At 60.4% G+C, this 49,554-nt stretch carries 45 protein-coding genes; 24 read left to right on the top strand and 21 right to left on the bottom strand.

Annotation, left to right across the window (positions count from 1 at the left end; all coding sequences use genetic code 11):
• The first annotated feature begins 732 nt into the window (after nucleotides 1-732).
• From A0J57_RS21005 to A0J57_RS20985, 5 genes are all read left to right on the top strand, one after another.
• A complete protein-coding gene (locus tag A0J57_RS21005) occupies nucleotides 733-1,428 on the top strand; it encodes a hypothetical protein (protein WP_226870471.1) in 696 nt (231 codons plus the stop codon).
• The gene (locus tag A0J57_RS21000; RefSeq protein WP_061940023.1) at nucleotides 1,421-2,164 is read left to right on the top strand and encodes an RES family NAD+ phosphorylase; all 744 of its coding nucleotides are present in this window, start codon (nucleotides 1,421-1,423) and stop codon (nucleotides 2,162-2,164) included. Before A0J57_RS21005 ends, A0J57_RS21000 begins: the two co-directional genes overlap by 8 nt.
• 439 nt (nucleotides 2,165-2,603) lie before the next feature.
• Nucleotides 2,604-3,806, top strand: coding sequence for an AAA family ATPase (locus A0J57_RS20995; protein WP_061940020.1), 1,203 nt, complete (start codon nucleotides 2,604-2,606; stop codon nucleotides 3,804-3,806).
• Nucleotides 3,803-4,837: a ParB/RepB/Spo0J family partition protein gene (locus A0J57_RS20990; RefSeq protein ID WP_061940018.1), complete on the top strand. Its 1,035-nt coding sequence runs from the start codon at nucleotides 3,803-3,805 to the stop codon at nucleotides 4,835-4,837. The genes A0J57_RS20995 and A0J57_RS20990 overlap by 4 nt, the downstream gene beginning before the upstream one ends.
• A 212-nt stretch (nucleotides 4,838-5,049) precedes the next feature.
• The gene (locus A0J57_RS20985; protein ID WP_226870473.1) at nucleotides 5,050-6,285 is read left to right on the top strand and encodes a replication initiator protein A; all 1,236 of its coding nucleotides are present in this window, start codon (nucleotides 5,050-5,052) and stop codon (nucleotides 6,283-6,285) included.
• A 2,454-nt stretch (nucleotides 6,286-8,739) separates the two neighbouring features.
• On the opposite strand, the gene A0J57_RS20980 is transcribed toward A0J57_RS20985, so the two are convergent.
• Nucleotides 8,740-9,780 (bottom strand): hypothetical protein, encoded by a 1,041-nt coding sequence (locus tag A0J57_RS20980; protein WP_226870488.1) that lies wholly within the window; start codon nucleotides 9,778-9,780, stop codon nucleotides 8,740-8,742.
• Between the two features lie 351 nt (nucleotides 9,781-10,131).
• Between A0J57_RS20980 and A0J57_RS20975 the strand changes: the two genes are divergently transcribed.
• The 5 genes from A0J57_RS20975 to A0J57_RS26140 all read left to right on the top strand — a co-directional run bounded on the left by A0J57_RS20975 (nucleotide 10,132) and on the right by A0J57_RS26140 (nucleotide 13,920).
• Nucleotides 10,132-11,607 (top strand): tyrosine-type recombinase/integrase, encoded by a 1,476-nt coding sequence (locus tag A0J57_RS20975; RefSeq protein WP_235600925.1) that lies wholly within the window; start codon nucleotides 10,132-10,134, stop codon nucleotides 11,605-11,607.
• A 582-nt stretch (nucleotides 11,608-12,189) separates the two neighbouring features.
• Nucleotides 12,190-12,648 carry a helix-turn-helix domain-containing protein gene (locus A0J57_RS20970; RefSeq protein ID WP_061940014.1) on the top strand — a complete coding sequence of 153 codons (459 nt, stop codon included), beginning with the start codon at nucleotides 12,190-12,192 and terminating at the stop codon, nucleotides 12,646-12,648.
• A gap of 3 nt (nucleotides 12,649-12,651) precedes the next feature.
• Nucleotides 12,652-13,248 (top strand): PIN domain-containing protein, encoded by a 597-nt coding sequence (locus A0J57_RS20965; protein ID WP_061940013.1) that lies wholly within the window; start codon nucleotides 12,652-12,654, stop codon nucleotides 13,246-13,248.
• Between the two features lie 129 nt (nucleotides 13,249-13,377).
• On the top strand, nucleotides 13,378-13,515 hold the full coding sequence (locus A0J57_RS26425; RefSeq protein WP_157078347.1) for a hypothetical protein: 138 nt from the start codon (nucleotides 13,378-13,380) through the stop codon (nucleotides 13,513-13,515).
• A gap of 84 nt (nucleotides 13,516-13,599) precedes the next feature.
• Entirely contained in the window at nucleotides 13,600-13,920 is a 321-nt protein-coding gene (locus tag A0J57_RS26140) for a transposase (protein WP_153023176.1), read from the top strand.
• Here A0J57_RS26140 and A0J57_RS20960 read toward each other — a convergent pair.
• From A0J57_RS20960 to A0J57_RS20950, 3 genes are read right to left on the bottom strand one after another with little or no spacing between them, the layout of a single operon-like run.
• On the bottom strand, nucleotides 13,874-14,884 hold the full coding sequence (locus tag A0J57_RS20960; RefSeq protein ID WP_061940012.1) for a tyrosine-type recombinase/integrase: 1,011 nt from the start codon (nucleotides 14,882-14,884) through the stop codon (nucleotides 13,874-13,876). The two genes, A0J57_RS26140 and A0J57_RS20960, sit on opposite strands and share 47 nt — an antisense overlap.
• Complete coding sequence (locus A0J57_RS20955) at nucleotides 14,881-15,795, bottom strand: tyrosine-type recombinase/integrase (protein WP_061940011.1); 915 nt, start codon at nucleotides 15,793-15,795, stop codon at nucleotides 14,881-14,883. Before A0J57_RS20955 ends, A0J57_RS20960 begins: the two co-directional genes overlap by 4 nt.
• Nucleotides 15,789-16,979: a tyrosine-type recombinase/integrase gene (locus A0J57_RS20950; protein ID WP_062017384.1), complete on the bottom strand. Its 1,191-nt coding sequence runs from the start codon at nucleotides 16,977-16,979 to the stop codon at nucleotides 15,789-15,791. Before A0J57_RS20950 ends, A0J57_RS20955 begins: the two co-directional genes overlap by 7 nt.
• 127 nt (nucleotides 16,980-17,106) lie before the next feature.
• Here A0J57_RS20950 and tnpB point away from each other — a divergent pair, with 127 nt between their 5' ends.
• Both tnpB and A0J57_RS20940 read left to right on the top strand, forming a co-directional pair.
• Nucleotides 17,107-17,388 carry an IS66 family insertion sequence element accessory protein TnpB gene (gene tnpB, locus A0J57_RS20945; protein WP_061940009.1) on the top strand — a complete coding sequence of 94 codons (282 nt, stop codon included), beginning with the start codon at nucleotides 17,107-17,109 and terminating at the stop codon, nucleotides 17,386-17,388.
• A 60-nt stretch (nucleotides 17,389-17,448) separates the two neighbouring features.
• A complete protein-coding gene (locus tag A0J57_RS20940; RefSeq protein ID WP_061940031.1) occupies nucleotides 17,449-19,062 on the top strand; it encodes an IS66 family transposase in 1,614 nt (537 codons plus the stop codon).
• A gap of 98 nt (nucleotides 19,063-19,160) precedes the next feature.
• On the opposite strand, the gene A0J57_RS20935 is transcribed toward A0J57_RS20940, so the two are convergent.
• Together A0J57_RS20935 and A0J57_RS20930 are read right to left on the bottom strand one after the other, a co-directional pair.
• On the bottom strand, nucleotides 19,161-19,811 hold the full coding sequence (locus tag A0J57_RS20935) for an SOS response-associated peptidase (RefSeq protein ID WP_076605811.1): 651 nt from the start codon (nucleotides 19,809-19,811) through the stop codon (nucleotides 19,161-19,163).
• Nucleotides 19,812-19,873: 62 nt separating this feature from the next.
• Entirely contained in the window at nucleotides 19,874-20,050 is a 177-nt protein-coding gene (locus A0J57_RS20930) for a DUF3606 domain-containing protein (protein WP_064485883.1), read from the bottom strand.
• 174 nt (nucleotides 20,051-20,224) lie between these two features.
• On the opposite strand from A0J57_RS20930, the gene xth reads away from it, so the two are divergent.
• Both xth and A0J57_RS27010 read left to right on the top strand, forming a co-directional pair.
• On the top strand, nucleotides 20,225-21,022 hold the full coding sequence (gene xth, locus A0J57_RS20925; RefSeq protein WP_061940008.1) for an exodeoxyribonuclease III: 798 nt from the start codon (nucleotides 20,225-20,227) through the stop codon (nucleotides 21,020-21,022).
• Between the two features lie 185 nt (nucleotides 21,023-21,207).
• Entirely contained in the window at nucleotides 21,208-22,422 is a 1,215-nt protein-coding gene (locus A0J57_RS27010) for a GGDEF domain-containing protein (protein WP_064232733.1), read from the top strand.
• 630 nt (nucleotides 22,423-23,052) lie between these two features.
• Here A0J57_RS27010 and A0J57_RS20915 read toward each other — a convergent pair.
• Genes A0J57_RS20915 through A0J57_RS20900 form a run of 4 tightly spaced genes read right to left on the bottom strand, consistent with a single transcriptional unit; the run spans nucleotide 23,053 to nucleotide 25,013 of the window.
• Nucleotides 23,053-23,406, bottom strand: a complete 354-nt coding sequence (locus tag A0J57_RS20915) for a hypothetical protein (protein WP_061940006.1) — start codon at nucleotides 23,404-23,406, stop codon at nucleotides 23,053-23,055.
• On the bottom strand, nucleotides 23,406-23,978 hold the full coding sequence (locus A0J57_RS20910) for an alpha-ketoglutarate-dependent dioxygenase AlkB (protein WP_061940004.1): 573 nt from the start codon (nucleotides 23,976-23,978) through the stop codon (nucleotides 23,406-23,408). Before A0J57_RS20910 ends, A0J57_RS20915 begins: the two co-directional genes overlap by 1 nt.
• Nucleotides 23,978-24,619 (bottom strand): SOS response-associated peptidase family protein, encoded by a 642-nt coding sequence (locus A0J57_RS20905; protein WP_226869718.1) that lies wholly within the window; start codon nucleotides 24,617-24,619, stop codon nucleotides 23,978-23,980. The genes A0J57_RS20910 and A0J57_RS20905 overlap by 1 nt, the downstream gene beginning before the upstream one ends.
• 28 nt (nucleotides 24,620-24,647) lie before the next feature.
• Complete coding sequence (locus A0J57_RS20900; RefSeq protein ID WP_061940000.1) at nucleotides 24,648-25,013, bottom strand: hypothetical protein; 366 nt, start codon at nucleotides 25,011-25,013, stop codon at nucleotides 24,648-24,650.
• A gap of 308 nt (nucleotides 25,014-25,321) precedes the next feature.
• Here A0J57_RS20900 and A0J57_RS20895 point away from each other — a divergent pair, with 308 nt between their 5' ends.
• The 4 genes from A0J57_RS20895 (at nucleotide 25,322) to A0J57_RS20885 (ending at nucleotide 28,205) form a co-directional block, all read left to right on the top strand.
• A complete protein-coding gene (locus tag A0J57_RS20895; RefSeq protein ID WP_201030957.1) occupies nucleotides 25,322-26,080 on the top strand; it encodes an ImuA family protein in 759 nt (252 codons plus the stop codon).
• Nucleotides 25,995-27,515, top strand: coding sequence for a DNA polymerase Y family protein (locus tag A0J57_RS20890; RefSeq protein ID WP_061939996.1), 1,521 nt, complete (start codon nucleotides 25,995-25,997; stop codon nucleotides 27,513-27,515). The genes A0J57_RS20895 and A0J57_RS20890 overlap by 86 nt, the downstream gene beginning before the upstream one ends.
• Before the next feature lie 154 nt (nucleotides 27,516-27,669).
• A complete protein-coding gene (locus A0J57_RS26690; RefSeq protein WP_162492719.1) occupies nucleotides 27,670-27,831 on the top strand; it encodes a hypothetical protein in 162 nt (53 codons plus the stop codon).
• 38 nt (nucleotides 27,832-27,869) lie between these two features.
• The gene (locus tag A0J57_RS20885; RefSeq protein ID WP_139111425.1) at nucleotides 27,870-28,205 is read left to right on the top strand and encodes a hypothetical protein; all 336 of its coding nucleotides are present in this window, start codon (nucleotides 27,870-27,872) and stop codon (nucleotides 28,203-28,205) included.
• 140 nt (nucleotides 28,206-28,345) lie between these two features.
• Here A0J57_RS20885 and A0J57_RS20880 read toward each other — a convergent pair whose 3' ends face one another.
• Together A0J57_RS20880 and A0J57_RS20875 are read right to left on the bottom strand one after the other, a co-directional pair.
• Complete coding sequence (locus A0J57_RS20880; protein ID WP_170825570.1) at nucleotides 28,346-29,044, bottom strand: sigma-70 family RNA polymerase sigma factor; 699 nt, start codon at nucleotides 29,042-29,044, stop codon at nucleotides 28,346-28,348.
• Between the two features lie 419 nt (nucleotides 29,045-29,463).
• Complete coding sequence (locus tag A0J57_RS20875; RefSeq protein ID WP_226869717.1) at nucleotides 29,464-30,162, bottom strand: hypothetical protein; 699 nt, start codon at nucleotides 30,160-30,162, stop codon at nucleotides 29,464-29,466.
• Here A0J57_RS20875 and A0J57_RS20870 point away from each other — a divergent pair.
• From A0J57_RS20870 to A0J57_RS20850, 5 genes are all read left to right on the top strand, one after another.
• Nucleotides 30,161-33,427: an error-prone DNA polymerase gene (locus A0J57_RS20870; protein WP_061939990.1), complete on the top strand. Its 3,267-nt coding sequence runs from the start codon at nucleotides 30,161-30,163 to the stop codon at nucleotides 33,425-33,427. The two genes, A0J57_RS20875 and A0J57_RS20870, sit on opposite strands and share 2 nt — an antisense overlap.
• A gap of 80 nt (nucleotides 33,428-33,507) precedes the next feature.
• Nucleotides 33,508-33,783, top strand: coding sequence for a type II toxin-antitoxin system Phd/YefM family antitoxin (locus tag A0J57_RS20865; protein ID WP_061939988.1), 276 nt, complete (start codon nucleotides 33,508-33,510; stop codon nucleotides 33,781-33,783).
• Entirely contained in the window at nucleotides 33,780-34,118 is a 339-nt protein-coding gene (locus tag A0J57_RS20860; RefSeq protein WP_061939986.1) for a type II toxin-antitoxin system RelE/ParE family toxin, read from the top strand. The genes A0J57_RS20865 and A0J57_RS20860 overlap by 4 nt, the downstream gene beginning before the upstream one ends.
• A gap of 253 nt (nucleotides 34,119-34,371) precedes the next feature.
• Nucleotides 34,372-35,070, top strand: coding sequence for a hypothetical protein (locus A0J57_RS20855; protein WP_061939984.1), 699 nt, complete (start codon nucleotides 34,372-34,374; stop codon nucleotides 35,068-35,070).
• Between the two features lie 448 nt (nucleotides 35,071-35,518).
• Nucleotides 35,519-36,838, top strand: coding sequence for a hypothetical protein (locus A0J57_RS20850; protein ID WP_061939982.1), 1,320 nt, complete (start codon nucleotides 35,519-35,521; stop codon nucleotides 36,836-36,838).
• A gap of 273 nt (nucleotides 36,839-37,111) precedes the next feature.
• Here A0J57_RS20850 and A0J57_RS20845 read toward each other — a convergent pair whose 3' ends face one another.
• The gene (locus A0J57_RS20845) at nucleotides 37,112-37,462 is read right to left on the bottom strand and encodes a helix-turn-helix transcriptional regulator (RefSeq protein WP_061939980.1); all 351 of its coding nucleotides are present in this window, start codon (nucleotides 37,460-37,462) and stop codon (nucleotides 37,112-37,114) included.
• 47 nt (nucleotides 37,463-37,509) lie between these two features.
• Here A0J57_RS20845 and A0J57_RS20840 point away from each other — a divergent pair, with 47 nt between their 5' ends.
• Nucleotides 37,510-37,992 carry an NADAR family protein gene (locus A0J57_RS20840; RefSeq protein ID WP_061939978.1) on the top strand — a complete coding sequence of 161 codons (483 nt, stop codon included), beginning with the start codon at nucleotides 37,510-37,512 and terminating at the stop codon, nucleotides 37,990-37,992.
• On the opposite strand, the gene A0J57_RS20835 is transcribed toward A0J57_RS20840, so the two are convergent.
• The 8 genes from A0J57_RS20835 to A0J57_RS20800 all read right to left on the bottom strand — a co-directional run bounded on the left by A0J57_RS20835 (nucleotide 37,956) and on the right by A0J57_RS20800 (nucleotide 48,576).
• Complete coding sequence (locus A0J57_RS20835) at nucleotides 37,956-38,921, bottom strand: PfkB family carbohydrate kinase (protein WP_061939976.1); 966 nt, start codon at nucleotides 38,919-38,921, stop codon at nucleotides 37,956-37,958. The genes A0J57_RS20840 and A0J57_RS20835 overlap by 37 nt on opposite strands.
• Before the next feature lie 23 nt (nucleotides 38,922-38,944).
• A complete protein-coding gene (locus tag A0J57_RS20830; protein WP_061939974.1) occupies nucleotides 38,945-40,885 on the bottom strand; it encodes an HAD hydrolase family protein in 1,941 nt (646 codons plus the stop codon).
• Complete coding sequence (locus A0J57_RS20825) at nucleotides 40,882-41,970, bottom strand: hypothetical protein (protein WP_061939972.1); 1,089 nt, start codon at nucleotides 41,968-41,970, stop codon at nucleotides 40,882-40,884. The genes A0J57_RS20830 and A0J57_RS20825 overlap by 4 nt, the downstream gene beginning before the upstream one ends.
• Complete coding sequence (locus A0J57_RS20820) at nucleotides 41,963-43,882, bottom strand: hypothetical protein (RefSeq protein ID WP_061939970.1); 1,920 nt, start codon at nucleotides 43,880-43,882, stop codon at nucleotides 41,963-41,965. The genes A0J57_RS20825 and A0J57_RS20820 overlap by 8 nt, the downstream gene beginning before the upstream one ends.
• 5 nt (nucleotides 43,883-43,887) lie before the next feature.
• Nucleotides 43,888-45,048, bottom strand: a complete 1,161-nt coding sequence (locus tag A0J57_RS20815; RefSeq protein ID WP_061939967.1) for a hypothetical protein — start codon at nucleotides 45,046-45,048, stop codon at nucleotides 43,888-43,890.
• 141 nt (nucleotides 45,049-45,189) lie between these two features.
• Nucleotides 45,190-45,396, bottom strand: coding sequence for a hypothetical protein (locus A0J57_RS20810; RefSeq protein WP_061939965.1), 207 nt, complete (start codon nucleotides 45,394-45,396; stop codon nucleotides 45,190-45,192).
• 65 nt (nucleotides 45,397-45,461) lie between these two features.
• Nucleotides 45,462-46,880: a UvrD-helicase domain-containing protein gene (locus A0J57_RS20805; protein ID WP_061939963.1), complete on the bottom strand. Its 1,419-nt coding sequence runs from the start codon at nucleotides 46,878-46,880 to the stop codon at nucleotides 45,462-45,464.
• Nucleotides 46,870-48,576, bottom strand: a complete 1,707-nt coding sequence (locus A0J57_RS20800; protein ID WP_061939961.1) for an ATP-dependent endonuclease — start codon at nucleotides 48,574-48,576, stop codon at nucleotides 46,870-46,872. The genes A0J57_RS20805 and A0J57_RS20800 overlap by 11 nt, the downstream gene beginning before the upstream one ends.
• Nucleotides 48,577-49,554 lie beyond the last annotated feature (978 nt).

Raw genomic sequence — 49,554 nt, 5'->3', positions numbered from 1 at the left:
CCCTACATGACGCCCCATATCGGCAGTGCGAGCAAAGAACCGGCAGACGATCCACTTATCAAGTGCCGATCCCTGTTCAGACCAACCCGGCCACCTCTCTTCCGGCCTCGCTACGGCCATGGCAGCTACAATTCGCGCGTGCCTGGGTCCGGTGCCAATGACCAATAACCCTTAATATGAGCGTGCCGCGGACGCTCTTATTAAGGGTTATTGCTGCAAGCCTGAATATGGATTGCTTTGCGTGCCGGTCCCATCGGCGAACGCGGCGGTAACATCTCCTCGATGCCGATACCTGCAGGACGCGGACGGGCTACCGCGGCAATCCTCTAATGCATGAATGAAGGGGGCCGCATCGCGGCCATGGCGCGCATTTGCGGGCGAAGGGCAAGTTCGGGTTGGATGCAAATAGCTTCTGCGCAATCCCCACGAAGGAGCGCGTCGATGGCCTTTCGTGCCTCTGGCTGTGACCGATGGAATGGATAGCCGGCGTCGTTCGACGTCCTCATTATGCCCTCTCCTACGAGTCGTTGGACGGGGAGCATAGGTCCAGCAAGCGCCATGTCGAAGCATTATTCGTGAGTGTGTCGGCGGCGGTTTCCATCGTCTCGTACACGTGAGCGATGAGCGTTCCCGAGTACCGGCTACGACTGCCTACGAAAGCAAACCGGCTCGGTCACGATGGACCATTGAATATTAAGATTATCACTGTATATTGATAACCGAGATATTCGAATGGAACAGATGATGGCATCGATCCCCAATAGCGAACTGGCCAGTCTCGGCATTGAGGCGCTGGCCGGTTCTGTGCATGAAATCCGCGAGCGGCTGAAGGGGGCGGACGATGACCAGATCGTTGCGCTCAAGCTCGACCATGGCAGCAAGCGGATTACTGCGGCATTTGCAGAGGCCGTGCGCCTCATTGCACCGATGATCGTACGCAAGATCGCTGATCAGGAAAATGCGACGCTCGAAAAGCTGGTCGACGCCCTTGTCCCACAGGTTCCGTTGCCCGAGCACCTGCTGACCGAAGCGAGGATGAACGCCGAAGCGCGCAAGGCGGTTCTGGAAAGCGGAGAATGGTTGAGCGCTGCCCAACTATCAGAGATTGCTGGTTTTAGCGGACAAAATGCCAGCGCGCAGCCCAACAAGTGGAAGCGCGAGGGCAAGATCTTCGCCTTGCGGCGCAATGGCAGCGACTATTATCCTGGTTACGCCCTCGATGCAGATGCGGGCTATCGCCCTGTCAAGCAGCTCGCGCCAATCCTGAAGCTGTTCGGCAATGATTTGGAAGATTGGGATATCGCGGTCTGGTTCGCGTCTGCGAACAGCTTCCTGGGTGGCGTGGCGCCGAAGGATATTTTGGCGAGCGCGCCTGACCGCGTGCTTGCGGCGGCCGAAGACGAGATGGCAGGGGTGCTGCATGGGTAAGGCCAAACGTCCGGCCACCCCAATGTCCAGCAAGTCCACCGCTCCTGATGTCCCGACAGCGACCCGCGCGGCTGCCGGCATTGGTGCGACGCGGTTGATCAAGGCACCGCCGTCGGACCTCGATAAGTTGGTGAAGCGGACAAGCTGGACATCTGGCGAGATCATTCATCGTGTCCATCCAGATGTGTACACGGCGGATCAGTTTAATCCCGGTCTCAACGGCAATGCGCGGTTCAGTCCGATCTGTGATGCCGCCGGCAATCCTATCCCAACCGTCTATGGCGGCACGACCTTCGAGTGTGCAGTGATGGAAACTGTCTTCCACGATGTCCCCTTTGCAGCGGGCCTGAAGACAGTCGCCAAGCGGAAAATCCGGCATCATCATCATTCGCAGCTCATTTCAGCTGCCGAGCTGACGCTTGCGAACCTCACCAACAAGGCCCTGCGGAAGCTTGGTATCCCACGCGCCGATCTGATTGACACGGAAAAGGATCTCTACCCGCAGACGCGAGCATGGGCCGAAGCGGTTCATGCCCAATGCGCCGACGTGCAAGGCTTATGCTGGGTGTCTCGCCAGGACGACACTGCTCAGGCGATCATCCTCTTTGGGGACCGGCTTGCGCCGGGTCTTTTGACCCTTACCGCGCCATCGGTTGACCTTGTCGGAGATGACGCGACTTATGCGGGACTCGTCAAATTGGCCGACGACATAGGGGTGAAGCTTATCGGCAGATAAGCCGCCGCTGGTTGGAGCGATCAAGTGCCATCGGTCAAACGATTTTCAGATGCGGACTGGATTCTTTGAGAAGGTGAGCCGCAGCGTATCGCTGCGTGACGGGGCTATTGTGCTGCTTCGTCCGAACTCGCGCAAAGCATCCTCACCTTGGCACATGGCCAACCAAGGGACGAGTATGCGGTGATTTGTCCCCGTCCTTTCGCGCCGTGTGCATGTTGAGGCGGGAAATCAGTACAGGGCATTGCCTTTCGCACCTTCTGGGTACGAGGAAAGGTGGCTGCAGATACAGGTGGTTCGTGGCAAAAGAGCATTTTCGAACCTTCCGTCGCAACCTAGTTCGGAAAAAATCTCCTAAACCGGCAATTTATTGACAACCATAGCGATGCTTCATATTTTATTGGCAACCGTACTTCGCGAATGATTCGGCTGGGGCTCCTTTATGATTGATACCGTTTCCAACCTGAAGGCCATGGTCGAAAACGGTGAGGCCCTTAGTGCCCAGTTGAAGAAGGTCGCTTTTCGACCGCGGGCCCGGAAAAATCTCGAATTGACCTTTGGTCCGGGACGCGCAGCGGATTTAATCGGTCGCACTCCCGAGGCGTTGACTAAGGCAGAGGCGAAAGGTCGGCTGCCGGCCCCCAAGATTGGTGCCAACGGTCGGCGCTATTACACGCTCGAGGATCTGACGCTCATCCGTCAGTCTCTCGGGATCATTCCGGGAAAGCAGGCACATGAGCCTGCGGTCGTTTTAGCCGTTCAGAATTTCAAGGGTGGCGTCGGGAAAAGCACGATCACCAAGCATCTGGCCGATTATCTTGCGCTTCAGGGGCTAAGGGTACTCGTCGTAGATTGCGATCCTCAAGCCTCGACCAGTTCCTTGTTCGACGTGGACCAGGAAGAACTCTGGGATAGCGACGAGACGCTTGCGCATTTCTTGGCTCCTTCCGCGCCGCTCAGCGAATTTCGCCGCACCATCCGTGATACCGCTTGGCCAACGACCAAGATCGTCCCGTCGAGCCTAGGCCTGGGTGAAATTGAGTGGCACATGGTCGCAGGCGCGGAAGGGCGCGAAGAGATCATGCGTAGGTTCGGTTTGCTCAGGGCCGGTATCAGTCAAGTTCGCCGCGAATTTGATGTGATGCTACTCGATCCACCTCCAGCAATGGGATTTCTCGGGATGAATGTTATGGCCGCTGCGAGCGGTCTCGTTGTCCCGGTTCCGGCCCGGCAGCTCGATTTTCTATCGACAATTCACTTCATGACCAACATTGCCGACACGCTGGAAGCTCTCAATGAATATAACATGGGCGTGAATTACGACTTTATTCGAGTTGTTGCCTCAAATTACTCGCGATCCGCCGATGGGGAGGCCGGTATGCTGCGTATCTTGCAGCAGATGTGCGGCACGAACATGTTGACCAATCCCATTCTAGCGTCTGAAGAAATCAAGAATTCGGTACAGGAGTTCCGGTCGGTCTATGAGTCCGACAAGCCGATCTCCTCGCACAAAACCTTTACCCGTTGCCGAGACAACCTCGATCTGGTTTTTTCGGAGATCCTTCATGTGATCCGGCAACAATGGCCCTCCACGAGTCTGACGGGTTTTGGCGATCAAAATATGCTGGATGGTGAGGCCGCATGAGCAAGCGCGCGTTATTCGACGAAGTCATTGCCAATGCGGCTGCAGAGCAAGGTGAGAGCACGTCCGCTGCTGAAGGGCCAGCCCAGTCCCGCGCCCGCAAACCAATGAATTTCGCGACGCGGCGGCTCGATAATTTCGAAGAAGCCGCCAAGATGCTAAAAAAGCCGGCGATTTCGCTCAAGCCTGATGAAGTGTCGATCTGGCCGGGCAACGCACGGGACTATTCAGCCCTGAGCGAAGATCGAGTCCGCACGTTGATTGACTCGCTCGTCGCGGAAAATGGGAACCGAATTCCTGTCATCGTCCGTCCGACCCCCAATGGGGAGAAGCGCTATGAACTGATCACCGGTACGCGGCGGCATTGGGCGATCGCCTGGCTCAATGCCAATAATCATCCCGAGATCAGCCTCTATGCATCGATCGAGGATCTAACCGACGAGGCAGCATTTCGCGTCGCGGATATCGAAAACCGTGAACGGGAAGATATCTCCGACTACGAACGGGCGACAAATTATCGCGAGGCCCTCAAGTCCCATTATGAAGGCGTGCAGCGCCGGATGGCCGAGCGACTGAAGCTGAGTCCCGGCACGCTTTCCCGCTATATTGCTCTTGCCGAGATGCCGCAGACGATTGTCTCTGCCTTTGGCTCACCGCGCGATCTGACTCTCCATTTCGCGAAGCCTCTCCTGCCTTTGATTGATGATCAGGAAAAGCGCCAGCGAATGGAAGATGCTGCCCGCTCGATCGCAGAGGAACAGAGCCTCAAACAGAGTTTCGACGAAGCGATTATCCCCGCCAATGAAGTGGTGACGCGGTTGCTGTCTGCGGCGAACAATAAGCAAGCCCGGGCACGGAGGCAAAAGCAGAGCCTTCTTACGCAATCGGGCCGTGAATTCGGAGTGGTCGAACGTGATCGCGCCAGCGAGTTGATGATCAAGATCGTTCCTTCTGAGAGTTCCATTGACGAGCTCATGGAGAGCTTGAGGGCTGCCATTGAGCGCTCCAGGATTTGGGCAAAGGGTAAGGCGTGAGGCAAGCTCAGCGCCCATTTGTCAAATGCACAAAATGGCCGATTTGCCGTTTAAAATCATTATGTTCGCATGGATGTTGCCGACGGCAACATCTTGCAGCTTTTAGCGTTCGAGCGTTTTAGAAAATGGTGGAATCCCCCCCTAGTCTTGGCCGGCAGGTCCAGCTCAGTTTTGAGATGTTCACGCCCCTGCCAGACTTTGGGGATATATCGTTGCGCGACTATCAGGAGACGATGCAACGCCCCTTCTTCTCGCTAGCGAAGAAGCGCGTGAAGCCGATCCAATATCTTAGTCCTAATGGCCAGGTGAGCGTCCACGTTTCAGCCAACCCGCACTACGGGATGGCGACTATATGGGACGCGGACATCATGATCTTCTTCGCATCCTATTTGAACGAGCAGCGGCAGCGCTCGAACAACTTGTCTCCTACGATCCGCGTTCATCCAGCGGATATTATGAAACTGATCCGCCGTGATACATCCGGGAGAGCCTATGAGCGGATGCGCGACGCGCTCGATCGGCTGCAGGCCACCACCATAAAGACGAATATTTGCGCGAAGGGCAAATCCAGGGAAGTGACTTTCTCGTGGATCGATAGCTGGACCCAGTTGATCGACGAGCGACGCAATAAAGTCCTGTGCATCGAAGTGACGCTTGCAAAATGGTTTTTCGACGGCGTCCTGGACCAAAAGTCCGTCTTGACCGTCGATCCCGCGTATTTTGATCTTAAGGGAGGGATAGAGCGTTGGCTCTATCGCGCTGCACGCAAGCACGCCGGCGGTAATGGTGCGGAAGGCTTTACTATCGGTTTCGACACACTTCTTCAGAAGAGCGGTAGCGAGCAAACGTCAGCTAAGTTCAAGGCGTCGCTGCTGGCCATTGCGCGTGCCGATTCCTTGCCCGAATTGCATCTAGAGGTGCTGGACGAGAAGTCGGCCCATCCAAAGCTTTGGATGGTAATGCGCAAAGACTGGCAGGGGAAGGCAAAGCCTCAGCAAGTTCTACCCGCCCCTTCCGCAGCAGAACCAAAACGAGAGGTTGTGCCGGCCACGCGAACGCGGAGCGTTAAACGCCTTGCGGAAACGCTAATAGATCCCGAGGATCTTGTTTCCCCGGCCGACATGGCAGCCTTGGTTGCCAGCACGGCAAATGGCTTTCGCGTGTCTTCACAAGGGCCAAAAACCCTTTCGCCCTCCCCTGCCCCCGTTTCATCTGCAAAGCCGGCAACCCGGCGCCGCGGTAACCGTGCACAAGATGTAATCGATCAGGAAACCTACACTGCCATTCGCCGGGATTTCCCAGGCTGGGACCTCGACGTTCTGATGGCGAGGTTTGATAATTACATTGCAAACAACCTTACCGAATTGCCGGCGAATTATTCCAAGCGCTTCTACTTTTTCATGAAGAGCCATCACCAGCGGAACAAGCACACCTTGCCCGGCAGTTAACCGGCTTAGAGGGTTTGCAGATGACTTAGTTTGCGTCCCATCGGTTGGAAGTCGGCTTCCTCCCGCTGAAAAGATGCCTCTCGGCAACTCCTATTAGATCAGAATGTACGGTTCATCGTGCTATCGCGGATAGCGGAAATGCCTCATATTTACCCTGGTGCTCCACGCCCAACTGTAGAGGATGTCCCCTGACAAGACCTCCGTTACGCCACTCTCAAGGCCGTGTCTGATAGCACGATGCGAGCATGCGTCAGGACGACGTCAGTGCAACGGGGCTGATATCTGCCCCCCTCCCCTTTCCGGCTCTTATCCTCTTCGAAAATCGAATAAGAATTCAATGGCTCTCTCGAGTACGGCTAGTTGGAAGCCGATGCGCAATATCTTTGGAAACACCAGATAGACGATTATTTCGTTCACAACGGGATACAGAAGCTATGAATCTGACCTCAGCCAGCAGCCCCAAGGTTTCTAAGAACAAGAAAGCGCAAAATCCATTATTATCGTGTTTTTTCAATGAAATAGATAAGATGTTGCCTTCGGCAACACGAGCCTTCGCCCCCCCCCCATGCCTCCCCGGTACGTGGTCCGCTTCAAAGTTTGTGTTAGTCGATTTGAGGCATCGCTCCCGACTAAACGATTGCATCCACCAGCGCTCAGCGGCTTAAGTAAGTCAAGCAGGTACGAGCACCCGATTTCTCGTAACGCGGTGCGATGATCTTACGACCGCCTGCCCATTTAAGCGTGCAATCTCTGCGTCCCATTTGGTCACGGTAGCCGAACGAATTCTACGCTTATGCCTGTTAGGCGAATCCGGATGCCCCCTGCCAAAGGGCGAGTTGCCGGTTATTAAAGCGGGATGTTCCGCTGATGCTGCAGACAAATAATTAGCTTCCACGTCGGCTATTATCAGCGCCGCTATGCACAATCTTGTCCATTGCTGAAGCTGCTCGCATGGCGACTTCCGAACCCTGCCTCTACGTTTCAGCATTCTGAGCGAGATCAGCGACCCTTTGCATTGGTATAGCAGGGGAACGCTTACGGCTCCCCCAAGTTTATTTGACTCAAAACCCCACTTCGCAATGCGCGTTCAAGGAAGGACTGGCCTGTAAGTCGGTCACACCGCACTTCTTCATTTTACCGCACGGCCCACCCAATACACTGCCATCATGGTAATCGATGCGTCCTCAGGCTCCAGCACATACACGTCTCGGATCGAAAGTCCCTAACAGGACTGACGCCGCGATTGACTATGCAATCGCTACGCGTGATCGATCCGCGGTCTGACGGCAGGAGAGGGGGAAGTCCTCATTTAGGCACATTAATACCTAGGGAGATCGAGAAATGCGAACTGGCTGAACCCTGCAACGGTAAGCCACCTGCAAGAAAGATGTTTGACGAATGTGACAGCCCGGTGCCTGATAGCACGATGAACATCCACAAGGCATTTTTGGATCGGCGGAAAGCTCATCCCCGATAGCACGTTAGAGTCGTTCACAACTCGTTTTCGGCAATGGTGGGAAAAGCCGAAACAGCAAGAAAACTGATTCGAAGCCGGGGCTTAGCGACGAAAGTAGATAGGCCACGACTGCATTCCATCGTGCTATCAGAGCCAGAGTGTCGCCGCTCTCAGTTTAGGCAATCGTGCTATCACAGAAGCCCGATCGTGCTATCGCGCCGCTGAGAACGTGCCATCACGGATGATCTATCGTGCCATCGCGCCGACCCCAAAATCTGCGAATCGTGGAGTCAGCACGATTCGCATCAGGTGCGACTTCTCTTAACTCTCTAACTTCTCCATAATCCCATAACCATGGCGCCTACGGCGCTGAGATTTGAGTTTGAATTTTTAGATGAGATTACCTTCATAAAACTTCTCGATGTTCCTCCAACTAGACCGCTGTTAGAGGTAGCTCCCCCCGCAAGAAAATCCTCCGGTTTACCCCGATGAGGGTCGCTGCGCCGTAAATGATGCTGGCGTTTGAGGCATCTGACGGTCGCTATGAATGGCCACAATACGCCGCACCTTTATAACGGCCTTGCATCAATCAGGCAGCGTGGCACAGAAGAATTCATCAGTGAGCTGCTTTCCGCTGCGGACCTGGTAGCCACCCGAGGCGGGGGACGGAATACTTTCCTAGCTACATTGATCGGCCTAGCGAAAACTGCATCTGATGAACTTATGAAGTCGCCTTAATCTGGGAAGGACCGTCGGGGGACCCGGTCGATCGGACGGCCACACCAAAGCTGTTACGATAGAATGATGCAGTACCCCTCCAGTATTAAGAAACCTCACGTGAACAGAGCGATCACGCACGCGTCGTTACCCAATTCGATGCAACTCAGAAGCGGAGCATGCGAACAAAACATGAAATATCCCTAAAATGCTGTCAGAAGGCCGTAGGACGCATCGAAATCTTTCAGGTCAAATGGTAAGGGGTGCCCTCGTTTTGGCGCTCACAGGGGCTCTGGCGGGACGTGATTTTCACCCTCATCATCCCAAATTGTGGGCTCAAAGAGGTCGATGACCGGCGGCCGAGATCGGGCGGGGGAGGGGGCCACCCCGCTGACGGGGATCGTGTAGCTGCGAAAGCTCGCCTGACCGGTCCGCTCGATGAGCAGTCCCTCGGCCTCGGCGGTCGCCAGTAGCTTGATCGCGCCGGCGGACGTCAGCCCAAACTGCTTCGCGACCTGGCTGCTGGTAATGGCGGGACGGGCCATCGCGAACAGGATCACGTCCTTGAGTCGTCCGAGCCGTCGGCGGTCCGCAAGATGGAGAGCGGCCCGCTGCGCATAGCTTCGCAGTTGCACCTCCAGGTCGAGATGGGCGTTCGCCCCGGCGACGATGGCTCCGAGCCAGAGGTGGTCGAGCTCGTGGCCTGAAGCGATCTTCCAGGGACCGCCCGCGCGTTGCAGGCCGAGGGCTGTCAGTCCACCTTGCGATCCGTTCCAGCGCCCCGGACCCCAGCGATCGCCGATCAGCAGGCTGGCCACGACATCACCGCGGGCGAGGGGCGCGAACTGCCGCCACAGCGCGGCGATCCGGCCGCCATGGAGCAGGGGAGGGGAGGGGGGTAGTACTTGGCAGGCCTTGCTCCAGGCCTCGATTGCCGGTAGCATTTCCCATGGCTCGCGGCGGCCCGGGATGTGCTCGTCGGAAGGACCGGTTTCAGCACCGAGCCACGCCAGCAGGGCAGAGGGGTCGGCCATGAGTTCGTCCAGGGTGATCGGCATGCCGATGGCGTGCTTCCAATGGGTCAGGTCATAGGCACTGGTGATGGCGCGTCCTCGGCCGTTGATCGTGACCGCGTCCTCGGGGAGTTCATAGGCGTCGATCCCGGCCAGGGCTTGCCGCTCAGCCAGCGCCATGCGCGCCTTCCAGGGCAGGCGGACGGGACTGAGCCGGAGGCGTTCTTCCACCCGTGCGAGCGCGGTTTGCGCGTCGGCATAGGCAAGGAGCAAGGCCGGATCGAGCAGGGGAGGGGAGGAAGCCATCATTTTTCGCCAAAATCTCGCCTTTAATGGCGAGGTGTATCGTTCCAGACTCGATTCATTAAACGGCCTGTTTGTCTGGGTTATCGGATCAGATATTAAACTGAAAGACGTTTTTAGAAAGTCTGTTGGTGCATCTAAAATATTGGATCAATGACAAGGGCCATTATCATTGATCCAAAATGTTGTTCGCTATATGATTTTGCCTTCGATTTGTACCAATATGAGCGGACTGGGATGACTGGCGAAGGCAGAAGACCGTTGCGCGGGCTGCGCGCCTTTCTCGATCCGGCCTTCGAGTCGGATCATACGCCTGTTCCTTCGGTGGAGCAAACGGACGTCGCTGGAAGCGCGGTCATGGGCGACGACCAGCCGATGGAGGACGGGCAAGCGGTATCGGTCCGCGCAGCGGAGGGCAATGTTGCGCCCTTGGTCATTGAAGAAGCCGACCCATCGGTGGCGATTGGACCGCTCGCGCCGTTGGCGACCGCCGAGGGAGTTCGGCCGACCACACTGGTCCTGCCCGCACCGGGCCAGCGTTGGGCCTATGGCGCGCGCCAGCAATATGTCGCGCAGCGCAGGGCGGAGCGCGCGGCGGAGCAAGCGCTCACCCCGCTCCAGCGGTTCGAAGCCGCTCTGGCGATGCTGCCGACCACGGGCCGGCCCGCCGCGAATCTTGATCTGGTCGAGGCGACGCTGGCCGCCATGGCCGCCAACACGGTACGCGGTCTGCTTGCAGACATGGCGGGCTTTGGCGAGGCATGTCGCCGGTCTGGGGTGAGCGCGCTGCCAGCGCAGCCTATTTCGGTAATCCAGTATTTAAAGGCGCGCGGAGCGGGGGAGGGCAGTCTCGCCAAGGCGAAGCCGGCGACGCTTTCGCGCACCCTCTGGGCGATCGCGACCTTCCACCGGCTGTTCGATCTGCCCGACCCGACCAAGGACAAGCTGGTCGCGCTGACGCTCAAGGCCTTGCGCCGCGAACTGGGAACCGCCCAGCGCCAGGCGCGGCCGTTGCGCTACAAGGGTTCGGTCAGCGACGTTTTTGACGGCGACGCGCGAGGGATGAGCCTGAAAGCGCTGCTCGACGGATGCCCCCACGACGAAAAGGGGATGAGGGACCGGGCGTTGCTGTCGGTCGCCTACGATACGGGCCTGCGCGCTTCCGAATTGGTCGCGATCGACATCGCCCATATCCAGCCGGCTAGTGATCCCGACACCCGGTTACTGCATATCCCGCGCCATAAAGCGGATCAGGAAGGGGAGGGGGCAACCGCATTCCTCTCGATGCGGAGCACCCTGGCCCTGAACGCTTGGATCGCGGTGATGGCCGATCTGCTGGGCGTTCCTGAAATAACGAAGGGACCTATCTTTCGGCGGTTGTTTATCAAGCGCTTGAAGGCGGTCGATCCCGCTGTGTCGCGTGCTGCAGCGCGCCGGGAGGCCGCCGCCACGCAATGGGGATTGTCCAGTTTGATGCCAGAAGCCAAGGCAGCGCGGCGCACTGGCATCGATCCGATGACGGCCGTCAGCCTGGGCGGTGCCGCGTTGCAGCCGCAGGCGGTAACGCAGATTTTCAAGACGCGGGTCCAGGGGGCCTGGGACGCAGGACTCTTACCGGATTTGAGCAAGGACGAACTGGCCCAATGGGTCAAGGGGATCAGCGCGCATTCGACGCGCATTGGGATCACCAACGACCTGTTCGCGGCGGGTGAGGATATCGCCGGGATCATGGATGCACTACGCTGGAAATCGCCCAAGATGCCGCTCAGCTACAATCGTAATCTGGCAGCGGAACATGGTGCGGCGGGCCGTCTACTCTCCAAACTGCGTTAGCGGATGTCGGGCTTCGGGTTGTTGCCATAATCAATCATGTAGCGAGGGTGGAAATCCCCCACGACCTTCCCGCCTATTTACAGCTCCGCGCATGCCGCCGGCGATGCGCAGATGCGCTTCTGTAACAGGTGGCACAAAGCGCGGCAGCAGATTCTCTCTCACTCAGGGAAAGGCGTCTGGCAATCGACCGATTCCGCCTCGCGACCGTCCACGGATCGGTGATCAGGATCGTCTGCTCCATGCTATCCGCGTTGATGATCATGAACCGGCATTTTGGTAACAACAAATGGCTTGTTAGGAATTGGTGATCATCAATGGCCTCGAGCTAAGGCGCAAGGCTCTACGAGTGGGGTGCGGACCGTTAAATGAGCCGACCCGAGCAGCTTAGGTCACAATTAGCACCGGTGGATACGGTGCTGTTCACCCACAGGTTTCGAGCTTCGCACGACCTGGCAGGATCCTGTCGTGACGTGAGATGCTGGTGTGGGAATGTCTGCTCTGCCAGCGCAGGAGATGTTTCGTCTGCTTCGATGGTTGCGTTTGCTGCGATTATTGACCATATAGGCCGAGAGGAGACGCGCCATGACCATGCCCGCCTTTGCGGAAGAAATCGGTAGCCGCTTGCCCTCCGCTGGTGAGAAGGATGCTGCCAATCAGCTTCGCAAGATCATTGCCGCGCATGCCGCCGGCGATGCAAAATTGCGCCTCCTGGAAGAGGGGGACAAGACCCCCACCGAAATCACACTGACACCCGCCATATCCCAATTGCTGATGGAACTGCTCAGGCATATCGGCAAGGGAGACGCAGTCACCCTCGTGCCGATCAGTCAGATGTTGACGACCCAGCAGGCTGCTGACGTGCTCAACGTGTCGCGGCCCTATCTCATCTCCCTTCTCAACAAGAAGGAGATTGCCCACACATTGGTGGGGCGCCACCGGCGCGTGCGCGCCGAGGATTTGTTTGCTTACAAGCGTGAGCGGGATGGGATTCGCTCCAAGGCACTCGACGATCTGGCGGCGGCCGACGCCGAATTGTTCTGATCCTTGTTCGCCAATCGCTACACGGCCTTCATTGATGCCTGCACGCTTGCCAGCGTGCTGCGCAGAAACCTGTTGCTGACATTGGCGGAAGCGGATTTCTTTCGCATCAGATGGTCGGCGCCAGTTCTAGAGGAAACGGGCCGAGCCATCGCGAAGATACTCGTCAGCAAGGGGCGATCGCAGGCGGAAGCGGAGGAAATCGCAGCAACCCAAATTTCCCGAATGCGTCAGGCATTTGGCGAAGCGGAGGTTGTTGATTTCGCTCATCTCACTCCGCTGGTGGAGGCCCTACCGGATCCGGACGATGCGCATGTGATCGCTGCGGCCGTAAAGACTCAGGCCGCCGCGATCGTGACGGAGAATCTCAAGGACTTCCCGGAGGCCCTGCTGGAGAGCTTGAATCTGGAAGTCCGGTCGGCAGACGACTTTATTGCCGATACCATCGCGCTTGATACGGGCCGCGCCGTCGCGGCAATTCGCCGGATGCGCGGGCGCTTTCGCAGGCCCGAAAAGTCCGCACATGACCTTTTGCTGGACATGGAGGCGGCAGGACTGGTGGCCACCGTGGACGCTCTTCGACCGCATGTGGGATCCCTCTGAAACTTTGAATTGAACGCTTTGACGCAGGGAAAATGCTCGGACGGACTTGGAGAGTGGAATTTGGAAAGGCGGACGTTGATTTCCCGCTTGCCATGCACCCTCACAGTTTGACCAGGCTGCCGTACTTCATTGAAGAAACCCCTCTGGCCGATCCCGAAGCTGATCGAAGCGGTCGGCGATCGCGATCCAGCGGGCCACGCCCGTCTCATCACCCGCCACGGCCAGCGCAGTGACACGCTCGGCTATATGCTCGTATCGCTCCGGTGAGGGCCGCCTTGCAGTGATCGGCTGATATTTCGAGATGGCACCGGTGCAAGCACTGGTGTTTGCACCGGTACAAGGGACGGTGCGATGAGTCAGATGACGGTAATTTCGGGCCCAGAACGGCGGCGCGTCTGGACCGACCAGCAGAAGCGCGAACTGGTCGCTGCGGTTTCGGCGCCCGGGGCGAACGTGGCGGAGATTGCCCGCCGTGCTGATCTGCGGCCGAACCAGATTTACAGATGGCGGCGGCAGATGGAGCAGGCAGCGCAGGGCTTTGCCGAGGTGGCGGCGTTATGCGGCGCGTGGGATTATGTGGAGTCCTGGGCGGCCAGGCACGGGCCGCCCACGAACCGGGAGGATATCACTCAGCATAATTTGGATGGTGGGCCTCCTTCAGCATGGCGATGAGTTTGTCCGGCGGCGTGAACCTCCCTGGCTGGAGGGTGGGCCCGCCCGCGGCTGCCAAGGCTTCGAGCTTTTCGGTTGGATCGGCACGCAAGTAGACCTCGGTGCTTTGCAGACTGGCATGGCCCAGCCACAACGCCACCTTTCGAACATCGCGCGTGGCTTGCAGCATGTGCTGAGCACAGCTGTGCCTCAGGACATGGGGCGTCACGCGCTTTGCTGCGATAGACGGAAAAGATTGAGCGGCTGTGGCCACATGCTTCCCGAGGATATATTCGAATCCAGATCTGGTCATGGCGAGGCCGGCGGCGTTCAGAAATAACGCCCCATCTTGACGTTGTTGACGGACGGCGAGCCAAGCCTTGAGCGAGATTACGCCTTCCTTCCACAATGGAAGCACGCGCTCCCGCCGCCCTTTGCCCATGACGTGGATGGTAGCCGGACTTTGGAGATCGAGTTGATCGAGACGTAGTCCCACCAGCTCAGAGACGCGCAGGCCTGCAGAGAAGGCGAGATGGAGCATCGCACGGTCTCGAGCGCCGGAAATGGTTCTGTGATCGGGTGCATTGATGAGCGCCTGAATCTCAGCTCGCGTAAGCGAAGTGACGAGAGCTTCGTCGGTCTTCTTAATTGGAATCGCGCGGATGCGAAGTGACTGGTCGAGACACGCTGGCACACGATATTCAAGGAAACGGAAGAAAGACTTGATCGCCGCCAATCGCGCATTGCGAGATCGCGCCTTGTTACCTCGATCCTGTTCGATATGTTCGAGAAAGGAAAGGATCATCGGCACACCAATATCTTCGACTTCCAATTGCGACGGCGCCTTCTGCAGCTGCCGCGCCGCAAAGGTGACGAGCAATTGAAAGCTATAGGCGTAGGCGTCACAGGTGTGCGGGCTGGCACGCTGATCGCGAGGAAGGTGCTCCCCGAGGAACCGGGACAGAGGGGGTGCGAGCGCGGTCATGCTGCACCTGTCCGGCCGAAGGTCTCACCAACATCGGCAATCTGCGCCATCAGGCCTGGGGTGGCCTGAAGATACCAATAGGTGTCGCTGACGTGAGCGTGGCCGAGATATGTGCTGAGGGCGAGGACATGGTGCGATACGGCGTCGCCATTGCATGGGCATTGTTCCAGCGATCTCACGGCGAAGCTGTGCCTCAGATCATGGATGCGCGGCCCCGGCTGACCTGGGGCGCCCCTCAATCCAATATTGCGCGAAAGTTGCCGGAACAACGCGCTGACCGTGTCATAGCGAGGCGGAGTTCCAGTGTTGGAGACAAACAGAGCTGGGGTGCCCCCAGCGATCGTCAAACGGACTGAGAGGTAGCGATCGATGGCAGCTCGGGTCGTGCTGTGGATCGGAATAAGCCGGCTTTTCTTGAACTTGGTGTTAGCGACGATCAGCCCGTCTTCGGTGACATCGCCTAGTCGTAAAGCCAGGGCTTCGGATATCCGCATACCGGTCGCGGCGAGCAAGCCAAACAATGTGAAGTAGGTGAGCGGGCGAAGCGTGCCGCTCGGACCGAGCGAAGCGGCGGCGGCCATCAGCCTCTCGATCTCTCCGGCAGAATAGATGTAGGGCTGCGTTCGCCGAAAAAGCCCACGACCCAGCGCGTCGGCCGCGGGCACCTCGTGGTCGGGGTCTTCGGCGTGCATTGCGATCGCGAACCGGCGAACCGTAAGGAGGCGGTTGCGTCGCTGTTCGGGGGAAGGTGCCTCGACCGCCCAGGCGATCGCCCGATCGCTTTTGATCAGGGCATCGCCGTGGCGTTCCGCGTAGGCGACGAACATGCGCAGCAGACTCCGCTGCGTCCGGAATCTGAATCCCAGCGCCTCATGAAGCGCGACATAGCGCGCGAGATCGACACTTAACATGCTACTTCCCSCGGCCAAGGCTGTGCGATCCGCTCCAGCATGTTGAGATCGACCTTGGCGTATAGGTTCGTGGTCTCCAGAGACTTGTGGCGCAGGACGGCGCCAACCGACTGGAGCGTCGCACCGCTGCGGAGCATGTGCGTCGCTGCCGAATGGCGCAGCAGGTTCGCACCACGCGATGGCGGATCGTCAATACCGGCTCGCTTCACAGCAAGGGCCACGATGTGAGAAATCGACGGAGAAGCGTAGAAAGGTCGAAACGGCGCGACCGCCCTCAGGAAAATGCGGTCGTCATCGACTTCAGGGCGAGCGCCATCGAGATAATCAAACACGGCATCGCCAGCATCCTGAGGCAAGGGAAGAAGAGTCTCGCAGCGCCCCTTGCCCTTCACCCGCAAGGTTCCAGAATCCCAATCGATGTCCCCAAGGCGCATCTCCCAAATGTCGCCCGCGCGCAGTCCGAGGCGCGCCAGGAGGAGCAGAATCGCACGATCGCGAATGCCCCGTCTGGTTCGCAGGTCACAGGAAGCGACGATCCGGTCGACCTGATCAGGCGACAGATAGCGTGGCAATGATGAGAGTCGCCATTGTGGAATGCGCGGTACTGCGTGTTCAAGGCCAGGACGACACAGGTCAGCGGCGGCCAGAAAACGCAAGTATCCGCGCAGAGCGGTGATCATCGTCTTGGTGTACGCTACAGAGCAGCGCTGGGCCTCATTTAGAATAACCATTCTGATATCCGCTGGGTTGTATGCATGTGGGTCTGATCCCAGCGAAGGGAGCAGTCGCATTATCATCCTTCCGTGCCGCACGGCCGTTCGGTCGCGAATGCCTCGATGGCGCATGAGCCACTCCTGGAAATCACGAACCAAGGGATCGACGGGGCTGGCAATCGCTTCAGCCAGCGGCGCGACGACACCGCGTCCGGCGAGAAACACGACAAAACGATGAACGCGGCTCAGATAGCTGGTCGAGTGCGGCACGGCGCGTCGATAACCCCCGCAACGACAACGGTGCTTGGCGAACCGGCCAAGAGCGTCGTCTCCCACTTCACTGAGCTCGACGTTCTCGATTGCAAGCCAAGCGGCAAAATGACGAGCGCAATCGATGTAACATCGGATGGTCAGCGGCGTGTGCCTCAGCGAACCGAGCTCGTCAGCGAACGCAGCGACCCACGGCGTCATCCTGCCCGCACAGATCTCTCATCAGCATGTATTTATTAAGTAAAATTAGCCTGGCCGCCCAGGACTCCACATAATCCCACGCGCCGCATAACGCCGCTTATGTGCTGCAGCACATAAGCGTCGCGGCATGCGTAGCCTGGCCCTCCAAGTGCAGCAGAGTTTCGGGCGTGATCCCTTCGCCGGGGATCTCTACATTTTCAGGGGACGCCGCGGCGACCTCTGCAAGATCATCTGGCATGACGGCGTGGGCATGTCGCTTTATGCCAAGCGATTGGAGCGCGGGAAGTACATTTGGCCCTCTGCGGTGGACGGCGTGATCGCCATTTCCCCCTCGCAGATGGCCTGCATGTTGGAGGCGATCGACTGGCGTAATCCGCAGGCCACATGGCGCCCGACATTGGCCGGATAAAAGCCCCGGCATGACCTAAAAAGCTAGGGATTCCGGTGCTTTTCCGCTATGTCGTTGGCCATGGGGAACGAGGCGCAAGCAGAGATCGACAGCCTTCGCGAGCGGCTTGCCGCTGCCGAGGCAGTCGCCGCTGAAGTTGCCCGCATCAAGGCGATCAACGCCGACCTAGAAGCCCGTAACGCCCTTCTCGAACTGCAGAACGAGAAGATGCGCCGCACCCTTTTTGGCCAGCGGTCCGAACGCACACGCCATCTGCTCGACCAGATGGAACTGACCTTCGAGGAGTGCGAGACCGCTGCCAGCGAAGATGAGCTTCTGGCTGCCCTGGCAGCGGCGAAGACCAATGTCGCACCGTTCGAGCGCAAGCGGCCCGCGCGCAAGCCCTTGCCCGAGCATCTGCCCCGCGAACGCTTCGTCATCGCCGCGCCCGAGGCATGCCCCTGCTGCGGTTCGGATCGGCTATGCAAGCTGGGTGAGGATATCACCGAGACGCTTGAGGTCGTGCCGCGCCAGTGGAAGGTGATCCAAACCGTTCGGGAGAAGTTCTCCTGTCGCGATTGCGAGAAGATCACCCAACCGCCGGCACCGTTCCACGTCACGCCCCGCGGACTCTTTGGCCCGAGCTTCCTTGCGATGCTGCTGTTCGAGAAGTTCGGCGCGCATCAGCCGCTCAACCGCCAGCGGGATCGTTATGCCCGCGAGGGCGTGGACCTGAGCCTTTCGACCCTGGCCGATCAGGTCGGCACCTGCACCGCTGCGCTGATGCCGCTCTATCTGTTGATTGAGGCGCATGTCCTGGCCGCCGAGCGACTGCATGGCGATGACACCACGGTGCCGGTGCTGGCAAAAACCAAGACCGATACGGGCCGGATCTGGACCTATGTCCGGGATGATCGGCCATTCGGCGGGCCAGCGCCGCCGGCAGCGATCTTCCATTATTCCCGTGACCGGCGAGGCGAGCATCCCGTGGGTCATTTGCGCAGCTGGACGGGCATCCTCCAGGCCGATGCCTATGCCGGCTATAATGCGTTGTTCCATGCCAACAGACTGCCGGCGCCGCTGACCCGCGCCCTATGCTGGAGCCACGCGCGCCGTTATTTCTTCGAACTGGCCGATGTCGCCGCGCAGATCAAGAAGCGCCGCAAAAAGGCCGTCATCTCGCCGCTGGCAGTGGAGGCGGTCCGCCGCATCGACGCGATCTTCGACATTGAGCGCGCCATCAACGGCAGACCGGCCCAGGAGCGTCTTGCCTTCCGCCGGGAACTCAGCGCACCGCTGGTTGCCGATCTGGAAGAATGGATCCGGGACAATCGGTCAAAGCTATCGAAGAACAGCGATGTGGCCGAGGCCATGGATTACATGCTCAAGGCATGGCCGGCCTTCGCCGCGTTCCTCGATGACGGCCGCATCTGCCTTTCGAACAACGCGGAGGAACGCGCGCTGAGAGGTATAGCATTGGGCAGAAAATCGTGGCTCTTCGCTGGTTCAGACCGCGGCGGTCAACGCACGGCCTTCATGCTGAGCCTTATCGGCACGGCAAAGCTCAACGACATCGATCCGCAGGCCTGGCTCGCCGACGTCCTCGCGCGCATCGCCGACATCCCCCAGAACCGTCTCCACGAACTGCTCCCCTGGAACTGGCGCGCCGCAGAAGATCAACGCGAAGCCGCCTGATCCGCGGCCCTCACCGGAGCGATACATATGCTCTGGCGCCTGTTCGCCAAAGCGCCGCTCGATAGCGAGCGCCTCGGCCCATCGTTCCTGCTCCGGGGTCACAGCAGCGTCGCGGCAGACGAGGGCGCTGAGCGTGGCTTGTTCCATGGCTCGCTGGTCCGCTCCATGGCGATCAGTTCATCAGGAAAGCAGCGCTCTTGAAAACCTAGGATGTCGTCAAAGCTGCCATGAAGCCATTGCGCATATTCATGTTCATGCAGGAGAACCGGCATTCGGTCATGAACCGGGCGGATGGCCTCATTGCAGTCAGTCATCGCGCCGGAGAAGACCGGCCCCCATTCCGGGCTGTCGCGCCACAGGCCTGCCCAGGCGAAGATGGGACTATCACGCAGCGAGAACCAGCTCCGGGTCTTGGCCCCAGCCTTTCCTTCAGCTTCCGCAAAGTTTGTGAGGGGAATGAGGCAGCGAAATTCGGGTTTGCGCGCAGCGCCGAGCCAGAAGGGCTTGCGTAAGTCAGCGATATTGTTGACCGGCTTGGGCTTGGACTCCGGTTTCATGCCCTTGAGGCGAACCGGCCAGCCCCAGGTCATGCTTTGAAGGAGGCGAGTGCCATCCTGCTCTCGCACCACCATGCCAGGCGTGCCGGGATAGACCTCGTCGGGCGCGTTAAACTGGGTGACCGGCGCCGCCACGCCGAAATGCGCAGCCACCTCGGCGGCGGATTTGCGCACGGTGTAGAGGTTACAAATGAGGCGATCCTCCTTCGTTGGAGGAGCAGCGTAGCACCGCGGATCGTCTCGTCAAAGCGGGCCTATGTGTTGAGATAGGCAGCGACAGCATCGACGCTGTTGCCCACCGCCTCCACCGCTTCCTCCAGTTGCTCTTTGCTGGCGCCGAAGCGGTTGGTCCAATATTGTACCTCATAGTCTTCGCCGAGCGCGATGCGCGAGCTGTCCTGCGGCCCGCGTGCGGTCTTTTCATTAGCCATTGCCTGCGCCTTCATCATCGTTGCCCGGTTCAACGCAGAAAGACGTTCGACGTTTCGTGCTGTGATCGACCGGCGGCCCTTGGATGTCCGGCAGAAACGGAACGACTCGATCAGGCGGCGAGTAGTAATGTTGGGCCGCGTGCGAGAAGCGGCCGACCAGGAGCGTCCATATCTGTGAAGATCGCCACCTATAATGTAAATGGGGTCAATGGCCGGCTACCAGTGCTGCTGCGCTGGCTTTATGAGGCGGAACCCGACATTGTCTGCCTCCAGGAACTCAAAGCCCCGCAAGAGAACTTTCCCGAACGTGCCATTCGCGATGCGGGCTATGATGCCGTCTGGCACGGTCAGAGCCGGTGGAACGGCGTCGCTATCCTCAGCCGTATCGGCGAGATCCACGAAACCCGTCGCGGCCTGCCCGGCGATCCCGATGACGGGCAGAGCCGCTATATAGAGGCTGCGGTCGGCGGCGTTCTGATCGCTGGTCTGTATCTGCCCAATGGCAATCCTCGGGCCGGCCCCAAATATGATTTCAAGCTGCGCTGGCTCGACCGGCTGCACGCGCATCTGGCATCGCTCGTTGATCTGGACGCGCCGGTGGTGGTCGCCGGAGATTATAATGTCATGCCCACCGACCTCGATGTCTATGCGCCCGATCGCTGGCGCGATGACGCACTCTTCGCGCCCGAAGTGCGCGCGGGCTATCAGCGGCTTCTCGATCAAGGTTGGACGGACGCGCTTCGGCACAAGCACCCGGGCGAGGCCATCTACACCTTCTGGAAATATTGGCGTGGCGCGTTCGAGCGCAATGCGGGACTGCGGATCGATCACCTGCTGCTGAATGCCAAGGCCAAAGCCCGGCTAATCGCGGCCGAGGTCGATACCGCGCCGCGTGGATGGGAGAAGACGAGCGACCATGCGCCGGTCTGGATCGAGTTGAAGGATAAGGCCCGAAGAAAGAAGCGGAGCTGACGTCTCAAAGGCTCATGGCCGCTCATCTTTTAGCGGCACGGCTTCTGGCGGACCCATGGCGAAGGAATGGCTGGCTGCATAGCAATGACAGGCGCGCGCGGCGGCGCGGTCGGCTGCCCCCGGATCTGCCACGCATTATCTCATCGGTAGGGCGGCCTTAACCATCGACCTGAGATTACTGCGCCATGGAGAGACGAAAAACAGATGGTCGCAGCGCTCGAAATCTTTCGGTCAAGCGCAGCATTCGTCCTCGTTTGCCCGATGCCGTGTACAGGGATCTGGTCGCCCCGCTCTTCACCATGAGCATGCCTATCGCGGGCTTCGGCCTGCTCTATCTGTTCGTCGGAACGCTCATTTATCTCAAATGGCAAGATGGCGTGATTGCGGCTCTCACCGGAACATCTGTGTTGGTGACGGCGGCCAGGCTTATTCTGATCGGCGCCTTCCATCGCGCCGGGGGCGCCGGACAGGAGATTGTCGCCCTGCGAATCTGGGAACGGCGCTACGCTGCGCTAACCTATATCTTCGCGATGCTGTTGGCTGGCCTCAACATCCGCGCGCTCATTGCCCATGCGCCGCTTATCCACATCGGAACCATCAGCCTCATTTTTACCTTTGGCGCGGGCATCGTTTCACGAAATGCGAGCAGGCCGCGCCTCTGCGTGATCAGCCTGATGCTGGCGGTTCTGCCAACGGCGGTCGCCATGATGGTCCATGCCATGACCGAATATGACGAGCCGCTCCATGCCGAGTTTTTCGCGCTGGAAGGCGTGCTTCTCCTGGCAGTCGGCTTGATGAGCCTTGATTCCGTGCACCACCTTCATGCCGCTTCGGTTGAGCATCTGACCACCCAACATGATCTTGCGAATCTGGCCCGCCACGACCCGCTGACAGGGCTGTCCAATCGCCTGGCTTTGCGTGAGGCCTTTTTCGCCAGCCTGGAAACATCGCGCAGGTCAGGCGATCAGCTTGCGATCCATTATCTCGATCTCGATGGCTTCAAGGCCGTCAATGACGCTTATGGTCATCCAGCGGGAGACCAACTGCTGGTCGAGGTCGCCCGCCGGCTCATTGCGACGGTCAGGACGGACGACGTCGTATCGCGCCTCGGGGGCGATGAATTCATTCTTGTCCAGAGCCACGTCCAGCATCAGGATCAGGCTGAACTGCTGGCGCGACGCGTGATCCGGCAGCTTAGCGAACCCTATATGATCGCAGGCGTCGAAATGCGGGTATCGGTGAGTGTCGGCATCAGCATGGCCCCTCAATTTGGCCTGGACCTCGAGCGCCTGATCGGTTGCGCAGACGCCGCCCTCTATCGTTCAAAGGCACGCGGAAAGGCCCAGGTCCATTTTTGCGGTCCGGAGGACTATCAGGAGATCGGTCGGGCGGTCGCCTGAACGCGTCAGCCAAAAAAAAGGCCGGCCAAATGAATGGCCAGCCGTACTGAGTTTTAGGAGAGGATGCCTGAAAGGCAGGGCGCATATGGCGCCAAATGAACGATCCGACAAATGCGGAGGCTGCGACGCCGGGTGCAGCTTTTGCAATCAGTGCAATATGCGGCTGAGAGGGCGAGCTTAGCGGCCGCGATAATGCTGTTTCTCAACAGGCGCGGTGACTGAGGATGAGTCCGGTAGCATGGAGTAGGACCGGTGCGACCCGAAGGCTTAGCTCATCGGCCGGTCCATGATCAAAATCTCAATTTACGCTACGGAATGCAAATTTGCTGGGCTGCGAAAATCAACCACTTACCGCATCTGCAAGGGATTTATGAACTTGGATTAAAGTTAAGGCGCTCCCAGAAATCTGAACCCTATGTTAATGACGAGTCGCGACCCGAAGGCTCTGGTTTTCAGAGACTTCTACTGACCCGGCCATTCATTGAGAGTGGTCGGGTCGTTTTTGGTTAAGTGCCGGACCGAAACGGTCTCCATTGCGACCAACGCGATCCGGACCGGCAAGGCCGATATAAGATTGGAGTGTCAGCCGGGGAAACGGCTTGTCTGCGTTACCGTGATCGAGGAAGCCGATCAGGATTGGGTATGTTCATCGCTCAGGGCTCCGAACCATTGGGCATAGGGGGTGTTACGGGCGAGATGCCGATTATAGTCGGGCGCGCCATCCCCCCACCACACGGGCCCGCGCTCGCCGAGCTGGTGTTTGACGGCGTCCACTGCATCGCGCGCGCTTCTCTCCACGTTGGCATCCTTGGCACGCAGCGCCTCGCCCACCTGCCTTCGCGCCGTCATCAACTGATGGACCAACTTGGCCCGCTCGGCCTCGCCGAGGGCAGGGTTGCTCATCCGCCAGAGACGGCCACGCACGACAAAATATCGCCCGTCTGGCGTAACCGGATATTGGGGCTTGGCGTGCCTGCCTGGCATCAGGCCGGTTTGAGGCTGCGAAAGGTGATCGACCAGCGCGGTTCTTCTTGTTCGGTGATGCTATGCTCCCATGCATGCCGGGCTTCGCCCGCCAGATGGTAGATGGAGCGCGGCTCCAGCGACACCGTGCGGCGCTCGAACCCATCCGCCGTTCGGCGCCTGAAGCGCATCGGGGCGGCGCCCCCCAGCGAAATGCCGACGACATGCTCGAACACCGGCCGGTCCTTGTGCCAGCCAATGCCCGCGCCCGGATCGTATCGGATCAGCAGCGCCTGGACGAGCGCGTCTGGCGGCAACGCAGCAAAGCGGGCGGCACGATTGCGCAGCGGCAGCAGCCAATCTGGCAGGGGATCGGCCGGACCAAAGCTACCCCGCTCGAAATCATAGTTCCAGCCATAGCTGCGGGTGAGGCGCTTGCCGGTCCATTTCTGGAAACGGAATGGCGCCAGCGGTGTGGCATCGATCCGGGTGATGAGTTCTGCTTCTTCCGCATCGGAGAGAAAGCCCGGCTCATACCGCAGGCCCAGCAGAAGCGGAGGCGCGAAAAGGTCGATCTGGTGGGCAGACGCCATCACAGGAGCGCCAGCTGATTATCTGCAGAGGGCGGACGCTTGCCGCTCCGCCAGAGATCCTCGGTTTTTTCGACGCGGAAACGCTCGGCCGAAAAGGGCGGACGGAACTGGAAACCGATCACGTCCCGGATCTCGCCGTGGAGCCAGGCGTCATATTCATGAGGGTCGAGCAGCACCGGCATACGGTCATTGGTCGGACGCACGGCGTCATTCGCTTCCATCGTCATGCCGGCATAGACCGGACCTTGTTCGGGCATGTTCCGGCAAAAGCCCGCCCAGGCCATCAGGGGCTGGCGCTTTAAGGAAAACCAGGTGCGGGTCCGCTCACCCGGTACGCCGTCGGGATTGGCGAAATGCGTCAGCACGATGAGGCAGCGATAGCGCGCATCCTGCGCCATATGATCCCACATCGGATTGGTGAGATCGGCGACCAGCCCGATGCGGCCCGGTTCCTCGTCGCGTTCGCGCATCTCGCGGGTCAGGCGGCTAAACCCCCAGGTAACGCCGCGCATGATCCGCCGACCCTTACTCTCGAAAACCACAAGGCCAAGCGCGCCTTCGGTGGTTTCGAACGGGAGCTCGATTGGCGCGGGCATATCTGCGCCGAAATGCGCGGCGACCTCGCTCAGTCCTGCAGCCATGCAATGGAGCCTCGACATGGCAGGCCGATCAGTTTGGCTTCTGGCCGTCGTCGGCGACAGACATGAAGCGGTCGAGCAGAGCGTCGATCGGATGCATGCCGGTTTCTTCGAAGGTCGAGCGCAAATTCTGGGCTTGCTGTCCCAGCATCTTGCCATAGGCCTCCCCGCCTTTGCGTAGGCTTTGCCGCGTCGGGAACTCAGGCGCCTGCTCCATGATGCAGGCGAGGCCCATCAATATGCCCTCGACCGCAAGATCGGGATCGACCGTCTGCTCGCTGTCCCGAACCGCTGACCCCAGGACCAGCTCCAGTGTCTGCTGGGCGACACGAAGCCGCAGGGCCTCCTCGCGTGGCAAGGTGTCGAGACCTTCGATCGGGATGATACGCGGGGTCATGCTTGGGCCTCCTTACCAGGGAATTTCATCATCGGTGACAAGCGCGGGATCGTGGCTCGGATGATAACGCGGCGGCGTCGATTCGCGCTCCGATTCATCCGCATGTGCGAGGGGCGCTTTTTTTCCGGAGCCTCCTCCCCATGCTTCAGGCTCAATTTTTTTCGCTGCACAACCATGGGTTTTCCCGCTTTGTTTCGAGAGCGTACCGCCGATCCTGAACGAGCAACGACTCCAGTGCGTTGACTCATACTGTAATTGGAACAAAATAGGAACAATCCAACCGCGAGCCACAAGGAGGCCCTTCGATGATGGAAAGAGGGGCGCGCCCCCGCGTTGCTGCCCTGCGCGCCCAGATTGCCGAGATCGAAGGCACAGAGCGTAGGCGCAAAGAGGTTCTGCCATTTGGCTTGGAAATGGTCGATGCCAAACTGCCCGGCGGTGGTCTGGCGCTAGGAGCGCTGCATGAAGTGGCTGGCGGCGCGCAGGGCGTGACCGATGGGGCGGCCGCCGCCCTGTTCACTGCCGGTATTCTTGCGCGGGTGAGCGGTAGCATCCTCTGGTGCATGACCGAGCCCGACCTGTTCGCGCCAGCGATTGCGCAGGCTGGACTTGATCCCGATCGCGTCATCTATGTGGAAGCTCGCGATGAAACAGCGGTTCTCGCCTGTTTCGAGGAAGGACTGCGCCATGGTGGATTGGGCGGTGTGGTGGCGGAACTCGCGCGCCTGTCGATGACCTCCTCGCGGCGTCTCCAACTGGCAGCCGAGAGCAGCGGCACCATTGGAATAGCGATCCGGCGCTGGCGGCGCCTGGCCGAGGCGTCGGACTTTGGCCAGCCGACGGCGGCCGCGACGCGATGGCGGGTGACAGCTGTTCCATCCGACCCACTGCCGGTGCCGGGTGTCGGCCGCCATCGCTGGTTCGTTGAGCTCATACGGTGCCGGGCAGGAGAGAGCGCCGATTTTCTGGTGGAAGCCTGCGATGCGACAGGTCGTCTCGCTCTTCCTGCCGACCTGGCCGACGGATCGGCTGCGTCGCAGGCTTGGGCAGAGCGCGCCGCCTCCTGACGCGCCGCTGATCCTTGCTGGCATCGACGGGCAACGCCGGGTGGTCACCGCGGCGAATGCCGCCGCGCGCATGATCGGTCTGCACACAGGCATGGCGGTCAGCCAAGCGCAGGCACTGGTGCCTGATCTCCTCATCCTGGATGCCGAGCCGCAGTCGGACCGGGACGGGCTGGAGCGGCTCGCCGTTTGGTCGCTGCGCCGCTACGCACCGATTATCGCGGTCGATCCGCCCGATGGGCTGATGCTCGATATCACCGGCGCTGCCCATGTCCATGGCGGCATCATGGGCCTGCTCAAGGACATCGTGCAGCGGCTGGCCGAGGTGGAGACGGTCGGGCGCGCGGTGTGTGCGCCGGCCTATGGCGCGGCGCATGCGCTGGCCCGCTATGGCCCGGAACCGCTGCGCGTTATCGATCCGCTCGACCTCGAGGAGGCGATTGCCGATCTGCCGCTGGTCGCGCTGCGCCTGGACCAGGCCATCGTCAGATCATTGAGCCAATTGGGCCTGGAGACGATCGCCGATCTGGAAGCCATGCCGCGCGCCTCGCTCGCGCTGCGCTTTGGATCGATGCCGGGGCTGCGGCTCGACCAGGCCTATGGCCGTGTCGCCGAGCCGTTCGAGCCAGTTGCAGCACCGCAAACCATCGAGGTAGAACGCCGCTTTGCTGAGCCGATCGGCGCGCCTGAAACCCTTGCCCGCTATACCCACAAGCTGGTCGATGGCCTGTGCCAGCAGTTGGAGGAAGCGGGCGTTGGCGCGCGCAGGCTGGATTTGCGCTTCCACCGGGTCGACAACCGGGTCGAAGCCATCCGGGCAGGACTCGCCAAGCCCAGCCGTGACAGGAAGCAGATGGGACGGCTGCTCTGCGACAGGATCGAAACGGTTGATCCTGGCTTTGGGGTCGAGAAGATGGTGCTTTCCGCCCCCCAGGTCGAGCCATTGGGGCTTCGCACCATCTCGCATCTGGGCGAAACGCCGATGCCCGATGTCGCCATGCTCGTCGATATATTGGGGAACAGGGTAGGGGAGGAGCGGCTCTACCGGGTGGCCGCGCGCGAGAGCGATATTCCCGAACGCTCAGTCACCCGCATTCCGCCCATGGCCGATCCGACTTTGCTGCGCTGGCCTGAACGCTGGCCGCGCCCGGCCCGGCTGTTCAAGCGGCCCGAGCCGATCGACACCATGGCGCTGCTGCCCGATCATCCCCCGGTTCATTTCGTGTGGCGGGGCATGCGCCGCAAGGTGAAGCGGGCCGATGGACCGGAGCGCATCTATGGCGAATGGCATGTGAGTGATGAGGAATGGCTGAGCGTCCGCGACTATTTCCTCGTCGAGGACGAGACGGGCGCGCGCTACTGGGTCTTCCGTCAGGGTGATGGCATGGACAGCGCCACCGGCGGGCAGGGCTGGTTCCTGCATGGGCTGTTCGCCTGATTGCAACGAGCGGTAGCGTGATCGGACGCCCAGGCCCGCAATGATCGCACCCCGCGCAACCAGTAACCGGACAGGCAGCTCTTATTCGCCGCAAGCTTTGCTTTATTGCGCCACCGTCACTCTACCGTCATAGGCTCGGCCGATGGATGAAAAAATGAACGCTTTGATTTTACGAGTGATCGCGCGCGCGCCGCAATGGCTGCGCCATGATCTGGAATCCAAGGATGCCGCCGCGCGCGGCCGCGCCGAAGAAACATTGGCAGCGATGATCAGCGACGCACTTGCCAACGGAACTGCCGCAGCGGAAAAGGATTGAGGGCAGACAGTCATTTTTGCCTTGAGAGGATGCAAGCCGTGGAGATTGCCATGTCTGCGCTTCCTCTTGTCCTTATCCTAATGTTGACGGGGTCCCTCACGGCCACGGCCACGGCCGCTGAGCATCACGCGTCATTCCATGTCGCCTGCGCGCAGGGACGCAGTCTTGGCCTGCGGATCGAAGGACGGCAGGCGCGGGTGCAATTGGCCGACGGCGAACTGGTTCTCGCCCGCAAACCTTCATCGCTGGGCCGACATTTTCGCAGCGGCGACGCCACGCTGAACCTCGACGATGGCTTTGTCGCTTTTGCTCGACGAGGCGACTGGGATTGGCAGGACTGCCATATTGATCCGTCATTCGTTTCAGAACGGTGATCAATCCATCTTGAATTGCTACGCAAAAGGCATAGCTTGGAATGTGTCGTTCCTCCCTTGGGGCGACACCTCCCTGAACCTCGGCCCCGCCGTGCAGCTTTGCTCCGGCGGGGATCCTTTATGCGACGGCGCGCTGGTCTTCAGGCGGCTGTTGGCAGCAGGGGCAAAGCGATTGGTATGGGGACAGGAGCGCGGCGTGCCTGGATCTTTTCCAGATCAGCAAAGATGCTGATGACCGCCTGATCGCCATCTTCAAAGTCACGCCACTTGGTGGTGAGCACGCCGCCATCGATCAGCGCCTCCAACGTGGCGCGGGCGCGGGATACCCGGCTTTTGACCGTTCCGACGGCTGTGCCCATGATTTCGGCGGCTTCCTCATAGGAAAGCCCGCCCGCGCCTACCAGGATCAGTGCCTCACGCTGCGGATCGGGCAGTTCGGCCAGAGCGCGCATCATGTCGCGCAGTTCCACGCTCATATCCTGCCCGGCGGGCGCCGCGAGCTTGCGGTCGGCGACTACATCGTCCCAATCGCCCACGAAACGCTTGCGCCGCATCTGGCTGAAATAATGATTGCGCAGGATGGTGAAGGTCCAGGCCTTGAAGCTGGTTCCCGCAACGAAGCGCGCGCGCGCCGCCCAAGCCTTCATCATGGTCTCCTGAACGAGATCGTCGGCAGCGTCAGCGTCATGGCACAGGCCGCGGCCAAAGGCGCGCAGATGCGGGATGGTTTCGGCGAGTTTATCCTTGAAATCCTTGTCCGAGAGCGTGGGCTTGATGTCTTCCTGCTGATTGTCGCTCACGCTGCTCTCCAATCCCAATATCTCAATGAAATAGAACATTTCGCTTGAGCATCTGTTCCGGTTTCGAAAGCGGCCGAAACGACAAGACCCCGCCAGCGGGAGGCTGGCGGGGCCGAAGTTTCACCGGATCAATCAAGCGGGGGGCAATAGTTCGACCCGATAAAAGCAGAACGCCCTCTCAGGCCGTCGGTTCCAATCGGGGCCTCTGTAGAAGGGGCAACACGCCCCCGCCGATCGCGGCGGGCAGACCGAGCTTGGCAAGGGAGTTGACCGTGCAGGATGCGCCATGGCCGGAGACCGCCCCTTTTTGCCGCTGTCGCCATCACCGTGGGCGATTGGCCCGCCGATGGGGCTGCGGACATGCTTCATTAAAGAGCGTGCACGGGAATGATGGAGATGCTGGCTGTAAGCCATGAATGAAAATCGGTATAACGCGGGTCTTACCGAATGGACGTGGTTCAGCTGTCAGCTCTCCACTGATCCAGCTTAGCATCGTATTTCCTGCGGGCAGCAACGATGGCGGTTTCGAGCTTTGCCTGTTCCTTCTTTCCCGCAGTCCGCAAGCGCGTGATTTCCTCTTTCAGCCCGGCGCGCTGATCTTCCAGTTCCGCGACTTTCGCATCGAGCGCCTGTTGCTGCGCCTCCAACTTCTGCTCGGCCGTATCGAGGGCCGCTCGGCTTGGACGAGGGCGGGGTTTCTTCGCGCGACGCGGTGGCGCGGCTGTAGTGTCCGGCTTCTTGCTGTCGGGTTTTGCTGGTGGTTTCGATTTCGCGAGCGCTGCAAAATGCTGCTCGGTGCTGCCGCGCGGCACCTTGATCACCGTTCCGGGCTGCGCAAGCGGTGCCTTCATGAGCTTAGCATCGGTCACCTGCTCCGCGACACCGCGTGCGAAAAGATTGCTGTCGGCGCCCCAGGCTTCGAGCGCCTTCTTCTGGCTGGGCGCGGCAATATAGGCGTCGTGGAAACCGATCGGGGTCCGGAACACCTTGAGTTTGGCCGCCATTAGTACGTTTCCTCGCTTGCTGTCGATGACTGGGGCGCTGGCATCTGAACGCGTTGCGACGATTATAGGCTGCATCAGCGATTGACTCATGGCGTTATGGAACAAATAGCGAACAATATGCGCTATGATGTGAGAATCGGCAGGTGCCGCCATGCGATATGCTGAACTCCAATGCGCCTCGCATTTCTCCTTCCTGCGCGGTGCGTCGAGCTGTGAGGAGCTGTTCACCCAGGCGGAAGCCTGTGGCCTCGATGCCCTTGCCATTACCGATCGCAACAGCCTGGCCGGGATCGTGCGGGCCCATGAGGCGGCGAAGGTCACCGGCGTCCGGCTGATCGTCGGCTGTCGGATCGACCTTGCCGACGGTCAGTCGCTACTGGTCTATCCCATCGACCGATCTGGCTATGGCCACCTCTGCCGACTGCTCAGCCGCGGCAAGAAACGGGGCGGGAAGGGCAAATGCATCCTCGGCTGGGACGATGTCGCGGATTTTGCCGAAGGGCTGCTCGCCATATTGTTGCCCGGCGAGGTGGAGGAAGCCGAGGCCGTGATCGGGCGCTTCGCCAAACTCTTTGCCGGACGGGGCTATCTGGCGCTGACCCTGCGCCGGCGGCCGGGCGATCAGTTGCGACTCCATAATCTCTCCAATCTCGCTGCACGGCATGCGGTGCCGACAGTGATCACCGGCGATGTCCTCTATCACCATCCGCATCGCCGTGTGTTGCAGGAGGTCATGACCTGCACCCGTCATCGCTGCACCATTGATGAGCTTGGCGCCCGGCGTGAGCTTTATGCCGACCGCTATCTGATGCCGGCTGCAGAAATGCACCGCCTCTACGGTCGCTATCCCCAGGCGCTGGCCCGGACGCTGGAGATTGCCGAGCGCTGCCGCTTCTCACTCGACGAGCTCAAATATCAATATCCGCAGGAAGTGAGCATCGCGGGCCAGACGCCGCAGGCGGCGCTGGAGCAGATGAGCTGGGAGGCGGCAAAGGCCCGTTATCCGGAGGGCGTGCCCGACAAGGTCGCGCGCCTGCTGCGCCACGAGCTGGGGCTGATCGCCGAGCTTGGTTATGCGCCCTATTTCCTGACGGTGAACTCCATCGTCCGTTTCGCGCGTAGCCGGGACATTCTCTGCCAGGGGCGGGGCTCGGCCGCCAACAGTGCGGTCTGCTATGTGCTGGGTATCACCTCGATCGACCCCGAACGCTCCGACCTGTTGTTTGAGAGGTTCATCAGCCAGGAGCGCAAAGAGCCGCCCGATATCGACGTCGACTTCGAGCATGAGCGGCGCGAGATCGTCATGCAATGGGTGTTCGACACCTATGGCCGTGACCATAGCGCGCTCTGTTCGACCGTCATCCGCTACCGCGCCAAGGGCGCGATCAAGGATGTCGGCAAGGCGCTGGGCCTTTCCGAAGATCTGATCAAGGCGCTGTCGAGCCAGGTCTGGGGCTGGAGCGAGGAGGGGGTTCAGGAGCGCCATGCCGAGGAATTGAACCTCAACCTCTCCGACCGGCGATTGCGGCTGGCGCTGGACCTCGCGCGCGAGTTGATCGGCACGCCCCGCCATCTCTCTCAGCATCCCGGCGGCTTTGTCCTTACCCATGACCGGCTCGACGAATTGGTGCCGATCGAGCCCGCCGCTATGGCGGACCGGCAGGTCATCGAATGGGACAAAGACGACATAGATGCCTTGAAATTCATGAAGGTCGATTGCCTGGCGCTGGGCATGCTGACGGCCATGAAGCGCGGGTTCGATTTTCTGGAGCAGCATAAGGGCATCCGCATGGACCTGGCCTCCATTCCACCCGAAGATCCGCGTACCTATGCCATGATCCGCGCCGCCGACACGCTGGGCGCGTTCCAGATCGAGAGCCGGGCGCAGATGGCGATGCTCCCCCATATCAAGCCGCGCACCTTCTATGATCTGGTGATCGAGGTGGCGATCGTGCGGCCCGGCCCCATCCAGGGCGATATGGTCCATCCCTATCTGCGCCGGCGGGCGGGGAAGGAGAAGGTCGAATATCCCAAGCCCGAACTGGAAAAGGTGCTGGGCAAGACGTTGGGCGTCCCGCTGTTTCAGGAACAGGCGATGCGGGTAGCAATCGAATGCGCAGGCTTCACAGCGTCCGAGGCCGATCAGCTGCGGCGCGCCATGGCGACGTTCAAGTTCACCGGCGGTGTGTCGAAGTTCAAGGAAAAGCTGGTCAGCGGCATGGTCGAGCGCGGTTACACCGCCGAGTTTGCCGAGAAGACCTTCGGTCAGCTGGAGGGTTTTGGCAGCTATGGCTTCCCGGAAAGCCATGCGGCCTCCTTTGCGCTGATCGCCTATGCGTCCTGCTGGCTCAAATGCTGGCATCCCGAGGTGTTCTGCGCGAGCCTGCTCAATTCGCAGCCCATGGGTTTCTATGCGCCGGCCCAGATTGTGGCCGATGCCCGCGCCCATCGGGTCGAGGTGCGCCCGGTCTGCGTCAATGCATCACGCTGGGATTGTACGCTGGAGCCGACCACTGGCGACCGGTTCGCTGTGCGGCTGGGCATGCGGATGGTGCGGGGGCTTAAGGAAACAGACGCCGCCCGAATCATCGCGGCGCGGGCGGATGAGCCATTCATGAGCGTAGAGGAGCTATGGCGCCGGGCAGGCGTGGGATCGGGCGCCCTCAATCGACTCGCTGAAGCCGATGCCTTTCGGGGCGCCATGCGCATTGCCCGGCGGGAAGCGCTCTGGGCGATCAAGGCGCTGCGTGACGAGCAACTGCCGCTGTTTGCTGCCGCTGACACGCGGGAAAACGGGTTCGTACAGGAGATTGTCGAGCAGGCCGTTGCCCTGCGGCCGATGAGCGAAGGGAGAGAGGTGGTCGAGGATTATGGCCATGTTGGCGTTACGTTGCGCCAGCATCCGGTGTCGTTCCTGCGAGAGGAATTACAGCGGCAGAAGATGGTACCGTGCAGCACGCTCGATACGACCAAGGAGGGCCGCTACATCTGGCTGGCCGGGCTGGTGCTGGTGCGCCAGCGACCGGGGTCGGCCAAGGGGGTCATGTTCATTACCATTGAGGATGAGAGCGGGATCGCCAATCTCATTATCTGGCCGCGCATGTTTGAACAGAACCGGCGGATCGTCATGGGTGCGCGTATGCTCGGGCTGTACGGGCAGGTGCAGCGGGAGGGCGAGGTTGTGCATGTTATCGCGAAGAAGCTGGTCGACCTATCGCCATTGCTGGGATCTTTGGGGCAAAGAGGGGAGGCGTTTCCTCTTCCCTACGGCCGCGGCGATGGGGCGCGGAGCGGCGGAGGACCTGATCCCAGGGATAGTTCAGCAAGGCAGCCAGCCGCGCGTGATATTCTCGTGCGCGACTTGCATATCGATCATGTGCGAGAGCGACCGCTGGTGAAAAGTCGGAATTTTCAGTAACCGCCAAAGTTGCACCGGCCTTGCGATATCCTCACGGGCGGACTATATTTGGTTCGAATTTAGTCCACGAAGGTCATGCCATGCGATATTCGAGCCAGGTGAAGCCGATCAGCTATCTAAAGGCCAATGCTGCTGAGGTGCTGCTTGACCTCGCAGAACGGCGTCAGCCACTGGTGATTACGCAGAATGGCGAAGCCAAAGCCGTCATCCAGGATGTCGCGTCCTTTGAGGAAACGCAGGAGGCGTTGGCGCTTCTCAAGCTGCTCGCGATCGGTAACCAGGATATCGAAGCAGGGCGGACAAAGGCTGCGCGATCGGTGATTGCCCGGCTTAAGAAGAAGGCAGCGCCCAATTGACGAAGGCTGGGAGGTTTGAGGTTGAACTCACCCGGGGTGCGGAAGACGATCTCGAAGCCATTTTCGATTATCTCTCCGAGCACCGATCGCGTGCTGACGCCGACGCGCTCCTTGATGCATTTGCGGGGAAGATCGAAGCGCTGAAACAGTTTCCGATGCGCGGCAGCGTACCGAAGGAATTGGAGGGGTTCGGGATCAAGGAGTTTAGACAGCTTCTCCTTCATCCATATCGGCTGATCTACCGAGTGGCTGGGAACCGTGTATTTATTCTCCTCATTGCAGATGGTCGGCGGGATATGCAGGCCCTGTTGGAACGCCGACTGTTGGGACGATAGGTCCATGAAATGCGTAACCTGGAGGTCTGATTTCAGGTCAACATGGGGACCTTCGCGACGGTCGGCTTCAAAACGCGGCGCCCTCGATTGCAGACGTCAGGCGAGAGCGAACGCGCCGTCCGTTCAAGCCGACAAAGTAGTCCTTGGCGGCGTGGACTTGCCTTACCGAAACCGGTCATCCATCCATCGTTGTTTTGTGGGGTTGGATCGCAGCTTTCGGGGGAAAGCCGCGCGGAAAGACGGCGAACGCCAGATGAACCAGCATAACCTGATGGTTTCGGTGCTCACCGCCGCGGGCGGTGAGCCGATCGAGAGTCACACGAGACCCGGCTATACGGGCAAGATCGCAGATATCCTGTTCCCGGCGGACGATGTGATCGTCGAGGTTAAGTCGCTCACCACAGATCGGGCCGCATCGGACGAGACGTCGGAGGCGGTTGGCGAGATGTTTTTGCGCAATACGCATATGGGAGCACCGGTAATATCCGGCACTGTGACGGTGAGGTTGCACGATCTGCCGCCCGCGATCGCCATGAACACGCTGCGGATCGCTGGCAAAAGGGTCTTGGCGGAGGCGAAGGCCGCGAACGCGCAGCTCAAAGCGACGAAGGCTGCGCTGGGTCGGCCAGAGGCGATGGGGCTGCTGGCACTGATCACCCCGCCTTTTCGGCTGGATCGGCATTCGATCGTGGCCCTGGTGGGAGACGCGATGCGTGACAATCGGTGCCGCTCCATCGATCAACTCTTCCTGGTCGAAACCCCTCTCGCGGCGCCGGAGCCTTATCGGCGGTGGGGAAACAGCTTCATGTCTTTGCATTCGCGACCCGATGGCGATCGCATCCTACCGCAGCATCTCGCCGAAGCGATCGGACGCGCCTGGGGCGAGATCACCGGACAACCGGCGGGCCCGGGGAATGAAGAGGACTATCACCGCTTCGGAGCGACGTCCTGAACCGCCGACAGAGCTGACATTCAGGGCATTCGACGCGCGCCCTGAAAGCGGTCCCCTTCATAAATCTAGCTCTTAAAACACCATGCCTCCGGTAAATACGGTTCCATCCGAGGTGTTGGCGATCCTGTCTATGGCGTGCGGGGTCAGCAGTCCCAAGCAACTGTTCAGGGTTGTGACCGATGCGGAAGGGGCCCGTGCGCCCTACAGGCTCCAGACCCTCAGGGGGGGGGCTCCCTTCCACAGCCTACTTCATATCATCATATCATCAGACAGGGGGAACGATCACCGCCCGCTGGAGCGCAGTCGCCCAGCCTGCCACGCGAGAGTTCCGGTCGACGCTAACGGCTTTTCCACACTTATTTTCCGTGCTTTAACGCAGAATCCGCTGCTTGGCGGTTCCTTCAGCACGATGTCGTCCGGTTGCCGCGACATAAAAGAGAGTTCGAAGATGCTTGAGCGACTGTCGGATCTGGACGAGCTAATCCTGCGGTGCCGGACGGATGAGGCCCGGGAACATATCGCGGAAGCGGTCGCGTCCTATCGGGGCGGCGCCTATCGCGCGACGATCGTCATGAGCTGGATCGCCGTGGTCTTCGATCTGATGGACAAGGTCCGAGACCTTAGTATTGGCGGGGAGGCGGCGGCGAGTAGGATTCTCGAAACTTTCGAGATCTACCAGCAGCAGATTCATTCGGGCGCGCAGCAGGCGACGAAGCAGGCGCTAGAATTCGAACGGGAGATTCTGCAAAAGGTTTTCAACGACCTTTCCTTGATCGACGCGCAGCAACTGACAGATCTCGAGCGTCTGCGTGAGGACCGCCACCGCTGCGCCCATCCATCGTTCAACCGCGTCGGTGAAGCCTTCCGCCCTCCCGCTGAACTGGCGCGGCTGCACCTGCGTAATGCGATCGCGCACGTACTCAGCCAACCGCCCGTTCAGGGAAAGGCGGCGCTTGAGGCCCTCAAGACCCTCGTCTCGTCAGCCTATTTCCCGACCGATCTCGCCAAGGCAAAGACCCAGCTGGCCAGCAGCGCTCTGGGCCACCCGACGCCCACGCTGGTCAAGAATTTCATCGACGCCCTGATCTTCGGCTATATCGAACTCGACGATGGCTTCCACCAACTGCCGCAGGCGCTCACCGCCTTGACCATCGTGGCCGACACGCACAGGGGTATTGCGGAACCCAGAATTGGCCAGCAGTTCCGAAAGATCTTTCACAAGGCCAATGACGAGGAACTGCCGACCGCTGTGGCGTTCGTTGCCGCGTGGCCGGCAGCATGGGATCTGCTCGATGCAGCGAATCGCGACCGCGTGACTCATTTCATCGAAGGCGCCGACTACAATGAAATCGAGCCTAGTTTTCCGTTTCTTGTGCATATCCCAGACCTGGTGCCGCAGCTCAAGGAGCGTCTGCTGGATTTCAACACCAACCAGCTGGCCGCTTTGCTGGCCGAGGAAGGCCTGCGCCCCATCGTTGTCGATGCGATTATCGCGCGTTATCTCAAATCCAACACTTACAACCACGCCAGGATCAGGCGGACAAGGCTGCTCCTGCCAGTGCTCGATCATCTGACGCCCGACCATATCGGCTACCTCGTCACCAAGGCCGCCGAGAACGACCAAGTCTATGATGAGACCGGCTTTCCACGGCTGCTCAACCGCATCGCGAAACTGAACATAATTCCCTTTGCCGCTTACAAGGTGCTCGTTGAGGGAAGCGGCTTCACGGACGTACTCGACGAGGAAGAGGAGAGCGACGAAACCTAGGTCAGACGACCGGATCTAGGCGGCCAGAGTACGACGTGTATCGCCGACACAGCGGACGTTGAGCCTAAAGATGAACGTCCTCGAAAGATGGCGGCGTACGTACACTAGAAGCCGATGCCCTAATCTCCTGATGAGATCGATGAGAATTGCCTATGTGGGCTCTTTGGCTGCCTTGCGCAATGCGGCGAGCGTATCTTCTGTCGCCATCATATCGTCGACCCGAAGACGGCGGGCTCGCTCGCTGAAGGCCGCTTCGGCGCAAGCGACCCGCGCTTAGTTGGCCCGAACCTTGAGATCGGCGATCGCATCCAGCATGCGGGAGATAACCTGCGCGCCCTCGGGCGTGTCGTCCCATATCTTGCGCATGCTCGACATCGCCTGCGCCCATTCCGGCGCCATGCTCGACTGTTGTGGCTCCAAGCGCGGAACCCGGATTTCCAGCGCCTTGCAGACTTGCACGACGTTGTGGCTGAATGTCTTGAAATGCCCCTCGCAGATCCGGCTGACCTGACTCGGATGGACGAGCGAAATTCTCCCTAATTCCGCGTAGCTTAGTCCTTTCTCTGCGCGCGCAGCAACGATTTTCGCCTTCAGGTCATCAAGCTGCTTGATTGTCGGCTTCATGCAAATTAGCATGCATATAACAAATTAAATTTGCAAGGAGGTTTCGAGTGGACGAAATTCGGTTCTACCGGGCCAGCGAGAAGCCCTATGGCGCCTTCAGCAACCTATATCGTCGCGAGGTGGAATTCGAGGGCGAGGCGTTCGCCACCAGCGAGCATGCGTACCAGGCGGGCAAGGCGCGCAAGCCTGAGGTCCGTAAGTGGCTGCTGGCGGCGCCGTCGCCAGCGCTGCTAGCAATGGCGGCGCACGGCCTATATTATTGGGATGTGGCCCCTGGCTGGTCTACCTCGAAGTTTGACCGCATGCGGGCTGTGCTCAGGGCGAAGTTCACCCAGCACGCGGATCTTCGCGACCTGCTGCTATCGACGGGCGACGCCCGCCTTGTCGAATCGGCTACGGTGGACAATGACGTCAACCGGCTCTGGGGCGAAGTAAACGGCGCGGGCAAGAACATGCTCGGCGTGCTGCTGATGGAGATACGGGACGAACTCCGTCAGGAGGACGAATGTTGCCTCGTCGCCGCTGAATAGGCCTTTGACGGCACGCGCAGGACTTCGCGGGCATAGTTGGGGCCGCAATGCTTGAAGAGGCCGCGTGCGCCGACAAAGGCGCAGTTTTCGGCGGCTAGTCGTTGACCAGCGACTATACCCTCGATCAGCACTGTAGTGCTGAGGTCGTTCGCTTGGAGGCCGGACGAGAGCATCCAGTCGATGACGCCAACGCTCACCATGTCGCCCGAACCGCAGGTATCGAGTACCGCTGGCGCACTTATCGCCGAACACCACACGGCCTGGTCGTCATGGCGGATTTCAAGACCTGCTGCACCGTGCGTGACGATCCGCACACAGTCATGATGCAGGTCCGCCAGGCGCTCGCCAAGCCTGTCGACAGAATATTTGAGGATGGAGACGAGGCCTAGCGCCTCATCGAACAGGTCGTCTTGCTCGACGTCCGAGGGCTCGAAGAAGATGATTGCACCTGAGCGCCGGGCAGCCTTCATGGCTTCCAGGATGCTCTCCGACAGCCGGTCGGCGTAGAAGACGCTGCACTGGGTGAGGATGTGGAGCGCGGAGGCCACCTCGCTCTGTCCGATCGGAACGTAGCGCGGAAGATCCTCGCTCGTCTCGGGGCAGACGAAGGTGAAATCGTGATGGCCCGACGCCGTGTCCAACTCCTGGGCGATGATCGGCGAGCGCGTGCCCGATTGGCGATGGATGTGATCTACGACCGCGCCGGCCTCGACGAACTCCGCGAGCAGTTGCCCGCCCTCATCGTCGTCGCCGAGCATCAGCAGCGGAACGACATTCCGATGCAACATCGCGAGCGACAGGAGTACATTCCCGCATGAGCCTCCCAGCGCTTCGTCGGTCAGGTCGCCATCGGCGTAGATCCTGTCTAGGACGGTCAGTCCTGTGCCAGCTACGTCGAAGCGGTACTGAAGAGAAGTCGCGGTAGTCATGTTCTTGCTATGTACTCCTTGGGTCATCGACTGTCTAGCGACAGCGAAGCTGTGTCGAGGCGAATCTCGCCAGACGTACATTGTACCAGAGCGGCCAACAGTTTGAGAAGGGCCTCCGGTCCCGTTATAGTGCCGCCGAACAGCGACCAGCAACCGTTTGGCGCGCCGCAGACTTCGCCGACGCTAACGCCGTGCGGATGCGAGAGCAGCGCGTGGTCGTTGCCCGAAGCGGCGCCACTATCCCCGAAGCACAGGATTGCTGTCCCTGGGCGTGCCACGTCGCGGACCGCCTCGACGACAGCCGCTTTGCTCGATGACGAGGGAACGATGTCGAAGCTGTGTCCGGACGCCGATATCCTTACCTCGCCGGTCGCGATTAGGGGGCACGCAGCAAGATCGAGCGCGAATCGGTACGGGTGTTTCAGGCGGTGCATGTCCACACTGATCTGCACTGGCCCTGCCTTGAATTTTTTCTCAAGGAAGAGGTCGTTCCGTTTCTCCAGCCACGAGGCGGTGGCGGCGATAGCTGCGCTCTGCGCGGGCGGATCCAGCTCGATCTGGACGTCAGCGGTGCTGATATATCCGCCGTTATAGTAGCCGATGACCATTAAGGAGAGGAGGTCTGCGGGAAGTACCTTGCGAAGATCGTCTCCGACAGAGCCGCCTCTCCCGGTTGCGATCCCCAGTTTCAAGCCCGCCCGGTGCAGCCGGACCAGCTCGTCGACAATTCTCTGATCGGGCAAATCATATCGCCCGTCGGTCGTCACTATGGTCCCGTCATAGTCAAAGACCGCACCGCCAATGTCCGCTTCTTCGAGTGTTCGCAACCGCTCGCTGCCAATTGACGCAAGGCTGGGCTGTTCGGGATACGACGCATCGGCCTTCGCCATTGCCGCGCGTTTGTGACGTAGCCGAGGCGGAAGGTTATGGGCCAGCTTTTCGAGGGATCGGTCGTCGTAGATCGCACGGCCAAATTCGCCGATACCGGGTTTGCCGGGATCGATGCCCAGGGTTTCGCCGATGGCCTCGACCAACGAGAGCCCGTCGATCAGGGCGAGCAGGTTCTCGAGCCTACCGCAACGGCCGTGGTCGACCGCCGTGCGCCGCAAACCATCTGGAAGCACATCGTCGATCGCCGCCCAAGACGCGCGGGACGTACTCCCTGTGAGCGCAAGTACGACCGTGTCGTTGGCCCGATGGTGAAGCCACGCATGCCGTCCGTGGGCGAGATTGCGAAAGTCGGTCGTTTGCACGGGGCAGAGCGTAGCTTCCCAAAGGGACGTGTCGAGCAGCGATGCGACGGGCCGCAACAGCGGATCGGCGGCGATGATCAGGGTGTCGCTGGTCCGAAAGCCCGCCCATTGGTCCACAAGATGGCTGCGTTCACTAATGTCGCGAGCCCCGGTCAGTCGGCCCGCGATCTGTTCGAGGGGCGCAGGGCTTGATGCGGGTTCGCGAGACGCCATCGCACTGGCGAGCAGAAGGCCGACGGTCATCGCAAGAAGCGAGTGCGTCGCGAGATATCCATCCTTGAGGTCTGCGACTGGAACAACATGCACCGCACCGCCGACTTGCCTCACGATCGCCGCGGCGGCGCCATCAGGGTTGCGCGTAACGAGGTTGAGATCAACGCAGGCGCGGTCGATGACCGCCTGCGCCGCCGCGGTCACATCGGGGTTGTCTCCGCCAGCGCTGAAGAGCCACACTTGGGTGGACTTGAGAGAATGATGATCGGTAACCGCGTGCATAGGCGTGGCGACCGACGTCGGCCCCAGTCCGAGCGAGTCTCGGCATCGTACGAAATATTCGGCTGCGACGACCGAACCGCCGGATCCGATCGCCAAGGCGTGACCACAGTTTCCCCGCATGAGCGATGTCGCGATCGGGGCGGGATCGAAATCGGCAAAAAGGTCGAGAGTGGCGGGCAGCGCATCGAGCTTGGAACTGAACCTGGGCGTGCTCATTCTTCGCTATAGCCCGCGTACAAGGGCCCCGACAGGACGAGGTGCACCATCATGTCCGGAGGATCGCTTGGTGACGGCTTCGCCGCGCTGAAGTCGTAGCTTTCCGTCTCGACATATTGCACCGACATGCCGTGTTCGATGGCGGCCATCATCGCCCCTGCCGCCAGCACCTTGCTGCCCAAGGGCGAGAGTACCATACGGGGGTCATAGGTCCCTTCCATTGTCCGGTCGATCCGTTGCTTCAGGGTGGACAGGGTTCGGTAGCAGTCGAGAGGGTTCTTCTCGGACGCGTAGACGATGTCGCGGGGGTCTATCTCCCATTCATCGACGAGCTCGGTCTGGAACTCGGTGAGGAGATCGTCGGCGCGGCGCGGATTCCGAGCGGGAAAGGGCAGCACCGGACATATCTTGTACCAGTTCCCGCTCGATGCACCGATCTGCGTCAGGGTGGAGGCTCTGCCCCGCGCGAGCTGCGGTATCCAGACCGGGGCAACTTCGAGCGCGCTCATCCCGACGTCGGGTGCGAAGCCCTTGACCGGACTAATGCGGCTCGACGGGACGCTGGATATTTGGTCGTCCAGTTCCGGGTTCGACACGATCATCAGGTGGAAGGCGCGATTGCCGTCCTCCTCGCATTCCTCGAGGAGGAGCTTGGCTGCCGGAAAGCCAATTCCGATGGAAAGCGCGCTAAGATCCAGAATTACGTCCGTGACGTCGGCCGGGATCGGGTTGGCAAGAATCTCCGAGACCAGTCGGGCACCCCCAACAGGAGCACCGTCGTCTGCGAATACCGGCAGCACGAAAACCTTGGAGGCCGGAACAATGGCCTTTAACGCCGTCTCGTTCGCATCCGCGCGTTTTACGAGCTCGTCGGTCGCGCCTGGACGTTCCTCACGAATGTAGTAGGCGGATAACCGCTCGTCGAGCGTGTCCGCTAGCAACTGGGACACGCGCTGCGAACGCGGATCGAACCCGGCGGCTGCAACCAGCAAGACGCGGCGTGATGGATCGGCGAAATAATCCCGGATGAACGAAGCGACGTCGTCGTCGAAGTTCGTGATGCAGTTTGACCAATGTTCACGCATCGGCCAGCCCCGCTGCGTCGCGTAGATATCCCACTCGCCTTTCGAGGAATCCGCCTCGATTATAGGTCAGGCCGTGGACGAGGCTCACCGTGCCGGTCAGCTCGATCAGCGTCCAAAGCTTGCCGCCCTGACCGTAATCACGTTCGATCGTTATCGCTCCGTTCGCGATGGCGTGCTTCAGCACCGCGCCCAACTCATCATCCAGCGACAGGGCCTGCATTTCGTCTTCCAGGATACCGATCGCGTTGGCGCCGGCCCCTAGGGGCGCGTTCGGGAGCAGAGATTCGGCAAGGCAGTCCTTCGCGATATGATCAACCATGGCGCGCACCCGGGAGGCGTGCGGGAAAGCCCAGCCATCCATGATCGCGCGCGCCTTGTCGGAGAGCACCTTCTGCTGGGTCTTGGCTGGCAGAGGAAGATCTTCGTTGCGGATCGCGCGGGTCTCGATGTTCGCGACGAGCGCGCCGGCGAACTGCAGAAAGATTTCGGCATTTTCGTTACTGGCGTCGCAAATATCATCAATCCCGAAATGGAACGGACGTCCTAGTTCGTGGTAGAGGTGCAGGCGGGCGCCGTGCGCGACGTCTGCGTCTGCCTTCAACGGTGTTTTCGGCTCGGGATCGAAATCTTCGAAGAGGGACGGCGCGGACCGTGCAATGCGCACAGCATAACGGTGGATAAGGATGCGCACCATCGCGAGCGCCACCTCCGGCCCATGGTCGTATGAGCGCGAGCGTTTCAGATAATCGGCGACGATTGCGTCGATCTCCTCCCGACGGGAGGCGGCAACGCCACGTTTGGCCTGCTCGCGTGCGATTTTCTCAGTGAGTGACCGCAATTGAGCCGGGGTTACGGTTGGCGGCTCGGAGGGAAGAAGGCGCTCGATGTCGGTCGCCCCCCGGTTGCGAAGCGCCTCGACAAGCGGGAGGTACCGCTTCGCCATGTCCTTGGCCATCGTTCGGAACTGCCGCCGAGCGGCATCCTTCTTGCCGTCTTCGACCACCTGCATGCGGATGTCGACGAAATCGCGGCCCTGCGAGCGCCCGTGGGATGGCTGCGCGCCGGGAGAGCGGAGCACCGCGCCGGGACTCAGGGCGTCGAGGCGCATCATCATCCATCTGCCGAACTTCATCTCGCGATGCGACAAAGTCTCGAACATCTCCTCAAGCTGATCGTGATGAAGCGCGTGAACGTCGTCCAGCATCACCAGCGGCGTCACTTCGATGGGCTCGCCGTCCCATTCGATTCTGATCCGTTGAATGGCGTCGAACGGCGCGTAGGGGGCTGTTGCATCCTCTGGCAGATCGCTGAGCTTCGGTGGCCGCAGGCCAGCGCCGATCGAGTAGATCGCCCGCTGGACGGCGAGGGCGCGGTCGCGGACGCCCTGGGCAGTTAAGCCGCCGATTTGCTCAAGATGAGCCTCGTACGAAGCCCGCGGCACGAAGGTTATACCATCGAGGTCTCGGGTTCGGTTGGCCGTGAGGTTCCGGATGAGGCCGAGCATCGCGCGGGCCTGGACTAGCCAGAAGGCGAGCTTGGTCTTTACGGCGTTCTCGTACGGCAGTTCCCAGAACTCGCGATACTCGGATTCCATCGGTACGCGCACGGCGGCGATATGGGGGATGGCATTCTGGAGGAAGCCAGCCTCGGCGAGAGCGGCAGCCAGGGTACGATTGGTGGCGTTCGTTCTGTCCTTGAGGATCGCCTCGACCATCCTGAACTCGGCGAGCGTCGCAAGCATAGTCTTGCCGCTTCCGGGCGAGCCGATGATGCGAACCGGCACCTCGAACATATCGTCCTTATGCTTGTTCTTGGCGAGGAACGTCGTGAGCGGCGACGGGCTGACGATTGACAGGAACGATGCGTCGTCTCGGACATACTCGGTTGCCCGGCGGAGGAAGGGGTTTGCCATTCTGCTTATCCGTGGCGATCGCGGCGCAGGAACAAGGGCCGCATGGGCGGGCCCTGCGTTCCCTCGGTGTCGGCCCAGAGGATGGATATCGAATTGTTGGGAGTGTTGTGCTCGAGGACCAGGGGGAGCGCGCAGTTCGCATATCCGTACTTCATGTCGGTCTGCCCGGCCTCCCTGCAGTGTTTCTCGAGCCGCATGAAGAGCTCATCATCGTAGTAGGTATCGCACAGCCCGAGATAGGATGTGTCGCTTGAGTTGGCAGCGAGCATTGTGCCGGTCGCGGCATCTGCAGCGCCGATGCGCAGATCGCCCGGTAGCCTCAGACCCTCCGTTATGAACGCTGTCCCATAGCTGCGACTGGAAAGTTTGATCGCTGCCTCGGCGATCCGGCCTTCGAGCGCCTCTCTCGCCTGGGCGGTGGATATATAGTGATGGATATGCAGTGTATAGCCGTCTGCCAGCGGGAAGTCGTTCTTGAGTTGGGCTCGCGCGTTTGCGACGATCTTTTCGAACTTGGCGAGTTTTCCCTTCGCTTCCCCGCCTTCGGGAAAGCGTATGAAGGTGGTGCCCGAGGCGGTGAAGTCGTCGATCAGATAGACATCGTCGAAGCGGGCGTCCGCGGACTTAAGGTCGTCCTTCAGGTCTTTGCCAAGGCCCCGCCATTTTTCATCATCGACGTTCATCATCGGCACGACCTGTTCCTGGGACAAGCGCCCGGAGTTGGCGCGTCGCAGGACGTCGATACGGCTTCCGTCGCTCAGCCCGACAAAGAGACAGCGACGCAGTCGATCGGAGAATGCGTTCGCGCCCTCCTTCGTCGCCCAGACCTCGTAGGGCTTGATGCCCATTGTGTTGGCGACTGCCTTGCGCAGATAGGGCGTCACCACCTCGGGGATGAAGGTCTCGATCACGCGCTGCATCTCGGCGGTCGAGATATAGACTAGGCGCCGCCGAACCAGGGCGTAAGCTGTCTCGCGGTCCGCCGGGTCGAAGTGGCGCAGCCATGAAACTAGGCTCTCCAGAAACCGTACGCCTGCGCGGAAATCGGAATAGCCGTCATACTTCATCGAGGACATCAGGCGCAACCAGGCATATTCCCTGGTCGCGCGCTCATTATCCCAAGCCATGACGGTAGCGATCAAATTGAGGGCAAGCGTATTGATCATTGGGAGGCGCCCGCGCTCGCTTCAAAATGAAGAACGGCCCGTCGCTGCGCGCTCGTGAACTGAAACTGGTTGATAATCATTGCCCCTCTAGCAAGAAACTGCCTCGCCGATCGCGCCCGATCAAGCGTTACCATCACGAGATCAATCAGATTCGCCAAGATCGCTCATTTTCTCCTCGATTTCTATCACGTAGCCGTCGCCTTGGTTGGCGCGGGATGACAGCACGACAGATTGAAACCGATCAATGTCGGCGTCGGAATCTCTCACGGGCCGAAAAGACGCTCTGCCGTCCCTGCGATCCACCCGGAAATTGGTGTTGTCCTCGATCAGATCGCCGATGTGGCTCAACCTCGTCCTCCAGTTTCACGCGCAGATTTAAGCGGGCGCAATGATATTCCTTCGGTCGGCAGGTCTCACCCGGGCGTCAGCCGCGCGGTCCGCGAGCAGACTATGAGCCTTTTCGCGCCGCGCGTCATCGCGACATAGAGGTGTCGTCGATCCATTTCGCCGGGATCGAGGATGACTGCGGTGTCCGCCTCCAGCCCTTTGAGCAGCAGAGTGCTGCCGACGGTGCGTTTTGCGAGCGGCCTGCCGATCAAGCGCGATCGCTCACGTTCCTGAATGGCTGCAGCGGCGGGCGAGAGGCCGGGGTTGTCGCCGCAATTCTTGAGCAGGCGCAGGGCGCCGCGCAGGATCGCGGGGCGGTGGGTGCGGACCCCCTGTTCCCGCCCAATTTCAACGAGCAGGTCTGCCGCCGTTCGATAGCACGGCGTTTCAGCTAATCTAATGGCTGCCGATTCGACAGCTGAAGCTGGCTGCCGCTCGCGTCCCGCGCGCAGGGTGACGACCCGGTTCAGCAGGTTGGTACCGCCGGTATTGGTCATGACCGATCCCGCAAATGATATAAGATGCTGCAGCAAACCCGCGGATGTAAAGTCGAGGCCATCCCCAAATGTAATGAGATCGCGCATGTCGACATTCTCTACCGTGACAGCACCGTGGATCTGACTGGCAAATTGTCTTTGGCCGGCAGGGTTTCGGGAATCAGCGATAATAAGAACCTTCTCTCCATCTGCTGCGGCTACGGCACCCGCCCTTAGGCGGCGCTGGTGGTCCTCGCTCCCATCGAGGTGAACCCAGGACACATTGGCGGGCGCCGCAGAGAGATCGACTCCGTGCCCGGCGATCAGGGCATGGCGTACATCGAGGAGGTAGCGTCCGAAGGTTGCCTCGCCTGCATACATCCAGCGCCAGGGGGCGGTGAGCTCAGCTGCGATGGGAAAATGCGCGCAGACCTGTTGTTCCCAGTTGGCGAGAGCATTGCCCTGAAAACCGAAGATCGCCTGCATGGGATCGCCCAGGACGCAGGTGCGCAGGCTTTGCGCTGCATAGTAGACGATCGCGTGCTGGACCTCGGAGCAATCCTGATACTCGTCGACGATCATGCGATCGTAGGTGGCTGCCAGCACGTCGTTGATATGCCCATCGCGCAGCAAGGTCCCCGCCGCCTGCCTGATTGCCGGATAATGTAATCTTGGGTTTGCAATCGTGAGAATGGCCGGGTCGTGTCCGCCCCGCTTGGGGAACAGCGTCAGGAGCCGCATGCACCAGCCATCGATGGTCGCCAGGCGATAGTGTGAGGGGACAACGCCAGCTTTGTCGAGGCGGGCCCGCAGAGCAGCGACCCCTGCATTCGTATGGGTGAGGACAAGAATGGGTTTAGCGCCGACATGCCGGGTCAGGGCCTGCGCGATAAGATGGGTCTTGCCGCAACCAGCGGGCGCGGTGACCGTGCCGCGATCGATTGCAAGGAGGTCGATGTCAGACACCATGGCACCAATCGAACAAGGCCGCGATGTTGCCGCGGAAGTCGGCGCTCATGTTCTGGAAGTCGGGACCGATGATGTCGCGGGCGGCATCCTCCATCCAGCTTACTGTCTTGAACCAAGCGTTCTTTTTCCCCTTTGCCGCAGTGGCTAGGGTCTGGCGGCTCCACGGCGTGACCGGTCCTCGGCAAACCGCGAGGGCAAGCGCGTTCTGCGATGCGGCGCGGATATGTTCATCGATCAATCCTTCGCCGTGGAGTTCGACCGCGCGCTCGAGGAGTTGATGGACGGCGGTATCGCTCACACCCAGGAAGATCGCCTGTTCGAGCGCTTGCCCAGCCGCCCATTTGAAGAGCCGCCCGTTCTGAAACGTAAACAGCGCTTCCTCGCCGACATCGGGCTGAACGTCGTCGTCGCGCAGTGTCGCGATACGGAAGCCAAGGTTAAGCAGGACGTTGGCGCGGCCATAGATCTTGTTGACGCCCCCGGCATCGACCAATGCTACGCCGCGGGCATTGAGCGAGGTAGCGCCCTGCGCTGCAAAGCACAGATCCAATCCGCGCATCAGCCCAACCTCGCTGGCGCCTTCGCAGACGAGCACCGAATGCGAGAGAAAAGCTTCCGGATGCACGCGGATTGTCCCCTGGATCTGGTCGCCGGCGCCGACCAGATCCAGCTTGTGGCCGGCTGCGAGCTTGCGCAAGACCCACAGCTGGTCGCCTCGCAGCTCGCGTAGCGCTACGGGAGAATGCGTCGTCAGGAAGGCTTGGATGGGCGGCGGGTTTTCCTTCGCGCCGATCGACCCCAGAAGGCGGATGATCCGGTGGGGCTCCAGGCCATGCTCGAGCTCGTCGATCAGGAGTACGCTCGACTCTTGGGCCGCCCTGCGCTGAAGCCCAGCTACCAGTAGGCGTGTTGATCCTACACCGAGCGCGCGCAGCGGTATGCCATCGTCACCGTGGAGGGCGACAGTACCGCCGCTAAAGGACACGGAATGGGCATCGAGCATCGCCTTCAACTTTTCGCCGGCGGGAATGCCGAGTTCTCGGGCGGTATCGGCGACGATCTTCAGCGTCTCGCCAAGCTGGGCATCGGCTAGATCGCCAAAGGCCTTGCGGGCGTCTCGCGCAGCACTAGCGAGGGCCGCTGACGTATCGGCCTTTTCGTCGGTGAGGCGGTTGAGTACCGAACCGCGCCGCCAGGCCAAGTTGCTTTCCGCGAGCGCGCCGATCCGGGTGGGCGACAAGCGCATGCGGTCGCCCCAGGTCAGATTCCGCGAGAGGCCTTGCGCGTGGGCGCGATCGGACACGAGCGTCCAGACGGGATCGAGATCACTGCCGACCGACAGCTTGATCGTCAGGACCGTTTCCTTCCCGGCTTCGGGTTCATCGTCGATGATCCCGTTTGCAGGATCGAAGCTACGAACATAGGCGCCGTATGTGTCGATGCTCTTCAGGGCATCGGATAGGTCGCCGATCGTGATGCTGATCGAAATTGGCGCTGTCACGTTGAGGGCGTGGAAATCGGCGTCGGTGAACGGCGCACTCCGACGCGCTCCGAGACACAGGTCGATCGCGTCTAGGACAGAGGATTTGCCTCCGTCGCCCGGGCCGATCAGGCAATTGATCCCGGCGCTGGGAAACCAATCCAGCTTCTGGATGCAGCGAAAATTTCTGATTCCGATGTGGCGAATCCGCGCCATTGCTCCCTCCTGCAATTGAGAAGGCATTAACCCTTGAAGTAAATGCTGGCCAGTGCGACCAGCCAAATACAATTCAGAAAAGACACGTTGCAACAGTGGCTTGCATTCTGAAACCCGTTGCGCTGGCTGCCGGCGGCTACACCTTCGGCAAGGAAAACGGTGCCGGGATGCGTCGAAGATCGCTGACCGTCAGGGCTTCCCTCCAGATTCATCACCACCCCGAAGCGGAGGCTCCCGATTGCACGCCAGGACAGCCGAAATTAAGCTCTGCGCTGATTACGCGCCCCTTCTCGCAAAATCGCGTGATAAAAATCACCCACTAGGATGCTATAACAAACTGAATTTTTGTAAAATCTTCGGGCGAGGGATCGAACCCTCCACCCAACCTTGACAAGGTTTCCGCCCAAAGTCTGCTTCGGGTGCCAGGATCTAGGGCGCTCATACCCGCTCGGGCGCGGATGCTGACGTTCGGCGTCGATCAGCTGGAACGGCAGATGTCGCTTCTCCGCGCTCCGAAGGAGACGTTCCGGATCGTCCAACAAAGCGGACATGATGACCGGCCTGAGCGCGGCAATGAGATGTCCGCTACCGGCGAGCGAAATTTGGCACTTGAGCGGCAAGGAAGGGTCGACCTTTGCACATCGCTCCGTGCAGAAATAAGCCGACGACAGAGCAAGGGCTGCGTGAAATTTCCTACAGACCGGCGATACCTCTAGGGTGAGGCCCCACTATTTTCGTTAGATGGGGTGGGGACAGTGACGTAGTAGCCCGTGGATCTCGGTCGAAGGTATGTCGGCTCCGACGGTGCGCTCACCGGGTTGGGAAATTGCGGCTTTTGCACGGTTCACGCTTGTGGCTCACCGACTCTCCCCTTGGATCTGAGGATCAGCGTGCAATAGGCACCCCCTTCGTGGGGTGATCGGCGTGCAAAAAGGACCCCTTCATCCCGGGGATTTAGTCGGCCGACTGGTTTTGATC

This window comes from Sphingobium sp. 22B, assembly GCF_001580035.1.
Taxonomy (GTDB): domain Bacteria; phylum Pseudomonadota; class Alphaproteobacteria; order Sphingomonadales; family Sphingomonadaceae; genus Sphingobium; species Sphingobium fuliginis.
The sequence above is the reverse complement of the archived record's forward strand: the minus strand, read 5'-3'. Positions and strand labels throughout refer to the sequence as shown.

What these genes read in the sequence shown, in the direction of transcription:
- A0J57_RS20975 (WP_235600925.1), top strand. Translation starts at nt 10,132, where the DNA reads ATGGGCGACGACCAGCCGATGGAGGACGGGCAAGCGGTATCGGTCCGC.
- A0J57_RS20890 (WP_061939996.1), top strand. Translation starts at nt 25,995, where the DNA reads ATGCGACAGGTCGTCTCGCTCTTCCTGCCGACCTGGCCGACGGATCGG.
- A0J57_RS20995 (WP_061940020.1), top strand. Translation starts at nt 2,604, where the DNA reads ATGATTGATACCGTTTCCAACCTGAAGGCCATGGTCGAAAACGGTGAG.
- A0J57_RS20880 (WP_170825570.1), bottom strand. Translation starts at nt 29,044, where the DNA reads ATGTTCTATTTCATTGAGATATTGGGATTGGAGAGCAGCGTGAGCGAC.
- A0J57_RS20835 (WP_061939976.1), bottom strand. Translation starts at nt 38,921, where the DNA reads ATGACTACCGCGACTTCTCTTCAGTACCGCTTCGACGTAGCTGGCACA.
- tnpB (WP_061940009.1), top strand. Translation starts at nt 17,107, where the DNA reads ATGCGTAGCCTGGCCCTCCAAGTGCAGCAGAGTTTCGGGCGTGATCCC.
- A0J57_RS20970 (WP_061940014.1), top strand. Translation starts at nt 12,190, where the DNA reads ATGACCATGCCCGCCTTTGCGGAAGAAATCGGTAGCCGCTTGCCCTCC.
- A0J57_RS20875 (WP_226869717.1), bottom strand. Translation starts at nt 30,162, where the DNA reads ATGGCGGCACCTGCCGATTCTCACATCATAGCGCATATTGTTCGCTAT.
- A0J57_RS26690 (WP_162492719.1), top strand. Translation starts at nt 27,670, where the DNA reads ATGAACGCTTTGATTTTACGAGTGATCGCGCGCGCGCCGCAATGGCTG.
- A0J57_RS20990 (WP_061940018.1), top strand. Translation starts at nt 3,803, where the DNA reads ATGAGCAAGCGCGCGTTATTCGACGAAGTCATTGCCAATGCGGCTGCA.
- A0J57_RS20910 (WP_061940004.1), bottom strand. Translation starts at nt 23,978, where the DNA reads ATGGCGTCTGCCCACCAGATCGACCTTTTCGCGCCTCCGCTTCTGCTG.
- A0J57_RS20800 (WP_061939961.1), bottom strand. Translation starts at nt 48,576, where the DNA reads ATGGCGCGGATTCGCCACATCGGAATCAGAAATTTTCGCTGCATCCAG.
- A0J57_RS20915 (WP_061940006.1), bottom strand. Translation starts at nt 23,406, where the DNA reads ATGCCAGGCAGGCACGCCAAGCCCCAATATCCGGTTACGCCAGACGGG.
- A0J57_RS20850 (WP_061939982.1), top strand. Translation starts at nt 35,519, where the DNA reads ATGCTTGAGCGACTGTCGGATCTGGACGAGCTAATCCTGCGGTGCCGG.
- A0J57_RS20825 (WP_061939972.1), bottom strand. Translation starts at nt 41,970, where the DNA reads ATGCGTGAACATTGGTCAAACTGCATCACGAACTTCGACGACGACGTC.
- A0J57_RS20870 (WP_061939990.1), top strand. Translation starts at nt 30,161, where the DNA reads ATGCGATATGCTGAACTCCAATGCGCCTCGCATTTCTCCTTCCTGCGC.
- A0J57_RS20855 (WP_061939984.1), top strand. Translation starts at nt 34,372, where the DNA reads ATGAACCAGCATAACCTGATGGTTTCGGTGCTCACCGCCGCGGGCGGT.
- A0J57_RS27010 (WP_064232733.1), top strand. Translation starts at nt 21,208, where the DNA reads ATGGAGAGACGAAAAACAGATGGTCGCAGCGCTCGAAATCTTTCGGTC.
- A0J57_RS20940 (WP_061940031.1), top strand. Translation starts at nt 17,449, where the DNA reads ATGGGGAACGAGGCGCAAGCAGAGATCGACAGCCTTCGCGAGCGGCTT.
- A0J57_RS20960 (WP_061940012.1), bottom strand. Translation starts at nt 14,884, where the DNA reads ATGACCGCGCTCGCACCCCCTCTGTCCCGGTTCCTCGGGGAGCACCTT.
- A0J57_RS21000 (WP_061940023.1), top strand. Translation starts at nt 1,421, where the DNA reads ATGGGTAAGGCCAAACGTCCGGCCACCCCAATGTCCAGCAAGTCCACC.
- A0J57_RS20900 (WP_061940000.1), bottom strand. Translation starts at nt 25,013, where the DNA reads ATGACCCCGCGTATCATCCCGATCGAAGGTCTCGACACCTTGCCACGC.
- A0J57_RS20905 (WP_226869718.1), bottom strand. Translation starts at nt 24,619, where the DNA reads ATGGCTGCAGGACTGAGCGAGGTCGCCGCGCATTTCGGCGCAGATATG.
- A0J57_RS20820 (WP_061939970.1), bottom strand. Translation starts at nt 43,882, where the DNA reads ATGGCAAACCCCTTCCTCCGCCGGGCAACCGAGTATGTCCGAGACGAC.
- A0J57_RS20865 (WP_061939988.1), top strand. Translation starts at nt 33,508, where the DNA reads ATGCGATATTCGAGCCAGGTGAAGCCGATCAGCTATCTAAAGGCCAAT.
- A0J57_RS20815 (WP_061939967.1), bottom strand. Translation starts at nt 45,048, where the DNA reads ATGATCAATACGCTTGCCCTCAATTTGATCGCTACCGTCATGGCTTGG.
- A0J57_RS20830 (WP_061939974.1), bottom strand. Translation starts at nt 40,885, where the DNA reads ATGAGCACGCCCAGGTTCAGTTCCAAGCTCGATGCGCTGCCCGCCACT.
- A0J57_RS20930 (WP_064485883.1), bottom strand. Translation starts at nt 20,050, where the DNA reads ATGGCTAATGAAAAGACCGCACGCGGGCCGCAGGACAGCTCGCGCATC.
- A0J57_RS26140 (WP_153023176.1), top strand. Translation starts at nt 13,600, where the DNA reads ATGAGTCAGATGACGGTAATTTCGGGCCCAGAACGGCGGCGCGTCTGG.
- A0J57_RS20980 (WP_226870488.1), bottom strand. Translation starts at nt 9,780, where the DNA reads ATGATGGCTTCCTCCCCTCCCCTGCTCGATCCGGCCTTGCTCCTTGCC.
- A0J57_RS20845 (WP_061939980.1), bottom strand. Translation starts at nt 37,462, where the DNA reads ATGAAGCCGACAATCAAGCAGCTTGATGACCTGAAGGCGAAAATCGTT.
- A0J57_RS20895 (WP_201030957.1), top strand. Translation starts at nt 25,322, where the DNA reads ATGGAAAGAGGGGCGCGCCCCCGCGTTGCTGCCCTGCGCGCCCAGATT.
- A0J57_RS20805 (WP_061939963.1), bottom strand. Translation starts at nt 46,880, where the DNA reads ATGGTGTCTGACATCGACCTCCTTGCAATCGATCGCGGCACGGTCACC.
- A0J57_RS21005 (WP_226870471.1), top strand. Translation starts at nt 733, where the DNA reads ATGGAACAGATGATGGCATCGATCCCCAATAGCGAACTGGCCAGTCTC.
- A0J57_RS20955 (WP_061940011.1), bottom strand. Translation starts at nt 15,795, where the DNA reads ATGTTAAGTGTCGATCTCGCGCGCTATGTCGCGCTTCATGAGGCGCTG.